The organism is Candidatus Endoriftia persephonae (genome assembly GCF_023733635.1).
GTDB lineage: Bacteria > Pseudomonadota > Gammaproteobacteria > Chromatiales > Chromatiaceae > Endoriftia > Endoriftia persephonae.
The window spans coordinates 1,608,327-1,665,997 of record NZ_CP090569.1 but is presented as its reverse complement, the minus strand read 5'-3'; the positions used below and the strand labels follow the sequence as shown (position 1 = coordinate 1,665,997).

At 58.9% G+C, this 57,671-nt stretch carries 49 protein-coding genes and 1 pseudogene (2 of these 50 cut by a window edge); 23 read left to right on the top strand and 27 right to left on the bottom strand.

Features of this window, described 5'->3' with window-relative positions; all coding sequences use genetic code 11:
• Positions 1 to 420, top strand: the 3' portion of a protein-coding gene (locus L0Y14_RS07455) for a citrate synthase (RefSeq protein ID WP_006475476.1). 873 nt of this gene lie to the left of the window's left edge; the window shows 420 of its 1,293 coding nt (coding positions 874–1,293); its start codon lies off the left edge, out of view; it ends in the stop codon at positions 418 to 420.
• Between the two features lie 335 nt (positions 421 to 755).
• The gene (locus tag L0Y14_RS07450) at positions 756 to 1,793 is read left to right on the top strand and encodes a CNNM domain-containing protein (protein ID WP_005960742.1); all 1,038 of its coding nucleotides are present in this window, start codon (positions 756 to 758) and stop codon (positions 1,791 to 1,793) included.
• 55 nt (positions 1,794 to 1,848) lie between these two features.
• Here the strand turns inward: L0Y14_RS07450 and L0Y14_RS07445 are convergent, their stop codons facing one another.
• The 7 genes from L0Y14_RS07445 to L0Y14_RS07415 all read right to left on the bottom strand — a co-directional run bounded on the left by L0Y14_RS07445 (position 1,849) and on the right by L0Y14_RS07415 (position 8,347).
• Positions 1,849 to 2,328 (bottom strand): hypothetical protein, encoded by a 480-nt coding sequence (locus L0Y14_RS07445; RefSeq protein WP_010086938.1) that lies wholly within the window; start codon positions 2,326 to 2,328, stop codon positions 1,849 to 1,851.
• Between the two features lie 170 nt (positions 2,329 to 2,498).
• Positions 2,499 to 4,220: a nickel-dependent hydrogenase large subunit gene (locus tag L0Y14_RS07440; protein WP_040819914.1), complete on the bottom strand. Its 1,722-nt coding sequence runs from the start codon at positions 4,218 to 4,220 to the stop codon at positions 2,499 to 2,501.
• A 55-nt stretch (positions 4,221 to 4,275) separates the two neighbouring features.
• Positions 4,276 to 5,541 carry a (Fe-S)-binding protein gene (locus L0Y14_RS07435; protein WP_006475472.1) on the bottom strand — a complete coding sequence of 422 codons (1,266 nt, stop codon included), beginning with the start codon at positions 5,539 to 5,541 and terminating at the stop codon, positions 4,276 to 4,278.
• Positions 5,538 to 6,200 carry a hypothetical protein gene (locus tag L0Y14_RS07430; protein ID WP_005960739.1) on the bottom strand — a complete coding sequence of 221 codons (663 nt, stop codon included), beginning with the start codon at positions 6,198 to 6,200 and terminating at the stop codon, positions 5,538 to 5,540. The genes L0Y14_RS07435 and L0Y14_RS07430 overlap by 4 nt, the downstream gene beginning before the upstream one ends.
• The gene (locus L0Y14_RS07425; RefSeq protein ID WP_006475471.1) at positions 6,197 to 7,288 is read right to left on the bottom strand and encodes a hydrogenase small subunit; all 1,092 of its coding nucleotides are present in this window, start codon (positions 7,286 to 7,288) and stop codon (positions 6,197 to 6,199) included. Before L0Y14_RS07425 ends, L0Y14_RS07430 begins: the two co-directional genes overlap by 4 nt.
• Positions 7,289 to 7,304: 16 nt before the next feature.
• Positions 7,305 to 7,745 carry a hydrogenase expression/formation C-terminal domain-containing protein gene (locus tag L0Y14_RS07420; RefSeq protein WP_005960737.1) on the bottom strand — a complete coding sequence of 147 codons (441 nt, stop codon included), beginning with the start codon at positions 7,743 to 7,745 and terminating at the stop codon, positions 7,305 to 7,307.
• Positions 7,746 to 7,831: 86 nt separating this feature from the next.
• The gene (locus L0Y14_RS07415) at positions 7,832 to 8,347 is read right to left on the bottom strand and encodes a HyaD/HybD family hydrogenase maturation endopeptidase (RefSeq protein WP_005960736.1); all 516 of its coding nucleotides are present in this window, start codon (positions 8,345 to 8,347) and stop codon (positions 7,832 to 7,834) included.
• An 82-nt stretch (positions 8,348 to 8,429) separates the two neighbouring features.
• On the opposite strand from L0Y14_RS07415, the gene L0Y14_RS07410 reads away from it, so the two are divergent.
• From L0Y14_RS07410 to L0Y14_RS07370, 9 genes are all read left to right on the top strand, one after another.
• On the top strand, positions 8,430 to 8,666 hold the full coding sequence (locus L0Y14_RS07410; RefSeq protein WP_005960735.1) for a HypC/HybG/HupF family hydrogenase formation chaperone: 237 nt from the start codon (positions 8,430 to 8,432) through the stop codon (positions 8,664 to 8,666).
• Entirely contained in the window at positions 8,659 to 9,015 is a 357-nt protein-coding gene (locus L0Y14_RS07405; protein ID WP_005960734.1) for a hydrogenase maturation nickel metallochaperone HypA/HybF, read from the top strand. The genes L0Y14_RS07410 and L0Y14_RS07405 overlap by 8 nt, the downstream gene beginning before the upstream one ends.
• 75 nt (positions 9,016 to 9,090) lie before the next feature.
• A complete protein-coding gene (gene hypB, locus L0Y14_RS07400; protein ID WP_006475469.1) occupies positions 9,091 to 9,909 on the top strand; it encodes a hydrogenase nickel incorporation protein HypB in 819 nt (272 codons plus the stop codon).
• A gap of 20 nt (positions 9,910 to 9,929) precedes the next feature.
• The gene (gene hypD, locus L0Y14_RS07395) at positions 9,930 to 11,063 is read left to right on the top strand and encodes a hydrogenase formation protein HypD (protein ID WP_305790628.1); all 1,134 of its coding nucleotides are present in this window, start codon (positions 9,930 to 9,932) and stop codon (positions 11,061 to 11,063) included.
• A gap of 260 nt (positions 11,064 to 11,323) precedes the next feature.
• Positions 11,324 to 12,289 carry a YiiX/YebB-like N1pC/P60 family cysteine hydrolase gene (locus L0Y14_RS07390; protein WP_006475467.1) on the top strand — a complete coding sequence of 322 codons (966 nt, stop codon included), beginning with the start codon at positions 11,324 to 11,326 and terminating at the stop codon, positions 12,287 to 12,289.
• Between the two features lie 80 nt (positions 12,290 to 12,369).
• The gene (locus L0Y14_RS07385; protein WP_006475466.1) at positions 12,370 to 14,751 is read left to right on the top strand and encodes an acyl-CoA dehydrogenase; all 2,382 of its coding nucleotides are present in this window, start codon (positions 12,370 to 12,372) and stop codon (positions 14,749 to 14,751) included.
• Positions 14,752 to 14,772: 21 nt separating this feature from the next.
• Complete coding sequence (locus L0Y14_RS07380; protein WP_006475465.1) at positions 14,773 to 16,074, top strand: acetyl-CoA C-acetyltransferase; 1,302 nt, start codon at positions 14,773 to 14,775, stop codon at positions 16,072 to 16,074.
• Positions 16,074 to 18,101, top strand: a complete 2,028-nt coding sequence (locus L0Y14_RS07375) for a 3-hydroxyacyl-CoA dehydrogenase NAD-binding domain-containing protein (protein WP_251859292.1) — start codon at positions 16,074 to 16,076, stop codon at positions 18,099 to 18,101. The genes L0Y14_RS07380 and L0Y14_RS07375 overlap by 1 nt, the downstream gene beginning before the upstream one ends.
• Before the next feature lies 1 nt (position 18,102).
• A complete protein-coding gene (locus tag L0Y14_RS07370; RefSeq protein ID WP_083825176.1) occupies positions 18,103 to 19,968 on the top strand; it encodes an AMP-dependent synthetase/ligase in 1,866 nt (621 codons plus the stop codon).
• A gap of 5 nt (positions 19,969 to 19,973) precedes the next feature.
• On the opposite strand, the gene L0Y14_RS07365 is transcribed toward L0Y14_RS07370, so the two are convergent.
• From L0Y14_RS07365 to L0Y14_RS07285, 17 genes are all read right to left on the bottom strand, one after another.
• Positions 19,974 to 20,759, bottom strand: coding sequence for a TatD family hydrolase (locus L0Y14_RS07365; RefSeq protein ID WP_006475461.1), 786 nt, complete (start codon positions 20,757 to 20,759; stop codon positions 19,974 to 19,976).
• A 37-nt stretch (positions 20,760 to 20,796) separates the two neighbouring features.
• A complete protein-coding gene (locus tag L0Y14_RS07360; RefSeq protein WP_005960723.1) occupies positions 20,797 to 21,147 on the bottom strand; it encodes a PilZ domain-containing protein in 351 nt (116 codons plus the stop codon).
• Between the two features lie 23 nt (positions 21,148 to 21,170).
• The gene (locus tag L0Y14_RS07355; RefSeq protein WP_050799404.1) at positions 21,171 to 22,160 is read right to left on the bottom strand and encodes a DNA polymerase III subunit delta'; all 990 of its coding nucleotides are present in this window, start codon (positions 22,158 to 22,160) and stop codon (positions 21,171 to 21,173) included.
• Positions 22,161 to 22,802: a dTMP kinase gene (tmk, locus tag L0Y14_RS07350; protein WP_005960721.1), complete on the bottom strand. Its 642-nt coding sequence runs from the start codon at positions 22,800 to 22,802 to the stop codon at positions 22,161 to 22,163. It abuts the gene before it with no gap.
• A complete protein-coding gene (gene mltG, locus L0Y14_RS07345; RefSeq protein ID WP_006475459.1) occupies positions 22,799 to 23,797 on the bottom strand; it encodes an endolytic transglycosylase MltG in 999 nt (332 codons plus the stop codon). The genes tmk and mltG overlap by 4 nt, the downstream gene beginning before the upstream one ends.
• Before the next feature lie 76 nt (positions 23,798 to 23,873).
• Positions 23,874 to 24,776, bottom strand: coding sequence for an aminodeoxychorismate lyase (gene pabC, locus L0Y14_RS07340; protein ID WP_005960719.1), 903 nt, complete (start codon positions 24,774 to 24,776; stop codon positions 23,874 to 23,876).
• Positions 24,773 to 26,014, bottom strand: coding sequence for a beta-ketoacyl-ACP synthase II (fabF, locus tag L0Y14_RS07335; RefSeq protein ID WP_005960718.1), 1,242 nt, complete (start codon positions 26,012 to 26,014; stop codon positions 24,773 to 24,775). Before fabF ends, pabC begins: the two co-directional genes overlap by 4 nt.
• Positions 26,015 to 26,113: 99 nt before the next feature.
• Positions 26,114 to 26,347 (bottom strand): acyl carrier protein, encoded by a 234-nt coding sequence (acpP, locus tag L0Y14_RS07330; protein WP_005960717.1) that lies wholly within the window; start codon positions 26,345 to 26,347, stop codon positions 26,114 to 26,116.
• 189 nt (positions 26,348 to 26,536) lie between these two features.
• Entirely contained in the window at positions 26,537 to 27,280 is a 744-nt protein-coding gene (gene fabG, locus L0Y14_RS07325; RefSeq protein WP_005960716.1) for a 3-oxoacyl-ACP reductase FabG, read from the bottom strand.
• Complete coding sequence (gene fabD / locus L0Y14_RS07320) at positions 27,277 to 28,218, bottom strand: ACP S-malonyltransferase (RefSeq protein WP_006475457.1); 942 nt, start codon at positions 28,216 to 28,218, stop codon at positions 27,277 to 27,279. The genes fabG and fabD overlap by 4 nt, the downstream gene beginning before the upstream one ends.
• Positions 28,219 to 28,247: 29 nt before the next feature.
• The gene (locus L0Y14_RS07315; RefSeq protein WP_006475456.1) at positions 28,248 to 29,216 is read right to left on the bottom strand and encodes a beta-ketoacyl-ACP synthase III; all 969 of its coding nucleotides are present in this window, start codon (positions 29,214 to 29,216) and stop codon (positions 28,248 to 28,250) included.
• Positions 29,213 to 30,235, bottom strand: a complete 1,023-nt coding sequence (gene plsX / locus L0Y14_RS07310) for a phosphate acyltransferase PlsX (protein WP_005959211.1) — start codon at positions 30,233 to 30,235, stop codon at positions 29,213 to 29,215. The genes L0Y14_RS07315 and plsX overlap by 4 nt, the downstream gene beginning before the upstream one ends.
• 96 nt (positions 30,236 to 30,331) lie before the next feature.
• Positions 30,332 to 30,511 (bottom strand): 50S ribosomal protein L32, encoded by a 180-nt coding sequence (gene rpmF, locus L0Y14_RS07305; RefSeq protein ID WP_005959210.1) that lies wholly within the window; start codon positions 30,509 to 30,511, stop codon positions 30,332 to 30,334.
• Between the two features lie 53 nt (positions 30,512 to 30,564).
• Complete coding sequence (locus L0Y14_RS07300) at positions 30,565 to 31,095, bottom strand: YceD family protein (protein WP_005959209.1); 531 nt, start codon at positions 31,093 to 31,095, stop codon at positions 30,565 to 30,567.
• A 79-nt stretch (positions 31,096 to 31,174) separates the two neighbouring features.
• Positions 31,175 to 32,314, bottom strand: a complete 1,140-nt coding sequence (locus L0Y14_RS07295; RefSeq protein ID WP_005959208.1) for a sodium ion-translocating decarboxylase subunit beta — start codon at positions 32,312 to 32,314, stop codon at positions 31,175 to 31,177.
• Positions 32,315 to 32,318: 4 nt separating this feature from the next.
• Positions 32,319 to 34,118 (bottom strand): sodium-extruding oxaloacetate decarboxylase subunit alpha, encoded by a 1,800-nt coding sequence (gene oadA / locus L0Y14_RS07290; protein WP_005959207.1) that lies wholly within the window; start codon positions 34,116 to 34,118, stop codon positions 32,319 to 32,321.
• Between the two features lie 60 nt (positions 34,119 to 34,178).
• A complete protein-coding gene (locus tag L0Y14_RS07285; protein ID WP_240991708.1) occupies positions 34,179 to 34,388 on the bottom strand; it encodes an OadG family protein in 210 nt (69 codons plus the stop codon).
• A 363-nt stretch (positions 34,389 to 34,751) separates the two neighbouring features.
• Between L0Y14_RS07285 and L0Y14_RS07280 the strand changes: the two genes are divergently transcribed.
• On the top strand, positions 34,752 to 35,342 hold the full coding sequence (locus L0Y14_RS07280) for a Maf family protein (RefSeq protein WP_006475454.1): 591 nt from the start codon (positions 34,752 to 34,754) through the stop codon (positions 35,340 to 35,342).
• Between the two features lie 106 nt (positions 35,343 to 35,448).
• Here L0Y14_RS07280 and L0Y14_RS07275 read toward each other — a convergent pair.
• Positions 35,449 to 36,402: pseudogene (locus L0Y14_RS07275) on the bottom strand (IS5 family transposase).
• Between the two features lie 932 nt (positions 36,403 to 37,334).
• Here L0Y14_RS07275 and L0Y14_RS07270 point away from each other — a divergent pair.
• From L0Y14_RS07270 to ppsA, 10 genes are all read left to right on the top strand, one after another.
• Positions 37,335 to 38,297, top strand: coding sequence for a ligand-gated ion channel (locus tag L0Y14_RS07270; RefSeq protein ID WP_006475451.1), 963 nt, complete (start codon positions 37,335 to 37,337; stop codon positions 38,295 to 38,297).
• Between the two features lie 313 nt (positions 38,298 to 38,610).
• The gene (locus L0Y14_RS07265; protein WP_139042046.1) at positions 38,611 to 39,447 is read left to right on the top strand and encodes an RnfABCDGE type electron transport complex subunit B; all 837 of its coding nucleotides are present in this window, start codon (positions 38,611 to 38,613) and stop codon (positions 39,445 to 39,447) included.
• 27 nt (positions 39,448 to 39,474) lie between these two features.
• Complete coding sequence (locus L0Y14_RS07260; RefSeq protein WP_006475760.1) at positions 39,475 to 44,460, top strand: 2-oxoacid:acceptor oxidoreductase family protein; 4,986 nt, start codon at positions 39,475 to 39,477, stop codon at positions 44,458 to 44,460.
• A 184-nt stretch (positions 44,461 to 44,644) separates the two neighbouring features.
• Positions 44,645 to 45,985: an electron transport complex subunit RsxC gene (gene rsxC, locus L0Y14_RS07255; protein WP_006475761.1), complete on the top strand. Its 1,341-nt coding sequence runs from the start codon at positions 44,645 to 44,647 to the stop codon at positions 45,983 to 45,985.
• Between the two features lie 6 nt (positions 45,986 to 45,991).
• Positions 45,992 to 47,035, top strand: coding sequence for an RnfABCDGE type electron transport complex subunit D (locus L0Y14_RS07250; RefSeq protein ID WP_006475762.1), 1,044 nt, complete (start codon positions 45,992 to 45,994; stop codon positions 47,033 to 47,035).
• Positions 47,032 to 47,748, top strand: a complete 717-nt coding sequence (locus L0Y14_RS07245) for an RnfABCDGE type electron transport complex subunit G (protein WP_006475763.1) — start codon at positions 47,032 to 47,034, stop codon at positions 47,746 to 47,748. The genes L0Y14_RS07250 and L0Y14_RS07245 overlap by 4 nt, the downstream gene beginning before the upstream one ends.
• Positions 47,745 to 48,389 carry an electron transport complex subunit RsxE gene (gene rsxE / locus L0Y14_RS07240; RefSeq protein ID WP_005959195.1) on the top strand — a complete coding sequence of 215 codons (645 nt, stop codon included), beginning with the start codon at positions 47,745 to 47,747 and terminating at the stop codon, positions 48,387 to 48,389. The genes L0Y14_RS07245 and rsxE overlap by 4 nt, the downstream gene beginning before the upstream one ends.
• Positions 48,390 to 48,400: 11 nt before the next feature.
• Positions 48,401 to 48,985 (top strand): electron transport complex protein RnfA, encoded by a 585-nt coding sequence (locus L0Y14_RS07235; protein WP_006475764.1) that lies wholly within the window; start codon positions 48,401 to 48,403, stop codon positions 48,983 to 48,985.
• A 1-nt stretch (position 48,986) separates the two neighbouring features.
• Entirely contained in the window at positions 48,987 to 49,187 is a 201-nt protein-coding gene (locus L0Y14_RS07230) for a hypothetical protein (RefSeq protein ID WP_006475765.1), read from the top strand.
• 196 nt (positions 49,188 to 49,383) lie between these two features.
• Positions 49,384 to 51,750 (top strand): phosphoenolpyruvate synthase, encoded by a 2,367-nt coding sequence (gene ppsA / locus L0Y14_RS07225; protein WP_040820174.1) that lies wholly within the window; start codon positions 49,384 to 49,386, stop codon positions 51,748 to 51,750.
• Positions 51,751 to 51,849: 99 nt separating this feature from the next.
• Here ppsA and L0Y14_RS07220 read toward each other — a convergent pair whose 3' ends face one another.
• The gene (locus L0Y14_RS07220; protein WP_006475767.1) at positions 51,850 to 52,914 is read right to left on the bottom strand and encodes a TIGR04283 family arsenosugar biosynthesis glycosyltransferase; all 1,065 of its coding nucleotides are present in this window, start codon (positions 52,912 to 52,914) and stop codon (positions 51,850 to 51,852) included.
• A gap of 511 nt (positions 52,915 to 53,425) precedes the next feature.
• Here L0Y14_RS07220 and L0Y14_RS07215 point away from each other — a divergent pair.
• A complete protein-coding gene (locus tag L0Y14_RS07215; protein ID WP_005959190.1) occupies positions 53,426 to 55,030 on the top strand; it encodes a methyl-accepting chemotaxis protein in 1,605 nt (534 codons plus the stop codon).
• 67 nt (positions 55,031 to 55,097) lie between these two features.
• Here the strand turns inward: L0Y14_RS07215 and L0Y14_RS07210 are convergent, their stop codons facing one another.
• Positions 55,098 to 57,671: the 3' portion of a PAS domain S-box protein gene (locus L0Y14_RS07210; RefSeq protein ID WP_039959646.1), read on the bottom strand. Its footprint extends 783 nt past the window's final position; only the last 2,574 of its 3,357 coding nucleotides appear in the window; the start codon falls outside the window, past its right edge — the gene reads right to left on this strand; its stop codon occupies positions 55,098 to 55,100.

Here is a 57,671-nt window from a genome sequence, read left to right as displayed (position 1 = left end):
GCCAAGGATAAGGAGAGCGGCGTGCGCCTGATGGGGTTTGGCCACCGGGTCTACAAGGATTTCGATCCACGCGCCAAGGTGCTCAGGGAGGTGGCGGAACGGTTGTTCTCCCAGCCAGGAAAGAAGGATCCACTGCTCGATATTGCTCGTAAACTCGAGGAGATAGCCCTGCAGGATCCCTACTTCATCGAGCGTAAACTCTATCCCAATGTAGACTTCTACAGCGGTATCATCCTGCGCACCATCGGCATCCCTACCAGCATGTTTACAGTAATATTTGCGATGGGGCGTCTGCCGGGCTGGATCGCCCACTGGTGGGAGCAACGGCGCGACGCCAACAGCCGCATCTCACGTCCACGGCAGATCTATACCGGGAATGGCCTGACCGACTATGTGGAGATGCCCAGTCGCAAAATCTGACCTATCAGATTAGGAGCGCCGCAAACGGCGCTCTTAGTCGCTTCATGATGTTGCCCTAGGAAGCAGATAGCGCCCCCACGGGAGTGCTAAGCGGACCTTTGATGGAGGCAACAAACTCTTTCAGCGCCTTGAAGGTCTCCTCCGGCAAATCTTCAAGGTTATCCAGCGCAATGCCGGGGCAGGATTCAGCTGCCCAAAGTCAACAAAAGCTATGCAACACGCCGAACCTATCTAAGATTGCCATCGTTTACATGAGAACAGATAGGCTCTCACTGACTTATAACGCATGCCTCTATGCTATGCTCGGAAGACCACAGAGCCTGTTGTACGGATAAATGGCACTACTGTTCTTCTATCTCTTTCTGGCCCTCTTCGTCTCCTTCCTATGCTCCATTCTTGAAGCGGTTCTGCTTTCAATCACACCCAGCTACATCGGTTCACTGGACGACAGTACTCCGCATAAAAAACCTCTGCTGAGGCTTAAAAGCAATATCGATAACGCCATCTCATCCATCCTGACCCTCAACACCATCGCCCACACCATGGGGGCTGCCGGTGTCGGTGCCGAAGCAGCCCAAATCTTCGGTATCCAGTGGCAAAGCCTGATCGCTGTTATCCTCACACTGCTGATCCTCTACCTCTCCGAGATCATCCCAAAAACCATCGGTGCAACCTATTGGAGAGAACTGGCGAAGCCCACCACCTATATCATCGCGTTTCTCATCAAGGCGATGGCCCCGCTGTTGTGGTTGTCGGGCCAGATTACCCAGCGTATTCAGAAACCAGAGAGTAACGGCCTGACCCGGGAAGAGATCTCAGCGATGGCTGAGATCGGTGAGCAGAGCGGGATTCTGGAAGAACATGAGAGTCAGCTGATCGAGAACCTACTCTCTCTCAAGCAAGTTGCGGTTAAGGATATCCTGACACCCCGCAGCGTGGTATTCCGCCTCGACGCCGACCGCAACATCGAATCCGCACTGGAAAAGCCCGAGGTCTTCATCTATTCTCGAATCCCCGTTTACGAGAAAGATCCGGACTCAATCATCGGCATGGTCTTCGCACGAGATATCCTGAAGGCCACCTCTCTCGAAGATCAGACTCATGCCCCCTTGCGCAGCCTGATGACAGCGCTACACCAGGTGCCGAGGGAGATGCCCGTTTACTATCTGCTCGACCTGTTCATCAAGCGCCGGGAGCACCTCTTTCTGGTGCATGACGAATATCGTCAGTTTTCCGGCATCGTCACCCTCGAAGACACCATTGAAACGCTACTTGGGCGGGAGATCATGGATGAAGTGGATCAGGTAGCGGATATGCAGCAGCTCGCATTGGAAAAAGCTGCCCGCTGGAAACAGCAACAGTCCGGTCGCTAGGGCCTGTTAACCCATAAAGGGAAGGGGTAACGGCTGACTTTTCTGGCAAAACAGGCTAGTCGTACTGACGGATCGTCCATTCGCACCCTATCTGGGTTTCACCAGCATCACCACCCACCATTGTTCCGGTCAGGGTGAGAAACATGCCTGCCCTGCCATAAGCATTTCCAAGCTCCCGGGACAAGACAAACTCAGGCTCATCCCGTTTTTTGTATTTAACGGATATGACCAGGTTGCTGTCATCACTATTATCTGACGTATCCTCTTGCTGTTGCTCGGGCTGTTTGATTTCGTGAGACGACTCAGCTGCTGCCGGTTTCTCAAAAGAACTGATAAACCGGGCGCAATCCTCGATAAACCCAGACGGGAATTCAACACCCTTGTTGCCAGTCTGGCCGTCATGCGTAGGACGTTTATAAATGCAGGTCTTGTCTTGATCACAGCTGAGCCCTTTGATCTGTTCGCTATAATCGAACGCCCAAGAGGACGAAGAGAGGATTAGGGACAAGGATGCGATAAATGTGGTTGGTCTCATCTTCAGCCTTCCTGCTGGGATATCTCTGCTAGAGGCGTTCCCTCAGCCTGATCCGCCATTTTAGGTACAATTGGCCGCAAAGCTAAGAGCTGGATCAGCAATATTCCGTGTCAATCATCCCATTTTAACCCGCCCTGCAACTTGCAGGTCCACGCGCCCAGCCAGTCCGCTCAGGTGACTTTGAGCTGTAGCAGCTCTTCACCATCCTCATCGGAAAGATGCACCGCGCAGGCGATACAGGGATCGAAGCTATGGATGGTGCGCAGGATCTCCACCGGCTGTTTGGCATCGGCTAGTTGATGGTTATCCTGTAGCGCCGCCTCATAGGCACCAGCCTGATCTTGCGCATCCCGCGGTCCGGCATTCCAGGTGCTGGGAACCACCGCCTGGTAGTTGCTGATCTTGCCATTTTCGATCACCACCCAGTGGCCGAGGGCACCACGCGGCGCCTCCATGAAACCAACCCCCTTACACTGGTTTGGCCAGGTGGAGGGATCCCACAGAGCCTCGTTAAAAGTTTTGGTATCACCAGCCTTGATGTTGGCGATCAGCTGGTCGTACCAGCCCTGCATGGCATCGGCCAGTATCTTGGTCTCCAGGGTCCGGGCAGCGGTGCGACCAAGGGTGGAGAAGAGCGCACGCACCGGCAGGTCCAGGGTTTTCAGGGTCATATTGACCAACTCTTGAGTCTGCTCGTGGCCCTTGGCATAGAGCATAAGCACCCGCGCCAGCGGCCCCACCTCCATCGGTTTGCCCTTCCAGCGCGGCGCTTTCATCCAGGAGTAGGCCTGCTCCACATCGAGTTGTTTGTAGGGCGGCTTGGGGCCTGTGTAGTTGAGATTAGTCTCGCCGTCGTAAGGGTGCTTGGGCTGCTCCTTGCCATCGCTGTAGTCGTACCAGGAGTGGGCCACAAACTCCTGGATCTCATCTGAGTTGTTCATGTCGAGCGGATGCACGGTGGAGATATCCCGATCGAGGATCACCCCAGCGGGGAAGAAGTAGCTGTCGGGATCGTCCATGCTGGTGCCCGGCAGATCACCGTAGCAGAGAAAGTTGCCGAGGCCCTCACCACGCTCGCCCCACTCCTTGTAGAAGCCGGCGATAGCCAGAGTGTCGGGCAGATAGACCTGATCGACGAAGCTGCGCATCTTGTCGATCACATTCTGCACCTGGGCCAACTTCTTCATGTTGATGGCTGAATCGGAGTTGAGATCGATGGGTGAAGCGGTGCCACCGACCAGGAAGTTGGGGTGCGGATTCTTGCCACCGAAGATGGTGTGCAGTTGCACCACGTCACGCTGCCAGGAGAGCGCCTCCAGATAGTGAGCCACCGCCATCAGATTGGCCTCCGGCGGCAGCTTGTAGGCGGAGTGGCCCCAGTAGGCCTTGGCGAAGATGCCGAGCTGGCCGGCTTCGACAAACCCCTTCAGCTTCTTCCGCATATCTGCGAAGTAGCCGGGGGATGCCTTCGGCCAGTTGCTCAACGACTGCGCCAGCTCCGAGGTCTTCGCCGGGTCAGCGGAGAGCGCGGAAACCACGTCCACCCAGTCGAGCGCATGTAGGTGGTAGAAGTGCATCACATGATCGTGGATGTATTGGGCACCGATCATCAAATTGCGGATCAACTGGGCGTTGGGCGGGATCGGGTAGTTCAGTGCATTCTCCACCGCGCGTACCGAGGCGATGCCATGCACCAGGGTGCAAACGCCGCAGATGCGCTGTGCATAGGCCCAGGCGTCGCGCGGATCACGCCCACGCAGGATCAACTCGATGCCGCGCACCATGGTGCCGGAGGAGTAGGCGCTGGCGATCTGATCGCCCTCCATCTGCGCCTCGATACGCAGGTGACCCTCGATGCGGGTTATGGGATCAACGACGATTCTTTCAGCCATTTTTTTCATCTCCTGCTGGTGCGGTTTCCACACACAGTTCAGACTGTCGCCTGACCTACTTATCCTCGACCAGGTGATCCGCCAGCATCTCAGTCAGACCGACCACCGGCAGCTCCATGTTGTACTCCTCGATACCATCTTCCAGCATCAGGCGGCAGTTGGCGCAGGCGGTAACCAGCCGATCCACCTGCAGCTCATCGAGCTGGCTCTTCTTTCTCTGAAACACTTTGAGACGCAAGGCATCCGCCCGCTCATTGGCGCTGACACCGCCGCCACCGCCACAACACCAGTTCATCTCTCGGTTATCATGCATCTCGACGAAGTTGGCGGCGACCTGATTGAGCAGGTTGCGCGGCTGCTCCAGCACCCCCCCTTTTCGCACGATCTGACAAGGATCGTGGAAGGTCATACGCGCTGACTCCATCCCTTCAGTCTTCAGCCGACCACTGGCACGCAATTCATCCAACAGTTCAAGGATATGCACCACCTTGAAGGGATAGGAGCGGCCGATCAGATTGGGTCCCTCCCAGCGGATCGCGGTGTAGGCGTGGCCGCACTCGGGGCTGATCACATATTTCACTTTGAGCTTCTCAGCACCGGCTACGACCCGGGAGACCAGTTCCCGGGCGATGTCGCTGGAACCGATCTGGATACCAGAGTTGGTCGCCTCGAAGGCCTCGGAGCAGAGGGTCCAGCTCAGATCCACCTGCTTGAAGATCTTCGCCAGTGCCTCGATATACTCAGGGAAGTTCATGATCTCCATGGAAGAGAGCAGCGCCATGTAATCAGCCCCCTCCACATCCACCGGGATGCTCAGACCGGTATCGGCTTCGATATGGCGAATCTGTGCCGCCAGCGCCGGAAACTTCACCCCCATCGGGCTACCGATCTTCACCGCGCGGGTGCTGGCATCTCTCATCCCCTCCGGGGCGTTGCCGGAGGCGACAAAACCCTCGCGAGCGCGGCGGATCATGTAGGCGATGTCGTTGCCAACCGGGCAGACCATGGAACAGCGCCCGCAGAGTGTGCAACTGTCGTAGATCAGCGGCTCCCACGCCTCGAGCATCGCATCGTCCACTTTTTTACCAAGGCCGATGGTGCTCTTGATGCGCCCCCAGAGTGTGAACTCCTGCTCCCAGATGAGGCGGAATGGCTCCAGCTTGTGGATAGGCGTATAGCGCGGATCGCCTGTCTCGGTGTAGAAGAGGCAGGCATCAGCACACATGCCGCAACTGACGCAGCTGCTGAAGAAGACTGCAGTCGGTGCATCCATCTGCTCACGAAAGGCGTTGAGCCCCCGTTCTAGGGTTGCCTTGCTCATGACTTCACCCCCCTGCGGCCGGCCATGGCGCCGTTGTACCAACGGGCAAACAGGATGGTGAATACGTGCATCAGCTTGGTAAAGGGAAACACCACCATCAGCAGCTCCACACTCAGAATGTGCAGCCCCAGCACCAACGGGTAGGGATCAATCAACCGGTGGAAGGCCAAGTAGCCTGTCAGCATCGGCAGAAAGGTCAACAGCCAGATCAGATAATCCTCGGTACCACTGAGAAAACGTTTTACCGGGTGGGTCAGGCGATCCACCAACATCGCCATCAGTGTCACGATGGTGATGACCGCCACTGCATCAACCAGATGATTTGGCAGGCCGGGCCACTTCAAGCCAAACACACTCTTGATCAGCTCAATGTGGGGGACAAAAAAGAGCAGGCAGATGAGGAACCCGATATGCCAGGCATAACCACCGATCACCGTGAAAGGGGAACGTCTGAAACTGCCAGGATCCGGTAGGGAGCGGCTGAAAACCGTGCGCATGCCCGGACCAAACTCACTGCCACGCGGTTCGGCAAAGTCCGGTTTTCTTCCAAGGAGAAAGATCTCCAAAAAGTGCACCACCACACCGATGACAAACACCGCCAGAGCCAGATCAAATCCCGGCCCCTTAACCCACAGAAGAAAATCGATCTGAGTGCTCATGACGATTTTTCCAGATCATCCACGCTGACTGTTTCATGTTTCGCCACTGCCTGGGCCTGCTGACTCCGATTGAGCGCGCCCGCGACCGCACCGACAGCAAGGCCGGCGGCTACCGAGTAGGCGGCATTTCTGGCGATATCGCTGTCGGGAATGGAGAGTGCCTTATAGAAGCCCCCGCCATCCCAGAAATCGGGTTCGGAGCAACCCAGACAGCCGTGTCCCGACTCCACCGGCCAGCTGGTGCCCTGATTCCACTTGGCAGTGGCGCAGGCGTTATAGGTGCTCGGACCCTTGCAGCCGAGGCGGTAGAGGCACCAGCCCTTGCGTGCGCCTTCGTCGTCAAAGGTTTCGGCAAACAATCCCTTATCGTAGAAGGGCCGACGGTAGCAACGGTCGTGGATGCTCTTGCCATAGAAGACCTTGGGGCGTCCCAGCTCATCCAACTCCGGGATCGAGCCGAAGGTCAGAAAGTGCGCCAGCACACCGGTGATCACCACCGGAATCGGCGGACAGCCTGAGACGTTGATCACCGGTTTGTCCTTGACGATCTCAGAGACCGCCACCGCTCCGGTCGGGTTGGGATCGGCATGCGGCAGACCACCAAAGGCGGCGCAACTACCCACGGCTATCACAGCGGCGGCACCGGCCACCGTCTCCTGCAACATATCGAGATTGCTGATACCGGCAATGGTGGAGTAACCAGGGTTCTTTAGCGGAATCGAGCCATCGACGACTACCAGGTATTTACCGGCATTCTCGTGCATCGCCGCTTCGCGGGCCGCCTCCGCGGCATCACCTGCCGCGGCCTGTAGTGTGTGATGGTAGTCGAGGGAGATATGGTCAAAGATGAGGTTTTCCAGGGTGGGTGCGTGGCTGCGGGTAAGGGACTCGGTACAGCCGGTGCACTCCTGGAAGGAGAGCCAGATTACCGATGGGCGTCTGGCCTTCTCCAGGGCCGCAGCAACCGCCGGCACCATCGAGGGCGGCAACGCCATCATCGAGGCTGTAGCAGTGCAAAACTTCAGAAAACCCCGCCGCGACACCCCTCTGAGCCGCAGGCTTTCGCCCAGTGTTTTTATTTCAGCCATCACACTCGCCCCTCTGTCACGCCTTCTGCCCCACCCCCTCGGCCGGAGCAGACAGCTGTTCGCTTAATCGGATTAGGGAATCGGAAATATCCATCGCCTGGGACTTGAGGATCTCGGGGATGGTGGTGATCTCGACCTGCAGGGCGATAACTTCACCCGAGGCGTTTTTGTGCTCGACGACCCAGACCCCGGCAAAGCTGCTCTCGTAGATGGTGCTGCTACCCAAGCTGTCGAGACTGGCCTCAACCTCCCCTTTTCCAAGGGTACCCAGCAGCCGCTGCTGGTCACCGGGAGCGAAGGGGATCGATCTCAGATCGATAGTGGTGGATCTGCCCTGTCGCTGCAATTCGTTGAGGGCATGGAGAATTTCATGCAGCAAGGGAACCACGTTGCCATGACTTTCCGGCAACACTCCAGGTGATTCAACTCGAACGTCGATGCCCCCTAACTGCGCCACGGTACACTCCTAAAGCGACCTTGCAACCTAAGCATATCTCCAGAATACACCCTTCATACTGACGCAGATCAGGAATTGATTAACTTCTAATCTGCCCCTCGAGTATGCCTAATACCCTTGCCAGTAACGGGGAATTCCCATCTGCTGAGTATAGTCAGAATCCGCTCAATTGCGGGTTCAACTGCGGCCTCAACCGGTGGACTCAGTCGCTCCCCCCACTCCATTGAGGCCGGCTCTATACCCACCAGGCAGCACTGCTCTGGCAATTGCTCTGAGAGCCGTGAGATATCGAGCAGATCTCCTAGGCTCACCTCATGCACACTTTGGCGGTTGCCACTGAGATAGCGATCCATCTCCAGCCCACAAAAGACGCCGATCTCACCGGGCTCGGCTTGCATACGGGCAGCATCCACCACCACCAGGCCATCAGCCCTGGCGATCGGCTCCGCCAGGGTGAAGCTGAGCGTCCCCCCATCCAGACACTCCAGCCCGACCTGTTCACCGAGCTGCCGGCGCAGCCGCTCCACCAGTTGCACTCCCACCCCCTCATCGCTGAACAGTAGATTGCCGATCCCCAGGATCAAAACGTTTTCGATTGACATGCATGGACTCCTGGCGAGAATGGGATTGAACCGTTACGCGGCCTGGCCGTCATAAATCTATCGCAGGAGCGAACCATCCGCCATGTGCCTCGGTATCCCCATGCAGATCAAATCGATCGACGGCTTCACCGCCCGCTGTGAAGCCAAAGGTATCGAGCGCGATGTCAGCCTCTTCATGCTACAGCACGAGACCCTGCAGCCTGACGACTTTGTTGTGGTCCACGTCGGCTATGCAATTCAGAAAGTAACACCTCAAGAGGCCCGCTCCGCCTGGGAGATCTACGACGAGATGTTGAGAAAACTCGATCAGGATGCATGAACTTGCAGTCTGCCAGGCACTGATGCGGCAGGTCGATGAGATAGCGACCCGTGAAGCTGCCGAGCGTGTTACCCGAATCATCCTGCAGATCGGCCCCCTCTCCGGGGTGGTGCCAGAACTGCTGCAACAGGCTTTCACCATCGCCCGCACCGGCACTGTCGCAGAGACGGCAGAACTGGTAACACAGACTCAACCGGTCAGGGTCCGCTGCACTATCTGCGGTGCTGAGAGCGATGCCACTCCCAACCGACTTTTATGTGGCGCATGCGGCGACTATCGGACACAATTGATCGGCGGTGATGAGCTACTGCTGGCGAGCCTGGAGCTCGAGCGGGCCGACAGCAAATAAGCTTCGTCCCCGCTGGCTGGACAATGATTGGAGCGGACTGGAACAACCCGAACTTAAGGACAGGATGAGATAACCATGTGCGATACCTGTGGCTGCAATGTAACTGAGAGCAACCGTCACCTGATCGAAGAGGATGGCAAACACGCCCACACCCAGGACGGCAGCAATGCGGTTGAGGTGCTGGAAAATCTGCTCAGCGAAAACGATCGCCAAGCGGCCCACAACCGTCACCACTTCGACAGCCACGGCGTACTCACTATCAATCTGATGTCCTCCCCCGGCAGTGGCAAGACCAGCCTACTCGAGGCCACCGTGCAGGCCCTGGGTGGTGAGTATCGTATCGGTGTGATCGAGGGCGACCTGGAGACCGAAAACGATGCCGAGCGGCTGCGTAGGCTTGGTATCGAAGCGGTACAGATCACCACTGGCACTGCTTGTCATCTGGACGCCCACATGGTCCACAATGCCTTGCACGATCTGAACCTGAGCCGCTTCGACATCCTCTTCATCGAAAACGTCGGCAACCTAGTATGCCCCGCCAGTTTCGACCTGGGCCAGCACCTCAATGTAGCGCTGCTCTCGGTCACCGAGGGCGACGACAAACCAGCCAAATACCCGGTGCTGTTCCGTACCGCCGACAACATCGTGATCAGCAAGGCCGATCTGCTGCGCTACCTGGACGACTTCAGCCCGGAACGTGCCGAAACCGCGATCCGCAACCTGGCCACCGAGGTCCCCATCATCACCCTCTCGGCCAAGAGCGGCTCCGGACTCGACGAGTGGCTCGACTGGCTCCACAGCGAGGCTAACAAACAGCTGGAACGGGTGGTATTGGGCGAGACCCTGACACCAAAGATCCAACTGGAAGGGGCGAAACTGCACTCCCACAACTGATTCATCACGCCAACTGGAGGGTGCAAAGCCCTGCAGTCGGCAATCCTTACATCACCATGCCCATCACTGCCAAACAGTGGCTCGAACAGATCCGCACCCTGCCCCTGCCGAAGCGGGTGCGTATCATGAACGTCTGCGGCGGCCATGAGCGCTCCATCACCCAGGCCGGGCTGCGCGCTGCGCTGCCGAGAAACATCGAACTGATCCCCGGCCCCGGTTGTCCGGTCTGCGTCTGTCCCGAAGAGGATGTCTACCAGGCAATCCAGCTGGCACTCAACGAATCGGTCATCCTGGTGGCGTTTGGCGACATGCTGCGGGTGCCGGTGAATGTGCCGAAGGATCAACCCCGTTCGCTGGATCAGGCCCACGCCGCCGGCGCTGACATCCGTCCCATCGCCTCGCCGATGGAGGCACTGCAGATTGCCCAGGCTAATCCCGATCGTCAGGTGGTCTTTTTTGCCGCCGGCTTCGAGACCACCACTGCGCCGGTGGCCTCGCTGCTGGTAGAGGGCATCCCGGAAAATCTCTCAATCTTGCTCTCCGGCCGCCTCACCTGGCCGGCGGTGGCGATGCTGCTCGACTCTGGCACCCCCGGTTTCGATGCCCTGGTCGCCCCAGGGCATGTCGCCACCGTGATGGGACCGGAGGAGTGGCAATTTGTGGTGGATAAACACCACATCTCCACCGCCGTAGCGGGCTTCACCCCGGAGAGCCTGCTGGCAGCGACCTATTCCGTGCTGCGCCAGTTGATCGATGGCAAACAGTTTCTCGACAACTGCTATCCGGAACTGGTTCGGCCCGGCGGTAATCCCAGCGCCAAACAGCATCTCAATGCATCGATGCAGGTGGTGGACGCCAACTGGCGCGGTATAGGAACCATCCCTGCCTCAGGCTTCAAACTGCGCGAGGCTTTTGCCGAAGCGGATGCCCGGTTGCGTTTCCCCGAGTATGAAGAACCTGCGCGCCGACGTGCCGGTGAGATGCCGCCGGGTTGCGACTGCGCCCAGGTGGTGCTTGGGAGAAAATACCCCAATCAGTGCCGCCTCTACGGCAACGCCTGCACCCCGCGCAACCCGGTCGGCCCCTGCATGGTCTCCGACGAGGGCGCCTGCCGCATCTGGTGGAGTGGCGGGATGCGTTCCGTCCAGGTCTGATACCCTTCTCTTCCTCAGCCGCCACGTAAAGTCCTGTAATTCGTAGGAGCATCCGCTTGCGGCGCGAATTATCGACGACGCTGATCTTCGCGCCGCAAGCGGACGCTCCTACGGACTCAATTCCTTTGATATAGGCACATGGGACAGGGCCAGAAACACGATCTCTTCCACCTCAGGTACCGGTTTTCCCAAATTGAATTAGCCACCCCGGCCAGTGTCTATACTCTGGAGTAACAGAGTAGATTGCTTGGTTATTTACCATGAGAGAGTTGGGACAATGGCTTGCGAGGAAGATTTCCGAGTGGCTGGTCAAAGAAGGCCCGCCGCCTAACTCTCCACTGTGTGACTTCAACCGCCTCTGCTATGAGCTGCGTCCCGGCGATATCCTACTGCTTGAGGGGCGCAGTCGGGTCAGCGAGGTGATCAAGATCATCACCCAGAGTTCATGGACTCACTCTGCACTCTATATTGGCCGCCTCTACGACATCGCCGAACCAAAACTGCGCAAGCGGGTCAAGGATGCCTACCAAGGTGATCCCAACCAGCAGCTGATCATCGAGGCCCTATTGGGCGAGGGCACCATCGTCGCCCCCATCTCGAAATACCGTATGGAACACCTGCGCATCTGCCGCCCCAGCGGCCTCGAACCGAGCGATGCACAGCGGATCATCGCCTATGTGATCAGACACCTCGGCAGCGGTTACGATGTACGGCAACTGCTCGACCTAGCCCGCTTCCTCTTTCCCTGGACCATCCTGCCCAGACGCTGGCGCTCCAGTCTGTTTGAACATAACGTAGGCGGCCCAACTCGCACCGTCTGCTCCTGTCTGCTCGCCGAAGCCTACAACCTGGTCAACTTCCCGATCCTGCCTTTCATCGACCGGGGAGACGATGGCAGCATCCGCTTTTTCAAGCGCAATCCCCGCCTCTTCACCCCCAAGGATTTCGACTACTCCCCCTACTTCGACATCATCAAGTACCCCTTCCTCGGACTGGATGATCTGGGTGTCTATCGCCGTCTGCCCTGGTGCGATGACAGGGTGCTCTACAATGATAATGAGATCGAGTTCTCCAACCAGGCCCGCGAGCACTGTGATCCCTGCACCCCCAAACTGAGGCTTGCCGAGATGCATCCAGATGAGCGGGACGGAACAGATCCTGAGCGGACAGGGGGAGATGAAGATCAGCCTGAGCGATCATCCCCGCTGCGGGAGGTTAAGTCATGAGTGGCGTTGGAATCATCCTGATCGGGGTCATCCTATGGGGGCTGATCTATGCTGCGGCATCGGCCCCCATCTAGCTGCTGTTGCCACCCAGCCTGCTGCTGGCACTGCAACTGGGTGGACTGCTCACCCCCCTCTGGTCGATCCCATTCTGGCTGGCCTATGCCCTCGGCCTATCACTCTATGCCCTGCCCGAGCAGCGCCGTCGCTGGATCAGCACACCGCTGTTGAAGCGGTTCCGCCAAGTGATGCCGGCGATCTCCCGAACCGAACAGGAGGCGCTGCAGGCGGGCAGCGTCGGGTGGGACAGCGAACTGTTCAGTGGCCAGCCCGACTGGCAGAAGCTGTTCAGCCAACCGGCGCCGCAACTGAGCGCAGAAGAGCAGGCCTTTATCAACGGCCCGCTCGAGCAACTCTGCCGGATGCTCGATGACTGGCAGATCACCCATCAGGACTATGATCTGCCGCCGGAGGTCTGGGCCTTCATCAAGCAGTGCGGTCTATTTGGGCTGATTATCCCAAAGAAATATGGTGGCCTGGAGTTCTCCGCCCTCGCCCATTCCACCATCGTGATGAAGCTTGCCAGCCGCAGCATCACCGCCGCAGTCACCGTGATGGTGCCCAACTCCCTCGGCCCGGCCAAGCTGCTGCTCCACTACGGCAGCGATGCGCAGAGGCGGCGCTATCTGTTCAAACTCGCCAGCGGTGAAGAGATCCCCTGCTTCGCCCTCACCGGTCCACAGGCAGGCAGCGATGCCGGGGCGATGCCCGACAGCGGCGTGGTGGAGTATGGCGAGTTCAAAGGCGAGCAGGTGCTCGGCATCCGCCTCAACTGGGAGAAGCGCTACATCACCCTGGCCCCGGTTGCCACACTGATCGGGCTCGCCTTCAAGCTCCACGACCCCGCGCATTTGCTGGGTGAAGAGAGCGAGCCCGGCATTACCCTGGCGCTGATCCCGCGCCAGACCCCTGGAGTGAGCATCGGCAAACGCCACTTGCCGCTCAATATCCCATTCCAGAATGGCCCCATCAGCGGCCGGGATGTGTTCATCCCGCTCGACTGGGTAATCGGTGGCCGCGACGGCATCGGTCAGGGCTGGCGCATGCTGATGGAAAGCTTGGCGGAAGGCCGCGGCATCTCCCTGCCGGCGCTGGCCACCGGCGCCAGCAAAGCAGCCTGCCGCTATACCGGCGCTTATGCCCGGATTCGTCGCCAGTTTGGTCAGCCGATCGGCCGCTTTGAGGGGATAGAAGAGGCCTTAGCCCTGATCGCTGGCGCCAACTATCAGATGGATGCCGCCCGCCTGCTGACCCTGGCTGCCCTCGATCGCGGCGAACACCCCTCGGTGGTCACCGCCATCGTCAAATACCACCTCACCGAACGCTACCGCGAGGTGATCAACCAGGCGATGGATATCCAGGCCGGCAGCGGCATCTGCCTCGGCCCCAACAACCTGCTGGCCCGCCCCTATCAGGCGATCCCGATCGCGATCACGGTGGAGGGGGCAAACATCCTCACCCGCAACATGATCATCTTTGGCCAGGGCGCGCTCCGTGCCCACCCCTATCTGCTGCGTGAACTTAACGCCGCCCTGCTGGCCGATTCCCGCGAGGCAGTGATCCAGTTCGACCAGGCCCTGTTTGGCCATGCGCATTTCATATTGGGCAATCTGGCGCGCAGCCTCTGGCTCGGTCTGAGCCGTGCGCTGTTTGCCTCTACACCACTGCCTGGCTTTGCCGGACGCAGCCTACAACATCTGCAGTGGATGAGCAGCGGCTTTGCCCTAGCCGCCGATCTGACCCTGCTCTCGCTGGGCGGGGCATTGAAACGCAAAGAGCGCCTCTCAGCCCGGCTTGGCGACATTCTCAGCGAACTCTACATCGCCAGCGCACTGCTGAAACACTTTGCCGATGAGGGCTCCCAGCAAGAGGATCTGCCACTGCTGCGTTGGGCCATGGCCGACAGCCTTATTCGTATCCAGCGGGCCTTTTCTGCACTGCTGCACAATCTGCCGCTACGCCCCCTCGCCTGGCTGTTAAGGATCGCCATCTTCCCCAGCGGCATGCCATTCAAAGCCGCCTCCGACCAGCTCGACGACCAGCTCGCGCGGCTGCTGCAAACCCCCGGCAACCCACGCGATCGGCTGACCGCGCATGTCTTCAGCAGCAACGATCCTGGCGAACCGGCTGGGCGGCTGGAGCTGGCGCTCAAGGCGGTCAGTCTGGCGGCACCAATCGAGAAGACCCTGCGCCAGGCACGCCGCGCTGGACAGATCATCGGCGACAGCCGTGCCGCTCAGCTCAACAGTGCACTAGAATTGGGAATTATAACCCACACTCAAACTGAAACCTTGCGCCAGGCCGAACAGTGGATCGACCAGGTGATCCAGGTTGACGCCTTCGATGGACTGACACCCCAGACCAGACAGGCGGTGCAAGAAGAATCACAACGGGGCGTTGCCTAACTAGCGAGTTGGAGGAGCCAGATGGAACAGCGAGACTCAGCATGTCGACCGGTCTACATCATCGACGGCAGCCGCACCCCATTTCTCAAGGCCCGCGGCACCCCCGGCCCCTTCAGCGCCAGCGATCTGGCAGTCGCCGCCGGCCGGCCGCTGCTGGCCCGACAGGCCAGACTCTCCCCGGCCCAGCTGGATCAGGTAATCCTCGGCTGTGTCGGGCCCGATCCCGATGAGGCCAACATCGGTCGTCTGCTAGCGCTGCGGCTCGACTGCGGCAAACAGGTACCGGGCTGGACCGTGCAACGCAACTGCGCCTCCGGCCTGCAAGCGGTCGATAGCGCCGCGATCGAGATCGCCAGCGGTCGTGCCGAACTGATACTGGCCGGCGGCAGCGAGGCGATGAGCCGCCAGCCGCTGCTGCTGAACATGAAGATGGTCGGCTGGCTCACCCAGTGGCAGCGCAGCCGCGGCCTAATCGCCCGTAGCCAGCAGCTGAGCCGGCTGCGGCCTGCCCACTTTCAGTTCATCATTGCCCTGCTGCGCGGCCTCACCGACCCCACAGTGGGGCTCTCCATGGGACAAACTGCGGAGAACCTGGCAACCCGTTTCAGCATCGATCGGGAGATGATGGACCGCTTCGCCCTGGCCAGCCACCGACGGCTACAGCAGGCGATGCAGGAGGCGCGTCTCGACGAGATCGAGCCCCTGTTCGATCACCAGGGTCGGCTCTATGACCACGACGATGGCCTGCGCGCCGATTCCAGCCTGGAGAAGCTCGCCACCCTGAAAGCGGTGTTTGATCCACCCTACGGCCGGGTTAGCGCCGGCAACAGTGCCCAGATAAGCGATGGTGCGGCGCTACTGCTGCTCGCCTCGGAACACGCAGTGGAGCGCTTCCAGCTGCAGCCAATGGGGAGACTCATCGATAGCCACTGGGCCGCACTCGACCCAGCCCAGATGGGACTTGGACCAGTGCACGCGATGGCGCCACTGCTACAGCGCAACCAGTTGGAGAGTGATCAGATCGACGCCTGGGAGATCAACGAGGCGTTCGCCGCCCAGGTGCTTGCCTGCCTTGCCGCCTGGCAGGATGGCGACTATCTGCAGCGGGAGCTGGGTATCGAACAGCCAATGGCGCCGATCTCTGAGGAGCGGCTCAATCGCAACGGCGGCGCCATCGCCATCGGACATCCGGTCGGTGCCAGCGGCGCCCGGTTAGTACTGCATCTGCTAAAACGCCTACAGCAGGAGGGGGGGCAATTCGGCATCGCCAGCCTCTGTATCGGCGGCGGACAGGGTGGCGCAATACTTGTGGAGCGTGTGTGATGGATAGACATTGGCGAATTGAGTGGGACCAAGAGCAGCTCGCCTGGCTCCACTTCGACATGGCCGAAAGCAGCGTCAACCTGCTCTCTCTGGAGACACTCGAGGTGCTCGACAGCCAGCTGCAGAGCCTGCAACACTCTGCTGCCAAAGGCTTGGTGATCCTCTCCGACAAACCCGCTGGATTCATGGCCGGTGCTGACGTGAAGGGGTTCGCACTGCCCTCCAGCGAGGAGCAGATCAAGGCCCATCTGCAACAGGTGCATACCATCCTGCAGCGACTGGAAGAGCTGCCCTTCCCAAGCCTGGCGCTGATCCACGGTTTCTGCCTGGGTGGCGGTCTGGAGCTGGCGCTGGCCTGTGACTACCGCATCGCACGGGATGATCCCGCCACTCGGCTCGGTTTTCCCGAGGTGCGCCTGGGCATCTTCCCCGGTTACGGCGGTACCGCGCGCAGTTTCGAAACACTGGCTCCGCTGGATGCGCTCCGACTGATGCTAAGCGGTCGCAACGTCAATGCCCGCCGGGCACTGCGTATCGGCCTGGTGGACCGAATCGCTGCCGAGCGGTTGGAACGGATTACCGCCCGCCATCTGCTCAAGGAGGCACCGCCGAAGCAGCGTCCAAAGCTATCGCAGCGAATCCTCAACAGCCGACCGCTGCGCCTCCCGCTGGCCTGGATGGTGGAGCGGCAAACAGCAAAACGGGTGCGCAAGGCGCACTACCCCGCACCCTTTGCCCTGATTGACCACTGGCGGCACGCCGGTGATCAGCGTGCACAGCTGTTTGAGGGTGAGGCCCAGCGAGTCTCCAGACTGCTGCGCAGCGAGACTGCACAAAACCTGATCCGCGTCTTCTTCCTGCAGGAGCGGCTCAAATCCCTTGGCAGCGACAGCGGTTTCAAGCCGCAGCATCTGCATGTGATCGGTGGCGGAGTCATGGGTGGGGATATTGCCGCCTGGTGTGCTCTCAAGGGGCTCAGGGTCTCACTGCAGGATCGGGAGGCGAAGTATCTCAGCCGGGCATTGGCCAGCGCCCACCAACTCTTCAGCAAGAGGCTCAAATCCCGGCGCGAGGTGCAGGCAGCGATGGATCGGCTGATGCCAGACCCCAAAGGCAATGGCATCGCCCACGCCGATGTAATCATTGAGGCGGTGTTCGAGGATGCTCGGGTGAAACAGTCGCTGTTCCGTAAACTAGAGGCCAGGGCGCGCCCCAATGCACTGCTCGCCAGCAACACTTCCAGCATCCCGCTGGAGATTATCGGCGTGGCGATGCGCCGTCCTGAACGGTTGATCGGACTGCACTTTTTCAATCCGGTTGCGCGAATGCAACTGGTAGAGGTGGTGCATGGTGAGCAGACCACCGCTGAGCAGGTCAGCCGCGGCGCCAGTTTTGCCAGGCGCATCGGTAAGCTGCCGGTGCCGGTCAAGAGCTATCCCGGTTTTCTGGTCAACCGGGTCCTGATGCCCTACCTGCTGGAGGCGATGGAACTGCTTGAGGAGGGCGTCCCTGGGCCGGTGATCGACAAGGCAGCGGTAGACTTCGGCATGCCGGCGGGACCGATCGAACTGGCCGATCGGGTTGGACTCGACATCTGCCTGGCAGTGGCGAAGGAGCTCTCCGCCCACTACCCGTTCAAACTACCGGGACAACTGGAATTTATGGTTAGAGAGAGCAAGCTGGGATTGAAGAGTGGTGAGGGATTCTATCGCTGGGAGAAAAAACGTCCGCTCAAGCAGCGTTTTGATGCCTTCTATCATGCCCCCAACGACCTGGCCGAACGGCTGATCTTCCGCCTGCTAAACGAGGCAGTAGCTTGCTTTCGCGAAGGAGTGGTGGAGGATGCCGATCTGCTCGATGCGGGGATCATCTTCGGCACCGGTTTTGCTCCCTTCCGCGGTGGCCCCATGCACTACATCAAAAATGGCGGACTGCAGCAGATGCGCCAGCGCATTCAAGAGCTGGAACGCCGCCACGGCAAGCAATTCCACCCCGATTCAGGCTGGACTAACCTGGGGAGGGTTTAGCATGTTATGGTTCGACCAAATCAACGCAGGTGTACCGGAACTCGGACGTTCCAACAACGACAATAACCAACGGGTTACAACAACCGTGAACACCGATTACATCAGTTACGCTCAGGCAGACACCCTTGGCAGACTCTTTCAACAGCGGCTGCGCCGCAGCCCGGACGCCACCGCCTATATCGAATACGATCGCGAACAACAACGCTGGATCAAATACAGCTGGCGCGAAACAGCCGCGGAAGTAGCCCGCTGGCAGGCTGCGCTGCAACGCGAAAAGCTTAAACCGGGCGATCGCATCGCACTGATGCTGCGCAATTGCCGACACTGGTCCATCTATGATCTGGCTGCCCAGGGGCTGGGGCTGGTGATCGTTCCGATCTACACCAACGACCGGCCCGAGAACATCGGTTACATCCTGCAGGATGCTGGGGTGAAACTGTTACTGCTGGAGAATCATGAGCAGTGGCAGAGCCTGCAGCAGATCCAGCATCAATTGGCCGGCCTGGCACGGATCGTCACCCTGCAGACGGTTGAGTCAGAGATCCCCCAGCCACGACTGCTGCATCTCGACGCTTGGTTGCCCGCCACTGCCGGCAAGTATCAGGCTGTTGATCTCGACACTAACGCCCTTGCCACCATCGTCTATACTTCCGGCACCACCGGTCGCCCCAAAGGGGTAATGCTGAGCCACCGCAACATCCTCTGGGACATCGAGGCCGGGCTCAAGCTGATCGATGTCTTCAGCAACGACCTGTTCCTCTCCTTCCTGCCGCTCTCCCATGCCTTGGAACGCACCGTCGGCTACTATCTGCCGATCGTCGCCGGCTCTCGGGTCGCCTATGCCCGTTCCATCCCGGAACTGGCGGAGGATCTCCAGCAACTGCGGCCCACAGTGCTGATCGCGGTACCACGCATCTTTGAACGGATCTACAACAAACTGATGAGCGCGCTGGATGAGGGGCCGACGCTCAAACGCAAGTTGTTTGAGTCAGCCGTGCAGACAGGCTGGCAAAACTTCAACTACCAGCAGGGGCGCGCGCACTGGTCGCCGAGACTGCTCGGCTGGCCGCTGCTGGAGCGGCTGGTGGCAAAGAAACTGCAGCAACGACTCGGCGGTCGACTGCGCATCGCTGTATCAGGCGGCGCACCGCTCACCGCAGAGATCGCCAGAACCTTCGTCGGCTTGGGGGTGCCAATCCTGCAGGGTTATGGCTTAACCGAGACCAGCCCAATCATTGCGGAGAACACCCATGCGGACAACATCCCCGATAGTGTCGGCCTTATCCTGCCGGGAATCGAGGCGCGCATCGGTGAGAATGATGAACTGCAGGTGCGCAGCCCGACGGTGATGCTGGGCTACTGGAACAATCCGCAAGCCACTGCCGAAACCATCGATCCAGATGGCTGGCTGCACACCGGTGACAAGGTGAAGATCGAGCAGAACCACCTCTTCATCACCGGTCGGATCAAAGAGATCATCGTGCTAGCCAATGGCGAGAAGGTTCCACCCGCCGATATGGAGATGTGCATCGCACTCGACCCACTGTTTGAACAGGTGCTGGTGATCGGCGAGGGGCGCCCCTATCTGAGCGCCATGGTGGTACTCAATCCGAAGCAGTGCGAGCATGAGGGGATCGATATCGAAAACCTCTCAGTAGACGGTGCGCTCAACAAGCGGCTGCTGGAACGTATCAGCAGCCATCTGGGCAGCTTTCCTGGTTATGCGCAGATACGCCGTCTAGCCGTAATTGATGAGCCATGGACGGTAGAGAATAGCCTGCTAACGCCAACCCTCAAGGCGCGCCGCCATCGCATTATCGAGCGCTATTCAGATCAGCTCGAAGCGCTCTACACGCGCCACAGCTGATATCCTCAGGCGTCAGAGCGGGCGTCAGAAAAACAGCGGAAGAAGTTCTTCCGAGTCTGCTCCGCCAGCGCCTCCACTGAAAGCCCCCGCAAATCGGCGATGCATTCAGCCACCTTTGCGACATAGAGCGGCTGGTTCGGTTTGCCACGGTGAGGCACCGGAGCCAGATAGGGTGAGTCGGTCTCGATCAAGAGCCTGTCGAGGGGTACTGCCTGCGCCACCTGACGTAGCGCTTCGGCATTCTTGAAAGTGACTATGCCAGAGAAGGAGATATAGAATCCCATCTCCAGGGCGCGCTCTGCCATCGCCTGATCTTCGGTGAAACAGTGCATCACCCCGCCGGCCTCGCCGGCCCCCTCCTCCTCCATAATCGCCAGGGTATCGGCCTTGGCCGCCCGGGTGTGAATGATCAGCGGTTTGCCACAGCGCCTCGCCGCCTGGATATGGGTGCGAAAACGCTGACGCTGCCACTCCAGCTCCCCCTTGCCGTGAAAATAGTCGAGACCGGTCTCACCGATCGCCACCACCTTGGGATGGGCAGCCAGCTCAATCAGTTCATCGGCTGAGGGCTCTTTGCGCTCCCGATCGTTGGGATGCACCCCGACCGAGATCGAGATCTCGGTATGTGCCTCCACCAGCGCAACCATCGCTGGCCAAGACTCCAGGTCGATGGAGACGCACAACATGTGTTCGACACCGGCAGCCTTGCTGGCCTGCATAAAGCGTTCGAAGTCGTTATCGTAGGGCACCAGATCAACACGATCCAGATGACAATGGGAATCCACCAGCATGCTTGCAGGCCTTTAAGTCAGGGGAAAGGGAGAGAGGTCAGAGGGTATGGGTCGGACGATCCGATTTCAGCGCACCCGCGAGAATGGTCTCGATCTTGTTGCGCGCGGCGCCACCATCCTGGTCGCTGAACTGCACGCCGATACCGGAAGCGCGATTGCCCTCGGCGCCGATCGGGGTGATCCAGATGATCTTGCCCGCCACCGGGATGCGCTCCGCCTCGTCCATCAGCGTCAGCAACATGAAGACTTCATCACCGAGGTTGTACTTTTTGCTAGTGGGGATAAAAAGGCCACCGTTTTTGACAAACTGCATATAGGCGGCATACAAGGCGTTTTTATCCTTGATGGTGAGTGAAAGTATCCCCTGTCTCGCTCCGCCTGCCGGCATGGTTCACCTGTCTCTGATGCTGGTTATCTATTGGCTGCGCGACCCATCCAGTCGATAGTCAGGCTCTCCAGCAACAGCTGGGAATTCAGATTGGCCTCAACGTCCTGGCGCGCCCGATAGAGGCGCTGAAGATTGCGCTGTAACTCGCCTGAGTCTAGCCGTTCCGCCAGTTGCTTGAAAGTCTCCCGTCGATCTTTATTGAAGAGTGTGACAGGCTGCTCTACTGCCTGCAGCTGCAACAAATCGATCAGCCAGCCACTCCACCACTCGAACAGCATATTGAGGTCCTGCTTCGCCCAGTCGGCGGCAACCTTGACCGGATCGGTGCGCCCCTCGGCCAACGCAATAAAGGCTGTGAGCAGTGAATCCCGCTGCTCAAGCAGCGCACTGTCATCCAGTTCCAGCGCCCGCAGCGGGGTGCCGCCAGCAAGCGCCAGCAACATCGCAGGATCGCCGTGATTCACCTGTGCCTCGAGCCAGGGCAGCGCCTGCTCTGCCGGCGGGGTGGCAAAACCGATCAGCTGGCAACGACTGCGGATGGTTGGCAACAACCGCGAGGGCCGGTCGCTGATCAGTATCATCAGCGTGCCCAGCGGGGGCTCTTCGAGGGTCTTGAGAAAGGCGTTTGCAGCCGAGTTGCTCATCCGCTCTGCCGGGCGCAGCAGGACGATCCGATGGCTGCCGGCGGTTGAAGTCAGAGTCGTGCTGAAGGCGAGCCCGCGAATCGTATCGACCAGGATCTCGCCGCTCTTACTCTCCACATCCGGAGCGATGTTGGTGAAGTCGGGATGCACACCACTGGCGAGCAGATGACAGGGCTGACAGTGACCGCAGGGCAGGCCGGAGCTGTCGGGTTCCTGACAGAGCAGTGACTTGGCAAACAGCTGCGCAAACAACTCCTTACCAACACCTTGGGGACCAGAGAAGAGCAGCGCATGGGGCAGCCGGCCGCTGTCACGCATCTGCTGCAAACGTGACCAGATGGTGTTCTGCCAAGGGAGCAGCGTCATCATCTATCCTCCCAGACGCTGGATAAAACGCTCCAGCTCACGACTGATCTGCTGCTGTACCTGCGCCAGGGGCAGTGAGGCATCGATCAGCCTGACCCGCTCCGGCTGATCCGCCGCGATCTGCAGGTAACCCTGACGGACCCGCTGGAAAAAGTGCTGCTGCTCGCTTTCGAACCGATCCGGCGCCGAGCGCTGCCCGGCCCGTGCCAGACCAACCTCCACCGGCAGGTCGAGCAGCAGGGTTAGATCGGGGCGCAGATCCCCCTGCACAAACTGCTCGAGTTGGGCGATGCGCGCCGTCTTCAGCCCTCGGCCACTGCCCTGGTAGGCGTAACTGGCATCGGTGAAGCGGTCACATAGCACCCAGGTTCCCTGTGCCAGGGCAGGCAGGATCTTCTGCTGCAGATGCTCGGCACGCGCCGCGAACATCAACAGCAGTTCGCTATCGTGGGCCATCCCCTGATGCTGATGCCCCAATAGCAGTTCACGGATCGCCTCGCCCAGCGGGGTGCCACCCGGTTCGCGGGTAAACAGAACCTGCTTGCCCTGCGCTTCCAACTGCTGGCGAATAAAGTCGAGGTTGCTGCTCTTGCCTGCCCCCTCGCCTCCTTCAACGGTAATAAATCTGCCCTGCTTCTGTTTCATCGCTTCAACTGATATTTGCGCACCGCCTGGTTGTGTGCCTCCAGGGTAGCCGAGAATTTATGGCCGCCATTGCCGGTGGCGACAAAGTAGAGTGCATCCCCTTCGGCTGGATGCAGTACCGCCTCAATCGCTGCTGCTCCCGGCATGGCGATCGGGGTTGGAGTCAGGCCTGCATGTACGTAGGTGTTGTAGGGAGTGTCCTGTTTCAGATCGCGGCGACGGATGTTGCCATCATAGCGCTCTCCCATGCCGTAGATCACGGTAGGGTCGGTCTGCAGCCGCATACGCTTCTGCAGACGCCGGATAAACACTCCGGCGATCTGCGGGCGCTCCTCCGGCAGTCCCGTTTCACGCTCAACGATGGAGGCGAGAATCAGCGCCTCATAGGGGCTCTTCAGGGGCAGTTCTGGCTGGCGCTGCTGCCAGGCCTGTTCCAACGTCTCTCTCATCCGTGCATAGGCGCGCCGCAGCAGATCCAGATCACTGGTACCCTTAGGAAAGTGGTAGGTGTCGGGAAAGAATCGACCCTCGGGATGCTCGTTTGCATGGCCGATCTGTTGCATGATCTGCACATCTGTGGCACCTCGCAGAGTATGGAGCAATACCGGGTCACGATCTATCGCCGCCATCATCTGCTTGAAGGTCCAACCTTCGACCAGGGTCAGGCTGTAGTGGGTGACCTTGCCGGCAACCAGCAACTCAAGCAGCTCTATTGGTGTGGTGCCCGCCGGGATCCGATACTCCCCCGCCTTGAGGCGGCTGGCCAGACCACTCTGGCGCGCCAACAGACGCAGCAGCAGCGGCTGATCAATCACTCCCAGTTGCTTAAGATCCACCGCCAGCTGGCGTACCGTGTCACCCTGATCCAGCTGATAAAGCAGCCCGTCGGCGGGCAGATTGAGCGGCATCTCCTGGAACTGCTGGTACTCCATCCAGGCCCAGGCGATGAGGAGACTGGAGACAAAGATCAGGGCGCCAAATATCCGTTGCAGCATAGCGAGTGATTCTACTCCATTGCCTGTCTGATGGGAGAGACAGAGATAGGATTGATGATTCTGTTGGCATAGAGACTCAGCCTGAGCTGAGGAGTGTTGCATCCCGCTGGCCAAAGGCGCGCTGCCTGACCGTCTCCACGAGTTCGCTCGGGATCAGCTTGGGATCAAATTTGTGTGCAGCGAAGCGGGCCACCAACACGATGCCGATCAGGGAGTTGCAGATAAAAACCCCATCTGCCGTGCCCAACTCGTCGACACCCAGATCTCTGATCAGGCAATCGATGCCTAAGGCACGGGCACTCTCCAGCACCAGGCCACGCATTACACCCGCAACCCCGCAACGAGAGAGATCCGGGGTGATCAGCCCACCATTCTTGAGCAGGAACAGATTGCTTTGGGTCCCTTCGATAACCCGCCCTTCGATATCCAGCATCACCCCCTCGGGGATCGCCGGGTCATCCCACTCATTGCGCGCCAGTACCTGTTCCAGTCGACAGAGGTGTTTGATACCGGCCAACGCAGGATTGATGCCCAACCGGGTATCACAGAGACGCAGCTCGATACCCTCACGGAACCAGTAGCGAGGAAACTCGGGCCAGGGGTGGAAAGAGAGAATGCGCCGGGTGCTGGCGGGCGTGGGAGAACGATAGCCGCGCCCACCGCTGCCACGGGTATGCAGGATCTTCAGAACACCCTGCTGCGCCCCACTGATGAGCGATTCGGCTTCCGACCAAAGTAGATCCCGCGGCAAAGGCGGCAGGCCAAGGCGTCTCTCGCCTTCGGCCAGCCGCGCCATGTGGCGTTCCCAGAGACGTGGTCGTGAAGCGGCTACAGCAATGGTTTCAAACAGCCCGTCACCATAGTGCAGACCGCGATCTGAGGCGGGGATTTGCTCAGTAGTGATGCCGTCGATCAGCATACGGAATGGACTGACCTGGAAAGGAATCGGAGCCCGCTGAGGGGCTCCGATCCGGGTCATTCAGGCTTGCTGAACACCAGACTGCCGTTGGTGCCGCCAAAACCGAAGGAGTTGGACATAGCCACGTCGATGGTCATCTCGCGGGCTGTGTTGGGTACATAGTCGAGATCGCAATCCGGATCCTGGTTCTCCAGATTGATGGTCGGTGGTGCCACCTGATCGCGAATCGCCAGGATGGTGAAGACTGCCTCGGCACCACCTGCTGCACCCAGCATGTGACCAGTCATCGACTTGGTCGAGCTGACACAGAGCTTATAGGCATGGTCGCCAAAGGCGCGCTTCACGCCCTGGGTCTCGGCCAGATCGCCGGCCGGGGTCGAGGTACCGTGGGCATTCAGGTAGTTAACCTGTTCCAGGTTGATGCCCGCATCCGCCAACGCCAGCTGCATGCACTTGGCGGCACCAGAGCCATCCTTAGAGGGGGCGGTCATGTGATAGGCATCGGAGTTCATCCCCACACCGACCAGCTCAGCGTAGATCTTCGCGCCACGGGCCTTGGCATGCTCATACTCCTCTAGCACCACCACGCCGGCACCGTCGCTCAGTACGAAGCCGTCACGGTCGCGATCCCAGGGGCGACTGGCCGCCTGCGGATCATCGTTGCGCCGGGAGAGCGCACGGGCTGCGGCAAAGCCACCGAGCCCGACCGGTGAGGTCGCCATCTCAGCGCCGCCGGCGACCATCACATCGGTGCGGCCATGGCGGATCATCATCGCCGCCTCGCCGATGCTGTGAGCACCACTGCTGCAGGCGGAGACGATGGAGTAGTTGGGACCTTTGAGCCCATACTTGATCGACAGATTACCGGAGACCATGTTGATGATGTTGGCCGGCACAAAGAATGGAGAGATCTTGCGCGGGCCACCATCGATATAGGCCTGGTAGCTGTTCTCAATACCGGTGATACCGCCGATACCGGAGCCGATCAACACGCCGATCCGATCTGCATTCTCCTCAGTCACCTCGAGACCAGAGTCCTCGATCGCCTGACAGCCTGCAGCCACGCCATAGTGGATGAACTTATCCATCTTCTTGGCATCTTTCTTCGGCACGTAATCGGTGATTTCAAACCCGTAGATCGGCCCGCCGAAACGGGTGGTGAAGGGCCCGACATCGAAATGGGTGATCGGTTGAATACCGCTTTTCCCCGCGAGAATGTTCTCCCAGGACGACGGCACATCCAGTCCGACAGGTGCAATCATGCCAAGCCCGGTAACGACTACCCTTCTTGCAGTCATTGAAGACTACCCCCCTATTGATTTAGGCCCAATAAAGCAAAAGGCCGCACCCCGCAGATACGGGGAGTGATGCGGCCCACACGAAATTCGCCGATTGGATCAGCTGTGTGAGGTGATGTAGTCGACAGCCAGTTGCACTGTGGTAATCTTCTCAGCCTCTTCATCAGGAATCTCGGTTTCGAATTCCTCTTCAAGGGCCATTACCAGCTCAACAGTGTCGAGAGAATCTGCGCCGAGGTCGTCAACAAAAGACGCTTCGAGAGTTACTTCGTCCTCTTTGACACCCAGTTGTTCAACGACAATTTTCCTAACGCGCTCTACAACGTCACTCATCTTCTTAATTTCCTCTGGGATATTCGCCGGCCTACTCTGGCCGATGCGCTATTGTATGCTCAAACTTTCTATGAGAAAAGCATAAACTGTACTTATGCAGCACCACAAAAAAATGAGCGGTTTATCTTAAAATTCAATCGGATACCTCTATCCTTTCGGATAGAGAATCAACTTAAAGCAACTGCTCTTTTAGGCCATATGCATGCCACCATTGACATGCAGTGTTTCGCCCGTGATGTAGGCGCCCGATGCCGAAGCGAGAAACAGCACCGCGTTGGCAACATCCTCGGGCTGGCCCAGCTTCTGCAGCGGGATGCTGTCCACCAGCGCCTTGCGCTGTGCCTCGGGCAACTCCCTAGTCATATCAGTCTCGATAAAACCCGGCGCCACCGAGTTGACGGTAATACCCCGGGAGCCGATCTCCCGCGCCAACGACTTGGTAAAGCCAAACAACCCAGCCTTGGCTGCTGCATAGTTGGTCTGGCCAGCATTGCCCATCGCACCAACCACTGAGGAGATATTGATGATACGACCATGACGCGCCTTCATCATGCCGCGTAGCAGCGCCTTGCTGACCTTGAAAACAGAGCTGAGATTGGTGTCGATGATGTCATTCCACTCCTCATCCTTCATCCGCATCATCAGGTTATCCCGGGTGATGCCGGCATTATTCACCAGCACCGTCGGCACACCAAAATCGGCGCCGATCTGCTTCACTACGGCATCGATGGAGGCCTGATCGGTAACATTAAGGACCATCCCCCGGCCTTTGATGTTAGCCCCTGCGAAACGCTCACTGATCGTATCCGCGCCGCCCTGAGAAGTCGCAGTGCCAATCACTGTCGCCCCTGCGGCTCCCAAGGTGTCGGCAATCGCTGCACCGATACCACGGCTTGCACCGGTTACCAGAGCAATCTCATTTTCCAGATTCATTGCAATGCCTCCAGGGCTTTGGTCAATCCTTCGCTGTCGAACACAGCATAACCGGTCAGCTTGCGGTCGATGCGCTTGTTCAGGCCGGTGAGCACCTTACCTGGACCCGCCTCGATGATGTTCGAGGCACCCTGCGCCGCCATCGACTGAATCGTCTCGACCCAACGCACCGGACTGTAGAGTTGCTCCGCCAGGCAGCGGCGGATCTCATCCGCATCCACCGATTCGGCCACATCTACGTTGTGGATCACCGGAATCGTTGGCTTGCTGATGGCAATATCCGCCAGGCGCTCGCTGAGGCGCTCAGCCGCTGGGCGCATCAGCGCGCAGTGTGAGGGAACACTCACCGGCAGCGGCAGGGCACGCTTGGCGCCCGCCTCTTTGGCCAGACCACAGGCACGGTCTACCGCCGCCTTGCTGCCGGCAATCACCACCTGACCGGGTGAGTTGTAATTAACCGCCTCAGCGACTTCACTTTCCGCTGCCGCAGCACAGACTTCGCGCACCTTGTCGTCATCAAGGCCAAGGATGGCGGCCATGCCTCCGGTACCTTCCGGGACCGCCTCCTGCATGAAGCGCCCGCGATCGGCCACCAGGCTCACCGCATCGGCAAACTGTAGGGCATCGGCGCAGACCAGCGCGCTGTACTCTCCCAAACTGTGGCCGGCCATGGTGACCGGCTGCGGACCGCCTTCGGCCAGCCAGGCACGCCACACCGCAACACCGGCGGCAAGCATCGCCGGCTGGGTATTGCTGGTCTGATTCAGCATCTCCTTCGGACCCTGCTGAACCAGTTGCCAGAGATCGAAACCCAGTGCATCTGAGGCCTCGTTGAAGGTCTCCAGCACCACCGGGTGGGTCTCCGCCAGGGCACTGAGCATCCCCACCGACTGGGAGCCCTGACCGGGGAATACAATACAGAAATTGGTGTCGCTCATGATTGTTTGTGCAATCCTGTTAGCTAGGGTCAGAATTTGGCGAGCACGGAGCCCCAGGTAAAACCGCCGCCAAAGGCCTCCATCAGCAGGGTCTCGCCGCGTTTGATGCGAGCGTCTCGCACTGCGGTATCCAACGCCAGCGGCACTGAGGCAGCAGAGGTGTTGCCATGCTCGTGCACAGTCACCACCACCTGCTCCATCGGGGTACGCAGCTTCCTCGCGGTCGCCTGGATGATGCGGATGTTGGCCTGATGCGGGATCAGCCAGTCCACATCCGACTTCTGCATGTTGTTGGCTTCAAGAGTCTCGTCGACGATCCGCCCCAGGGTGGTAACCGCCATCTTAAACACCTCGTTGCCACGCATCTCCATGAAGGCATTGCCCTCGCGTAGCGCGCCGTAATTCCGCGAGATCCCGCTCGGGACCCGCAGCATGTTCTCGAAGGCGCCATCGGCGTGCAGATGGGTGGAGATGATGCCCGGCTCGTCGCTCGCCTCCAGAACCACAGCGCCAGCACCATCGCCGAACAGCACACAGGTGTTGCGATCGTTCCAGTCGGTGATGCGCGACAGGGTCTCCGCTCCGATCACCAGGGCTCGCTTGGCGCTACCGGTCTTAATGAACTTGTCGGCCACACTCATGGCATAGACAAAGCCGGTACAGACCGCCTGTACATCAAACGCCGCCGGGCCATGGATCCCCAGCCGCCCCTGCAGCAGACAGGCAGTGCTGGGAAATACCTGATCCGGGGTGGTAGTGGCAACGATGATCAGGTCGATATCCTTCGCATCGATCCCCGCCATCTGCATCGCGTTGCGTGCGGCCTTCTCCGCCAGATCGCAGGTGTACTCCTCGTCACCGGCGATATGGCGCTTTTTAATGCCGGTCCGCTCGACGATCCATTGGTCCGTGGTATCCACTATCTTTTCCAGATCCTGATTGGTCAGGATCTTCTCCGGAAGGTAGCTTCCGGTACCAATTATGCGGGAATAGATCACGCGCCTTCCCTTTTTTCCAGATGCTTTTCAACCTGGCTAGCGATGCGGCTGAGCACGTCGGTGAGCACCTCTTTACGGGCAATGCCGATGGCATTTTCGAAGGCCAGCTGATCGGCACCACCATGGCTCTTGATGACGATACCGCGCAGCCCAAGCAGGCTGGCGCCATTGTAACGACGTGGGTCGATGCGACGCCGAAAGGCCTTCAGCACTGGCATCGCCGCCAGCCCAGCCAGCTTGGTCAGCCAGTTGCGCCGAAAGCTCTCTTTCATGGCGTGGCTGATCATCTTGGCGACACCTTCACTGCTCTTCAGCGCAACGTTACCGACAAAACCGTCCGCGACCACCACGTCGACGCCGCCTTTGAAAACGTCGTCGCCTTCCACATAGCCGATATAGTTCAGCGAACTGGCGGCCAGCAACTCATGCGCTCCCTTCACCTGCTCGTTGCCCTTGATCTCTTCCTGGCCGATATTCAGCAGACCGATCCGAGGATTGCTGATGTCGGCAACCGCAGAGACCTGTTCACTCCCCATCACCGCGAACTGGAACAGGTGCTCGGCACTGCAGTCCACATTGGCGCCCAGATCGAGCATGTAAGTCTGCCCTTCAATAGAAGGCAGCGCCGTAATAATCGCCGGGCGATCCACATTCGGTAGCATCTTCAGCACAAAGCGGGAGGTTGCCATCAGCGCACCAGTGTTGCCGGCGCTCACGCAGGCATCGGCGACACCCTCTTTGACCAGGTTGATCGCCACCCGCATGGAGGAGTCTTTCTTGCCGCGCAACGCCTTCGAGGGCAGCTCGTCCATCCCCACCTCCTGGGAAGCATGGTGGAACCGCAGGCGATCGCCGAAGCTGTGGCCACCGACCTTCTCCCGCAGGAGCGCCTCGTTTCCGACCAGAATCAGGCACACATCAGGATCATTCCTGAGGTAATCCAGCGCGGCAGGCACGACAACCGCAGCGCCATGGTCACCGCCCATGGCGTCGAGTGAGATAGTGACAGCGCTATTCATGCCGCCGTAGGCCCCCCAAAATGCAAAGATCCCGGCACGCCCGTCGAAGACGCGCCAGGAACCTGAATCAGTCGTGCAAAATCAGCCTGAACGGCCTTATTCGCCCTTGGTGTTGATTACCTTGCGGCCACGGTAGAAACCATCGGCGGTAACATTGTGACGCAGGTGGGTCTCGCCAGAGGTGGAATCGATGGAGAGGGTTTCACCGGTGAGGGAGTCGTGAGAACGACGCATGCCGCGTCTGGAAGGGGTCTTTTTGCTCTTCTGAACAGCCATGATTTTGCTCCTATATTCAGTTCAAATCAGTATCAATCGATACCTGTTGTATCTCAATCTTTTGTCGCTTTCAGTCCGCTGAGGATGGCAAACGGATTCTCGCGCTCTGCCTCGTCTGCTGCCTCAATCGCCGTATCAGCCCTAGCGCCTGTGTCAGTTGCAGTGCACTCATCAGCAGGATGCATCGCCACTTGGGGCAAGGCCAGCAGCAGCTCATCCTCGATCAGATCCTGCAGACTGACCCGCTGATCCTCAACCATCCAGGGATCGAGCGCCTCTGGCAGCTGTTCCGCCTCATCGAAACCTTCGACAAAGGCGATGGCGGTATCGCTGCTGACCTTCAGCAGCACTGCCTTCAGGCAACGCTGACACTCGAGCAACAGTGTCGCCTCGACACGCCCCTTCAGACAGGCCCGGCGGCGTTCGTCGCGATAGAATTCCAGCTCAAAGCTGGCACGACCCTGATCATCCAGCAGAGACTCACGCAACCTCGACAGATCCTGCAGCGCAACGCTACCGGCAAACGCCTCGCCAAGATCGGCAAACCGCCAAGGATCAAGATGCTCGGGCAACCGTTTCGACATAAGCGCGCGATGATATTATGCAACACGGCCCGATGTCAAAAACATCAGCCCGCTCACGCAGTTAGTCTGAGAATGGGGATTACTGTCCCCCGACGATGGCCAGCAGGATGCCCGCCGCCACCGCAGAGCCGATGACTCCGGCCACGTTCGGTCCCATGGCGTGCATCAGCAGGAAATTATGATGGTTGGACTCCAGCCCCACCTTGTTAACCACTCGAGCCGCCATCGGCACCGCCGAGACCCCGGCCGCACCGATCAGCGGATTGATCTTGCCGCCGGTGACACGATTCATCACCTTTCCCATCAGCACGCCGGCGGCGGTGCCGATACAGAAGGCGAAGGCACCCAGCGCCAGAATGCCCAGAGTTTCGACGCTGAGAAACTTATCAGCCGAGAGCTTGGATCCCACGGCCAGACCAAGAAAGATGGTGACAATGTTGATAAGCTCGTTCTGCGCCGCATGGCTCAGACGGTCCACCACGCCGCTCTCGCGCAGCAGATTGCCAAAGGTCAGCATGCCGATCAGCGGCGCCGCCGAGGGCAGAAACAGGATGCAGAGCAGCAATACCGTGAACGGGAAGAGGATCTTCTCCAGCTTGCTAACGTGACGCATCTGCTGCATCACCACGCCGCGCTCCGCCTCAGAAGTGAGCAGGCGCATGATCGGCGGCTGGATGATCGGCACCAGGGCCATATAAGAGTAGGCGGCCACGGCGATCGCACCGAGCAGATCGGGCGCCAGCCGGGAGGCGAGAAAGATCGCGGTGGGACCATCTGCGCCACCGATGATGGCAATCGCGGAGGCGTCGGCCAGGGTGAAGTTGAAGCCTGGCACCATATTCAGCGCCAACGCACCGATCAGGGTAATGAAAATCCCGAACTGGGCCGCTGCCCCCAGCAGCAGTGTCCAGGGCATGGCGATCAGCGCACCGAAATCGGTCAACGCCCCGACGCCCATGAAGATCAGCAGCGGGAAGACGCCGGTCTCTATGCCAACATGGTAGATATAGTAGAGCAGCCCACCCTCGCCGCCGATACCTGCCACTGGGATATTGCTGAGGATTGCGCCGAAGCCAATCGGCAACAGCAACAATGGCTCAAACTTGCGCGCGATTGCCAGATAGATCAGCAGGCCGCCGACACTCATCATCAGCACCTGGCCCCAACTCATGTTGGCAATCCCCATGGATTGCCAGATTGGTTCGAATCCTATCTCCATAGCGTCAGGCAAGTCTCAGAAGGGTCTCACCAACCTGCACGGCATCCCCCTCTTTTACAGTGATATTGCCAATGATGCCGGCGACAGATGCCCGCACCTCAGTCTCCATCTTCATCGCCTCCAACACCATCACCACCTCTCCGGCGGCAATGCTCTGTCCTTCAACCACCTTGATCTTGAAGATATTGCCCGCCAGTGGCGCGACAATGGGGATACCGTCCGCGGCCACCTCAGGCGCGGCAACCGCTGCGGCTGGTGCAGCAACCGTTGGTCGCACATCAGTAACCGCACCGCCTGGCGTCACCTTAACGTTGTAGGCGACCCCATTGACCTCCACCTGATAGGACTCAGGACCTCCGCCGGCAGCTGCCGGAGCGGCAGCCTCGCTCGCCTCTGGCTCGGCTTCAGTGCCCGGCACCGGCTCGAAGGCATCTGGGTTGTCCCGGTTCTCGAGAAACTTCAGCCCCACCTGAGGGAAGAGCGCATAGATCAGGACATCATCCACCTCCGCATCGGCGACACGGATTGCCTTCTCCTCGACAAGCCGCCGGAACTCCATGGTGAGTTTGTCCATCTCCGGGTCGATCCTGTCAGCTGGACGACAGGTGATCACCTCTTCGCCCTCCGCTAAGACCTGCGCCTGGAGTTCAGCGTTAACCGGTGCAGGCGTTGCACCGTATTCCCCTCTGAGAACACCACCGGTCTCTTTCGCAATGCTTTTGTAGCGCTCGCCCATCAGCACATTGAGCACCGCCTGGGTGCCAACGATCTGCGAAGTCGGGGTGACCAGTGGTATATAACCCAGATCCTTGCGGACCTTGGGGATCTCCTCCAGCACCTCGTCGAGGCGATCGTGGGCGCCCTGCTCGCGCAGCTGGCTCTCCATGTTAGTCAGCATGCCGCCAGGCACCTGGGCCACCAGAATCCGCGAGTCGACTCCCTTTAGGGCCCCTTCAAATTTGGCATATTTCTTCCGCACTTCCCGGAAGTAGGCAGCGATCTCCTCCAGCAGATGCAGATCGAGACCGGTATCTCGGTCGGTACCCTGCATGATTGCCACCACCGATTCAGTGGGCGAGTGGCCGTAGGTCATGCTCATGGAGGAGATCGAGGTATCGATCATGTCGATGCCCGCCTCCGCCGCCTTGACCGCAGTGGCGGTACTCATACCGGTGGTGGCATGGCTCTGCATGGCGATTGGAATGGAACAGGTCTGTTTCAGCCGAATGACCAGCTGTTCAGCCACGTAGGGGCGCAACAGGCCGGCCATGTCCTTGATACAGATCGAGTCGCAGCCCATCTCCTCGAGCTGGCGCCCCATGTTGACCCAGTAGTCGAGATCATGCACCGGGCTAACGGTATAGGACATGGTGCCCTGTGCATGTTTGCCGGTCTTCAGGGCCGCCTTGACCGCAGTCTCCAGATTGCGCAGGTCATTCATCGCATCGAAGATGCGGAACACATCGACACCGTTCGCAGCAGCGCGATCGACAAAGGCCTCTACCACGTCGTCGGCATAGTGCCGGTAACCGAGGATATTCTGTCCGCGCAGTAACATCTGCTGTGGGGTGTTGGGCATCGCCTCCTTGAGGCGCCGGATGCGCTCCCAGGGGTCTTCTCCCAGAAAGCGGATGCAGGCATCAAAAGTTGCACCGCCCCAGCTCTCCAGCGACCAGAAGCCGACTTTGTCCAGCTTTTCCGCAATCGGCAGCATATCGTCGATGCGCAGGCGGGTTGCAAACAGCGACTGATGCGCGTCGCGCAGGACGACATCGGTTATTCCGAGGGGTTTCTTATCGCTCATAAGGAAAACAGGCTGTGTGAAGGAAAAGGGAGTCTGTATGCGCGCAACTCTACAGCGAAATCAGACCTGTGTCGTGCGGTAGCGGGTGATCGCTGCTGAGATGACCGCGACGAGATCACTGCGTACGCCGGACTGCGTCACCACCGGCCTTGCAGGGCTCAATTCATCTGTGTCGTTAAGGGCCTGGGATCGGCTGAGCACTTCAGCCAGACGGGACATGGCTAACATGGTAAACACCAAGATCACCAGAAAGGAAAACACGACCCCCATCCCCAAGAACATCAACTTCACGCCAGAGAGCATCAGATCAGAAATTAGCATAGGCACAGGACACCCTTGGTTTTTTCATTGTGGACGTTGTACGTTCTCTCAGCGCCCCTTGTCAAGGATGTAGAACTTTAAGTATATCTAGTTACCTATTGTTTTTATTGGAAAATGTACTGTTATATTAATATTATTCATAGTCTGTATTGCAATACTCAATCCTAAAAAACACTCCTCTTAGGAAAAGCAATACTTGATTGCGACCCGTATTCCCAACAGATGACACTCCACTTTATTTGCTAAAATGCGCACCTCATCCTCTTCAACCCATTGTTAAATAGAATGTAAATCATGCACGGAAAAGACAGGATGGGCGAACACACGTTGGTGCTCGCCTCCACCTCCCCGTTTCGCAAAGAATTGCTCTCCCGCCTCGGCTTACCCTTCACCACGGCTTCGCCAGAGGTGGATGAATCACCCCTCGATGGAGAGGCGCCGGATGCGCTGGTGCAGCGGCTTGCCTTGAAGAAGGCGCAAGCGGTGGCTGGGCAATTCCCCAACGCCCTGATCATCGGCTCAGACCAAGTCGCGACCATCGATGAACGCATTCTCGGCAAGCCAGGAGACCACGAACGGGCGGTGGAACAACTTAGCGCCGCAGCGGGACGCAGGGTGACCTTCTATACCGGACTCTGTCTGCTGAACAGTACCAGTGGCGATTCTCAACTCATCTGTGAGCCATTTCATGTTCACTTTCGGCCACTAGATGCCGTAGCAATTGACGACTATCTAAAGAGGGAACAACCTTATAACTGTGCCGGTTCGTTTAAATCGGAAGGACTCGGCATCACACTGTTTGAGAAACTCGAAGGTAGCGACCCCAATGCCCTGATCGGCCTGCCGCTGATCCGGCTGGTCGGGATGTTGGAAGAGGAAGGGGTTGCGGTGATTGGGGCATAATGCTTCAACAGACGCTATCAGCCAGATAAGCCCCATTATTGACGACTAATAGCCGTTGTTCTTAGGTTTTGATGCGCCTGGCTCATCGGTTAGAGGTACGCATCCCCTAAGTCGCCAATAAATGCCTGCTCATATAGAGATTACTCAGCGCAAACAACATGTGAAGGTTGTTATCATTCTTGGCCAAGCCACGATAGCGCACCTTAGTAAAACCAAACTGACGCTTGATCACCCGGAAGGGGTGTTCGACTTTGGCCCGGATGCTTGCCTTGAGGTATTCGATACGCTCTATGGTCCGATCAAGCGGGGTATCAGTGAGTGATTTGCGCTTTCCCGATCGCATGGCAATGTTCCATTCCACACGCCGCTCCTGGTGCTCCTCTCTCTTTTCAATACCTCGACATCCAGAATCAGCGTATACGCGCTCTGCCTCGCCATGTAAGAGCACATGGGCGAGCGTCAGGTCGTGCACGCTGGCTGCAGTATTCACCAGACTGTGGACCAGACAAAAGTCTCATCAACGCCGACATGGGTCTTCATGCCAAAGCACCATTAATTGCCTTTTTTCGTCTGATGCATATCTGGGTCACGTTTGCCTTTCCGGTTTTTGGTAGAACTGGGCGCATCAATCAGGCTGGCATCAATGATCGAGCCTTCCCGTAACAGGAGTCCTGCGTTCACCCAGGTAGGCAGAAACTTCATCAAATAACTGTTTTCCAAGTTGATGCTGTTCCAGCAGGTGCCGAAAATTCAGGATAGTTGTTTCATCGGGGATACGCTCCTTGGATAGCTATAACCCGGCAAACTGACGCGGAGGTGATTTCATACAGGGCATCCTCCATCGCGGGATCATTCAGTTCATACCAATGCTGCTGCAGGCAGTGAATGCGAAGCAGGCTCGACAGGGGATAGGGCTGGCGGCCATTCCCCGCTTTGGGATAGTGAGGGGCTATCCGCTCTTCCAGCCGTTTCCAAGGGATGCTCTTATCCATCTCCAGTAGAAGCGGGTCTGTTTCCGTTTGGCGGCATGCTCCGCATCTGAGAAGCTCATCGGGTCGATGCTCTTATCTCGTAAAACTGGAAAGCACTATTATCACTCATTCCAGGGGCTTGTTCAGAGTTTCCCTAACTGACAGAAGCTGGCACCGAAAGGGAAAGGACTTCATGCAAAAAGTCATTTCCTTAATTTACAATCAAAAATCGCTTTCCGTTTTATGTGGCATTGCCCCATGAAGATGAAAAACAGTTGGGCAATATTAATTCTTTGCCTCTCTCGGCAGATCAAATCGGATCGAGCCAGATAGAAAAACAGCGCGACATTTACCTTCGCAGCAAAGGCTGGGAATTGGGTATATCAGAAAGGATATCTAGGAAGCGCATACATCGGCCGGGGGGAGGCTTCTATGGCGCACACCGAAAAAGTCGATAAATGCATTGCTGAAAGGACTTTCTTGGGGGAATCGGCGTCACTCAGTAGAACCTTCCCTGGTATCTGAATCATAGAATGTACCATCCGTGTCGAGAAGAAATCTTCAACAGCTTACTAAAGGCGAAAAGCTTGCAGCCCCCAATCGGAGATTCTAAGGATGATGGGGAGTTAATATTGCTGCGGCAAAAATTCAGGTCGAATAGTAGGATGGATTTGAAAAAAATTCCATGTATACACAAAAATACTCCGTTCCTTTGGCGCAAAAAACCATTATTCCCCCCTCATAACAGCCCGTTTATCCACTTTTCCATCCAGATATTCTTCTGGAATATATTCATTTATAATTCTGTGGTGGCCTTCCTACATACGACATTACTACTACCCCACCAATCTTCAGTCAATGTCGACTATGCTGGACCCCCATTTTTTAGCCGACTCCTGCCATCAGGCCATTCTGATCCGTAGATAGGCAATTCAATCGAAAAACAATGCAGCCAATACAAAGAAGCCACGGAAACACCGTTGCAAAGACTCTCATATTCTGTCTGCTATCTTTAATCAGCTTGGCCAGCCTAGCAGCTGAACCCAGCGATGTATTTATCGGCCTGAAGATCGACCAGATCACCGGCATCAATCAGAAGGAGGAGAACTTCAGCGTTGTCGGCAGCCTGCGCATCGACTGGCGCCAGCCGCTGCTGGCATTCGAGCACGCCCCCGGTGAACCAAAACACCGCACCTACACCCTTGCCACTTTTCTCAAACTATTAGAAGAGAAGCAGATCCGCTGGCCGGCCTTCACCTACCATAACCAGCAGGGGCGAATGGACTTCCAGAACCGCCTCATCTCCCTCTCGGAGGATGGCACCGTCATGTACCTCGAACGCTTCACCTCCACCTTCCAGGCCCCAGCATTCGACTTCCGGCTGTTTCCATTCGACAACCAACTATTTTTCATCCATGTGGATTCGATTTTCCCACAGCATCTATTCCGATTTCAGGAGATGCAAGGGTTCAGCGGACTGGGGGATCAGTTGGGCGAAGAGGAGTGGATCGTCACCGAGGTGAATACCCACCTAACGACCCACAATGAATTTACCAAAGGGGATGCCTCCCGCTTCGTGCTGGAGTTCCACGCCGAGCGCCATCTCAATTACTATCTGATGCGGATTTTAATCCCGGTGCTGCTGATCATCACCGTCTCCTGGTTCACCTTCTTCCTGCAGGATTACACCAAGCGCATCGATCTGGCCGGCGGCAATCTGTTGCTCTTCATCGCCTTCAACTTCACCATCTCCAGTGACCTACCCCGGCTCGGCTACATCACCCTGATGGATGCCTTTCTCGTCGGCACCTTCATCATCACTGCCCTGGTGGTATTGGGTAATGTCTGGCTACGGCGCTTGGAAAATCACGGCAAACAAGCACTCGCGAGAAAGCTCGACATCTACGCCATCACCAGTTACCCACTGGCCTACCTCCTCGGTGCCCTCACCCTGTGGTTACTCTTTTTCTGGCGATCATACTGACCGTCGCTTCGTCGCTGATCTGCCAGAAAACGGAGCAGTTCTATCGTAGCAAAGAGACCAATGCTCTCCGCAGGTGATCTCCGCCTACAGCCAGGCCTTCGATTCCGCTAGATCGCCCCCTTCATTGATTTACTCAATCTAATGTATTGCTTTCATTTATTTTAATGATTTGTATTAAAAACATTTGGTAGATTAATAATCGCCGCCTGCCTAGACTCCCTCAAAAGTTATAGGTTTATACCAAGCAACTCAGTTGGGTTTTAGTGTCATGGGCAGCGAGGCGTTGATTCAGGTGACCATATCCATCCTCTTCATGGGTGGACTCGGGCTCGCGCTTTCCGCAGCCCTCGCCATCGCCAACCGCAAGCTCTGGGTCTATGAGGATCCGCGCATCGATGTGGTGGAGGAGATGCTGCCCTCCACCAACTGTGGCGCCTGCGGCACCGCTGGCTGCCGCCCCTTCGCCGAGGCACTGATCGCCGGCGAGCTACAGCCAGGCCAGTGCACCGTCAACAGCGCCGACGGCAACGAAGAGATCGCCGACTACCTGGGCGTGGAGAGCGGCGACATCATCAAGCGCGTCGCCCGCCTCGCCTGCGCCGGCGGCAGCCATGTCGCCCGCATGCGCGCCCACTACGCCGGCCTCGACTCCTGCCGTGCCGCCGCTGCGGTCTCCGGCGGACCCAAGGCCTGCAGCTGGGGTTGTCTCGGTCTGGCCGACTGTGCCGAGGTCTGCGACTTCGAAGCCATCACCATGGATACCCACGGCCTACCAATTGTAGACAGCGCCAAGTGCACCGCCTGCGAAGACTGCGTTGAAGTCTGTCCCAAGGGGCTCTTCTCGATCCAACCGATCACCCACCGCCTCTGGGTCGCCTGCAAGAACCAGATGGACGGTGACCTGGCCGAGGCCGATTGCGAGGTCGCCTGCACCAACTGCGAGCGCTGCGCCAAAGACAGCCCGGAAGGATTGATCACCATTCAGAACAACCTGGCGGTGATCAACTACGAAAAGAACGGCCTCGCCTCCCCCATCGCGACTCAGCGCTGCCCCACCGGCGCCATCGTCTGGCTCGATGCAGACGGTAGCGTTCACAAAGGTATCAAGGCGAAGCACATCGTGCGGGAAGAAGCGCTACCCGTGAGTTAGGAATTTTGAAGTTTGGTGGAGTAACCAATGTTCGGCAAAAAGCCTGAGAAACAATTCAAGTACCCTGGCATCCGCATGGCAATGGACGGCAATACCGCCGTGATCATGTGTGAGCGGGAGGCCTCCGACGCGGCCGGCGCCTATCCCATCACGCCATCGACGCAGATGGGCGAGTACTGGGCGGAGGAGAGAGCCAAGGGTCATATCAACATCTCCGACCGTTCACTGATCTTTGTCGAACCCGAATCCGAACACGCCGCCGCTGCCGTCACCGCCGGCATGACGATGACCGGTCTGCGCGCCACCAACTTCTCCTCGGCCCAGGGTGTCGCCTTCATGCACGAGTCGCTCTACGCGGCGGCGGGTAAACGCCTTCCCTATGTGCTGAACATCGGCTGCCGAGCCATTACCAAGGCGTCGCTCAACGTGCATTGCGGCCACGATGATTTCCACTGCATCGACGACACCGGCTTCTTCCAACTCTTCGCCAACGACGCCCAGGGCGCCGCTGACCTCAACCTGATCGGTCGCAAGGTGGCCGAACTGTCACTGACCCCCGCAGTAGTGGCCCAGGACGGCTTTCTCACCACCCATTTAATCGAACCCCTGCAGGTGCCGGAGCGCAAGCTAATTGAGGAGTTTCTCGGCCGCCCCGACGACGAGATTGAATCCCCCACCCCGGCCCAGCGGATGCTCTACGGTGAGAAGCGCCGCCGCATCCCGGCGATCTGGGACGTAGACAACCCGATGCAGTCGGGCGGCGTACAGAACCAGGACGCCTACATGCAGACTCAGGCAGCGCAGCGTCCCTACTTCTATGATCACATCACCGAGCTGACCGAACAGGTGATGGACGAGTACTACGAACTGACGGGGCGCCGCTACGGTCGCATCGGCAGCTTCAACTGCGACAAGGCCGACTACCTGATCATCGGCATGGGCTCGATGGTAGTGCAGGCACGCGGTGTCGCCGAGTATCTGCAAAAGAGCCGCAAACTGAAGATCGGCGTAATCGACATCACCCAGTTCCGCCCCTTCCCCGGCGACCTGCTCGGCAAGGCGCTGCAGGGAAAAAAAGGTGTGGTGGTGCTGGAGCGTACCGACCAGCCGCTAGCGGAAGACCTGCCACTGATGCGCGAAGTGCGCGCCGCCATCTCCAAGTGCATGGAGAACGGCCAAGCTGATAGCCAATCCGGAAACAGGCTCCCCTACCCCGACTACGCCACCTACAAGACGCTGAAAGAGGCGCCACGCCTCTACTCCGGTGCCTACGGTATGGGCTCCCGCGACTTGCAGCCCGAGGGGCTGATCGGCGCCATCGAGAACATGCTGCCCGACGGTGATCAGAAGACCTTCTTCTACCTCGGCATCGACTTTGTGCGCGAGGCCGCCAACCCGAAGCAGGAGATCCACATCCAGAAGCTGCTGGAGGCCTACCCTAATGTGGGTGAGCTCTCGGTACGCGGCTCCGAAAACCCCAACCTGATGCCGGAAGGCTCCATCACGGTGCGGATGCACTCAGTGGGTGGCTGGGGCGCCATCACCACCGGCAAGAACCTGGTGATGACCCTCTACGACCTGCTCGGCTATGAGATCAAGGCGAACCCGAAATACGGTTCCGAGAAGAAGGGCCAGCCCACCACCTATTACCTCTCCGCGGCCCCCACACCAATCCCGCTCAACTGTGAATACCACTATGTGGACGTGGTGCTGAGCCCCGACCCCAATGTATTCAGCCACTCCAACCCCCTCTACGGCCTAAAAAAAGGCGGCACCCTGATCATCCAGTCGAGTCTGCAGAGCCCCGAAGCGGTGTGGGCCAGCTTTCCACGCTGGATGCAGCAGCAGGCGGTGGATGACGAGATCAAGATCTTCTACATCGACGGCTTCAAGATCGCCCGCGAGGAGGCCAGCAACCCGGAACTGCAACTGCGCATGCAGGGCAATGCCTTCCAAGGCGCCTTCTTCGCCGGCTCACCGCTAATGGAGATGGCCGGCCTCGACGAGAAGAAGCTATTCCAATCCATCGAAGCGCAGCTGCAGGCCAAGTTCGGCGCCAAAGGCAAACGCGTGGTGGAAGACAACCTGCGCATCGTGCGTCGTGGCTTCGATGAGATCCACCCGATCACCGATATGCAGGTCGGCGCTCAGAGCGTCAACCAGTTGAAGAAGGAGATCGGCCTGCCGGTGATGCTCAAACAACTGCCCGAGGGCGACGGCGGCATCGCCGACATCCACCGCTTCTGGGAGCAGACCGGCAGCTTCTACGCCAGCGGCAAGGGCTCCGACAACCTGGCCGACCCCTACCAGGCGCTGTCGCTGGTGCCCGCCTCCACCGGCATCTTCCGCGATATGACACAGATCCGCTTCGAGTACCCGAAATGGGTGGCGGAGAACTGCACCGCCTGCGGCGACTGCTACACTGTCTGCCCCGACTCCTCGATCCCCGGCCTGGTCAACACCATCAGCGAAGTCTTCAACTCGGTCATCAACCGGATCGAAGCCGGTGGCATGCCGACCCAGTACCTGCGCCGCGAAACCCGCAAGGTGGAGAAGCGGCTGCGCGAACTGATCAAAGAGCAGGGGGCGAAGGCCAGAGTCCGCGACCTGCTCGACCAGGCGATCCTGGAGACCATTGCCGCCTGCGACCTGGAGGAGGACGCCAAGACCAACGCCGAACAGGGGCGTTCTAATGACGCGGGAGCAGGGATGCGCAGGAGCGCCCTGGAGGCGGAATTTGGCCGCTTCATCGACGGCCTCGGCAGCTTCGACTTCGCTGTCACCAAGCCCTACTGGAACATCAAAGAGAAGAAGGCCCCCAACAGCGGCGGACTCTTCTCCATCACCGTCAATCCTTACACCTGCAAGGGCTGCATGGAGTGTGTGGATGTCTGTGACGACTTGGCGCTAGTCGCCGAGCATCAGGACAACGCAGCCATCGAACGGCTGCGCAACGACTGGAACTTCTGGCTCGACCTGCCCACCACCAACGAAATCTACAGCCGTATCGACGACCTCGACGAGAAGATCGGCGCGCTGGAGACCCTGCTGCTCGACAAACACACCTACAGCTCAATGGAGTGCGGCGATGGCGCCTGCCTGGGCTGTGGCGAGAAGACCGTCACCCACCTCTTCACTAGCACAGTCACCGCGTTGATGCAGCCGCGAGTAAAACGGCAGCTGGCGAAACTAGACGACCTGATCACCCAACTGGAGCAGCACATCCGCCTCAAGCTCGCCTCCGGTGTCGACTTGAGCGACCCCGATGCGATCAATGAAGCGGCAGAAACTGATGAAGGCGATCTGACCCTCGCCCGGTTGAGCGACACCATCGACCCAGGGCATGAGAAAACCCTACTCGACAGGGAGTGGCTAAAACGGGTAACAGGCATACTAAACGAGCTGCGCGACCTGCACTGGCACTACCGCGAAGGCCCGAGCAAAAAAGGCCGCGCCGCGATGGGCATAGTCAACTCAACCGGCTGCACCTCGGTGTGGGGCTCCACCTACCCCTTCAATCCCTACCCTTTCCCTTGGGCCAGCCATCTGTTTCAGGACAGCCCCTCCATGGCGATGGGCCTGTTCGAGGGCCACATGGCGAAGATGGCCGACGGCTTCAAGGCGATCCGCCGTGCCGAGCTGGAGCTTGCAGATAGATACAATCCTGTAGAGCACGACCCCTTCTTCCAGCAGCTCAGCTGGAAAGAGTTTAGTGAGGACGAGTGGCTGATGTGCCCGCCGGTGGTCGCCGTGGGCGGTGACGGCGCGATGTACGACATCGGCTTCCAGAACCTCTCCCGCGCCCTGGCATCCGGTATGCCGATCAAGGTGCTGGTGCTCGACACCCAGGTCTACTCCAACACTGGCGGTCAGGCCTGCACCTCCGGTTTCATCTCCCAGATAGCCGATATGTCCCCCTACGGCAAAGCGATGAAGGGCAAAGAGGAGATGCGCAAAGAGATGAGCCTGATCGGCATAGCACATCGCACCAGCTATGTGCTGCAAGGCTCGCTGAGTAACATCACTCACCTGATCGAGGGCTATATCGACGGCCTCAACAGCCGCCGGCCGGCCCTGTTCAACATCTACGCGGTCTGCCAACCGGAGCACGGTGTCGCCGACGATGCTACCGCACGCCAGTCGAAACTGGCGGTGGAGTCCCGCGCCTATCCGCTGATGAAGTTCGACCCAGATGCGGGTGAGACCCTGGAAGAATGCATCGACCTAGAGGGCAACCCGGCGCTTGAAGAGGACTGGCCGAGCTACACTCTTGATTACGTCGATGAGCACGGCAAAGAAGCAAAATTGGAACTGCCGATGACCTTTGCCGACTTCGCCGCCACCGAAGGCCGCTTCCGCAAGCACTTCCGCAAGGCGCCGCCGGAGACCTGGGGTGACGAGATGATCCCCTTCCACGAATTCCTCGACATGGACGATGACGAGCGGGAAGGCAACTACCCCTACATCTGGGGCGTCGATGGAAAGAACCGCCTGATGCGCATCCTCTGCTCTGCAGAGATCGTCAAATCTGCTGAAGAGCGCCGCCAATTTTGGCACCAGCTCAAGAGCATCGCCGGTGAACTCGACAAGGTGGATGTGGATGCCCTGGTGGAACAAGCCAAGGTCGATATGGCCAACCGTCTCAGCTCCACCCTGCTATCGATGGCAGCCTCCGGCAATGCGGCGGCACTGACCGGCGCAGTCTCTGCCAATGGCAGCAGCGCGGCGACGGCCGGGAGCAACAGCGGCGCCATCGCCGAGGGCTACGAACCGGTCTGGATCGAAACCCCCGAATGCACCGCCTGTGACGAGTGCACCGGGATCAACCCGAAGATCTTCGCCTATAACGACGACAAACAGGCCATAGTCATCGACCCCCAGGCGGGCAGCTACAAAGACATCGTCAAGGCGGCGGAGAAGTGCACCGCCGGCTGCCTGCATCCCGGTACACCCTGGAACATGGCTGAGAAGAATGTGGAGAAACTGATCAAACGGGCAGCCAAGTTCCAGTGAGTCAAAAGCATAATGCAAAGGTCGCAAGGTTATTAATGATGCCAATCACTAAGGAAAGCACATCGTTGCCGATGAAGATGAGGACAGCGAAAAAGTCCATGAATTTATCTTTCTTGGCGTCCGTTGCGTCTCCTTTGCGCCCTTTGCATTCCCACTTTTTTTTCTCGCTAGGGAGTGACGACCGATGAGCTTATTTGGGCTTTTCGGCCGGCGCTCTTTTCAGCACGGCATTCATCCGCCGGATAACAAGCAGCAGACCGCCTCACAGCCAATCCGTCGACTGCCGTTTCCCGAACTGCTGGTACTGCCGCTCGATCAGCACATCGGCAAGCCGGCCAGGGTGATCGTCAACAAGGGCCAGGAGGTAGTGCGCGGCGAGCCGATTGCCGAGGCGGACGGCTTTGTCTCAGTGCCGATCCACGCACCGGCGACGGGACGCATCAAAGGCATCGAGCTGATGCCGACGGCGCGCGGGCCGAAGTCGCTATCGATCCTGCTGGAGGTCTATGAGGGGTCCACCCAAGAGGTGTTGTGGGGATCGGAGCGCGACATCGGCGCACTCTCCCCACAGCAGATGATCCAGGCGGTGCAAGAGAGCGGCATGGTCGGGCTAGGCGGCGCCGCCTTCCCTTCCCATGTCAAGCTGACCATCCCAGAAGGCAAGCAGGTGGATACCCTGGTGGTTAACGGCTGTGAGTGTGAGCCCTATCTGAGCTGCGATCACCGGGTAATGCTGGAGCACCCGAAAGCGCTGATGCGCGGCATCCGCTACGCGATGCGCGCCACCGGCACCAAACAGGCGGTGATCGGCATCGAAGATAACAAGATGGATGCGGTAGAGCAGCTGCAGACCCATGCCCCCCGAGACGACACCATCAAGGTAGTGGCGGTAGAGACCAAATATCCCCAGGGATCGGAAAAGATGCTGATCAAGTCAGCATTGGGCCGTGAAGTCCCTGCCGGCGGCCTACCGGCGGATGTAGGCGTGGTGGTCAACAACGTCGGCACCCTGGCTGCGCTCGGCCAACTGCTGCCAAAGGGCGAAGGACTGATCGAACGGGTGATCACCGTGGCCGGCCCCGGCGTGAAGCACCCCGGCAACTATCTCGTCCCATTGGGCACTCCGATCGGTTTTGTGCTGGATCAGGTGGGTTACAGCGGCGGACAGAACGAATTCATCCTCGGTGGCCCGATGATGGGCCCGGCGGTCTCCGCGCTGGAGACGCCGATCACCAAGGGCAGCTCCGGCCTGCTGGTGCTCAATGAACCGAACATCAACTCGGAGACCCGCCGCATCTGGCCCTGCATCAAGTGCGCGCGTTGCGTCGACGCCTGTCCGATGCACCTCAACCCGTCGCAGCTAGGCCAGCTGGCAGCAAAACGCCAATACCAGACCATGGCGGAGCGCTACCACCTCAACGACTGCTTCGAGTGCGGCTGCTGCTCCTATGTCTGCCCCTCCAACATCCCGCTGGTGCAGTACTTCCGCATCGCCAAGGCGATCAACCGGGAACAGGCGGCTTGATAAAAAATGACCAATAAACCGCAAATCGAACTGCGCACCACCCCCCACGCCCATGCGGCGGACGATGTGGTGAAGATCATGCGCAACGTCGTCTATGCGTTGCTGCCGATCACGATCTGGTCAGTCTGGCAGTTTGGCCTGAGCGCGCTGGCACTGTTGCTGACCGTGACACTCTCCTGTCTGCTGTTCGAGCGGCTCTTCAACCAGATGCGCGGTGAACCCAGCAGTCTCGGTGACTGGTCCGCCACCATCACCGGACTGCTGCTCGCCTTGACGCTGCCGCCCGGTTTTCCGCTCTGGATGGGAGTTGTCGCCGCTTTTGCCGCCATCGCCCTAGGCAAGGCCCTGTTCGGCGGCCTGGGCATGAACGTGCTCAACCCGGCCCTGGTTGGACGCGCGTTTGTCCAGGCCGCCTTCCCGGTCGCCATCACCAGCTGGACACCGTCCCTGTTCGACGACCGTTTCAGCCATTTTGTACCGACCACCCTGACCCTGCCCTTCCTGAAACCACCAGCGCTTGGCGATTGGGTGGAACAGGTGCGGATCGATGCCTTCAGCGGCGCCACCCCACTGGGTCTGCAGAAATTCGAAGGTATCGAGACCAACAGCCTCGACCTATTGCTGGGCACCGCCACCGGCTCCGCCGGTGAGACCTCCGCTCTTTTAATCCTCCTGTGCGGACTCTATCTCGCATTCCGTCGCATGCTCGACTGGCGCATCCCGCTGTCGGTGATGGCGGGCGTGGTGCTGACTAGCGGCGCTTTTTATCTGCATGATCCGGCCAATACACCGGATCCGCTCTTCATGCTGTTCTCCGGCGGCCTGATGCTGGGGGCCTGGTTCATGGCCTCCGACATGGTGGGCTCTCCGGTCACCCCCCGGGGAGTAATAATCTACGGCCTGCTGATCGGCTTTCTCACTGTCATCATCCGACTCTTTGGCGGGCTCTCTGAAGGGGTGATGTACGCCATCCTGCTCGGCAACGCCGCCACCCCACTGATCGACCAGTTCACCCAACCCCGGGTGTTTGGCGCAAGGGCAAACCGATGAGTCTGGCCGAGCACGAATTGCAGCAGCCGGCCACACCCACCGGCAGGATGATCCGTACCCTCGGCGGTATCGCCATGCTCTCCGGTGCGCTGGTGGTCACCACTGTGCATCTGACCAAACCAGCCATCGAAGAGAATCAGCGCCGCGCCATCGAGGCGGCGGTATTCCAGGTGATCCCCGAGGCAGTCTCGCACCGAGATTTCATCGTCACCAATCAGGGCATCACACCCGTTAGTGATAAAGATCCAGGCAGTGGAACCCGCATCTATGCCGGCTTCGACGCCCAGGGCCAACTGCGCGGCATCGCCGCCAATGCGGGGGCCCAGGGTTATGCCAATGTGATCCATCTGCTCTACGGCTACGACCCGGCCTGCCAGTGCATCCGCGGCATCAAGGTGTTGAAGCTAACCGAGACCCCAGGCCTGGGCGACAAGATCATCACGGATGCCAGCTTTGTCGCCAATTTCGACCAGCTCGACGCTCGCCTCGACCCGACCGGCACAGCCCTCGAACACCCGATCGTCACCGTCAAGCACGGCAGCAAACACAACCCCTGGGAGATCGACGCCATCTCCGGCGCCACCATCTCCTCCAAGGCGGTGGGCAAGGCATTGAACCAATCGGTCGGAGCCCTGCTACCGCAACTCACTCCCCATCTCGATCAGATCGAACCCGAGCCCGTCACACCGCCAAACAGACAGGTGGAAGAATGAGCAGAAAACAGGAAAACCAGGTCAGTTGGGAGACCTTCACCGCCGGCCTCTGGAGAGAGAACCCGGTATTCGTGATGCTGCTCGGCATGTGCCCGGTGCTGGCGGTAACCAATTCCGGTATTAATGCGCTGGCGATGGGGCTGGCAACGACCTTTGTGCTGCTCGCCTCCGGCCTGCTGATCTCGCTGATGCGCAATATGATCCCCAGGCAGGTGCGGATCGCCACCTACATCGTCATCATCGCCACCTTCGTCACCATCGTCGACTACACGATTCAGGCGATCTCCCTCGATCTCTACAACGCGCTCGGCGCCTTCATCCAGCTGATCGTCGTCAACTGCATTATCCTCGGTCGCGCTGAGGCCTATGCTTCGAAAAATCGCCCCATCAAGACCTTCATCAACAATCTTGGCATGGGGGCCGGCTTTACTTTCGCCCTGCTCTGCCTCGGTGTGGTGCGCGAGGTGCTTGGCGCCGGCGCACTGTTCGGCATCGATCTCTTCGGCGAGGCATTTCAGCCCTGGGTGGTGATGGTCTTGCCGCCAGGAGGCTTCATCGTGCTGGGGGCCTGGTTACTGCTGTTCGAGTGGATCAATCAGCGCCGTGAAGCCGCAAAACTGGCAGCAGTGGAGCCAAGTTAAGGAGAAAGAACATGCCAACCGAATCACTCAGTTTCATCTTTCTCAACGCAGTGTTGGCCAACAACTTCGTACTGGCGCTGTTTCTCGGCCTCTGCCCCTTTCTCGGCGTCTCGGGAAAGCTCGACACCGCCCTGCCGATGGGGCTGGCGACCATGTTCGTGATGCTGGTCAGCTCGGTTTGCGCCTTCGCCATCAACCAGATACTGGTTACCTTCGACATCGAATTTCTGCGCCTGATCGCCTACATCGCAGTGATCGCCAGCGCAGTGCAGCTGGTGGAGATGACACTGAAGAAATTCACCCCGGCGCTGTTCCGCTCCCTCGGCATCTTCCTGCCACTGATCACCACCAACTGCGCGATCCTTGGCCTAGCACTGTTCCAGACCTTCAAGGAGTACGACTTTCTGCAGTCGCTAGTCTATGCGATCGGTGCCGGTACCGGCTTCATTCTCGCCATCCTACTAATGGCCGGACTGCGTGAAAAATTGGAGCTCTCCACCCTGCCGAGTCTCTCCCAGGGCGCGGCCATCAGTCTGATGCTCGGTGGCCTGCTATCGCTCTCTTTCATGGGGTTTGCCGGACTGGGAGGCGGGTGAGATGTGGGACTACCTGATCGCCATGAGCGTGATCCCGCTGCTACTGCTGGGCTGGCTGTTGGTGCAGTCGCTGGCACGACGGTTTGCCAAGGCCCACCCAGAGTTCGGCCCGCCCCCGCAAGAAGGGGGCGGCTGCGGTGGCAACTGCTTATGTGGCAGTGGTGGAAGCTGCAAACGGGAACAAACTAAGACAAATAAATAATCTTTTGTGTGCCGCCTATCACAAAAAAAAGCCTTCCATTAGCGTGGGATATCGGCACACACAGGTAACATCTTTTTTTAGCGGAGATCAACATGGAAGTACATCCAGCAGATTTCCCAGGCTCCAACAAGGCATCTGACGCGAGGGCAACACCATGCGTAATTCAAATCAGCTTATGAAGAACGAGGGCGATACTGTGGCAGAACAAATCATCTGGTTCGAGAACCTGGGAATGGACGACGTGGAACAGGTCGGTGGCAAAAACGCCTCCCTGGGCGAGATGATCAGTAACCTCGCCGAAACTGGGGTCAGCGTACCCGACGGCTTTGCCACCACCGCCCACGCCTTCCGCGAGTTTATCCGCTACAGCCGCCTCGATCAGCGCATCGACCCTCTGCTGGCAAAGCTTGACGTGGACGACGTAGAGGCCCTCGCCGAAGCGGGCCGTACTATCCGCCAGTGGGTGGTGGAGACCCCTCTGCCGGAAGCGCTACAGAACGCGGTGGTGCATGCCTACCAGAAGATGACCCGCGCAAGCGGCGTCGAACCGGCGGTGGCGGTACGCTCTTCGGCCACTGCGGAGGATCTGCCCGACGCCTCCTTCGCCGGCCAGCAGGAGACCTTCCTCAACGTACGCGGCATCGACGATGTGCTGATTTCCATCAAGCAGGTGTTCGCCTCGCTCTACAACGACCGCGCCATCGCCTACCGGGTGCACCAGGGGTTCAACCACGACGAGGTGGCACTCTCCGCCGGCATCCAGCGCATGGTGCGTTCCGACATCGGCTCTTCAGGCGTGATGTTCACCCTCGACACCGAATCGGGCTTTCGCGACGTAGTCTTCATCACCAGCGCCTTCGGCCTCGGCGAGACGGTGGTACAGGGCGCAGTCAACCCGGATGAGTTCTACGTCCACAAAGAGAATCTCTCTGCTGGTCGCCCCGCCATCCTGCGCAAAACCCTCGGCAGTAAGGCGATCATGATGACCTACGGCAAGGCGGGCGAGGAGAACGTAATCACCATCGATGTACCGGAGGCTGACTGCAAACGCTTCTCCCTCTCCGATGAGCAGGTGGAAGCCCTCGCCCGCCAGGCGCTGATCATCGAACAACACTACGGCCGTCCGATGGACATCGAGTGGGGTCTGGATGGTGAAGATGGCCAGCTCTACATCCTGCAGGCGCGCCCCGAGACGGTGGAGAGCCGGGTCGATCACGCCAAGGTGGAACGCTTTCGTCTCGAAGAGCAGGGCACTGTGCTGGCTCAGGGCCGCGCCATTGGCCAGCGCATCGGTACCGGCACCACCAAAGTGATCAACGACATCTCCGAGATGGCCAGGATTCAGCCGGGCGACGTGCTGGTGACCGACATGACCGACCCCGACTGGGAGCCGGTGATGAAACGCGCCGCCGCCATCGTTACCAACCGCGGCGGCCGCACCTGCCACGCGGCGATCATCGCCCGCGAGCTGGGCATTCCGGCGGTAGTGGGCTGCGTCGACGCCACCGACAAATTGAGCGACGGCCAGGTGGTCACCGTCTCCTGCGCCGAGGGCGACGACGGCTTTATCTATGAGGGACGCCTCAACTTCAGCGTCACCGAAGGTGACAGTGGCGAACTGCCGGAGCTGGACACCAAGATCATGATGAACATCGGCAACCCGAGCCACGCCTTCGCCTTCAGCCGCATCCCCAATGCCGGCATCGGTCTGGCACGGCTGGAGTTCATCATCAACACCACCATCGGCATGCACCCACTGGCGCTATTAGAGTTTGACCAGCTGCCTGAAGAGTTGCAGGCGCAGATCAGCGATCAGTGCGCCGGTTACGCCGACCCAGTCTCCTTCTATATCGACAAATTGGTGGAGGGCATCGCCACCCTGGCGGCGGGGTTTCAGGGACATCCGGTGATTGTGCGCATGTCGGACTTCAAATCGAACGAATACGCCAACCTGATCGGCGGCGAGCGCTACGAACCCAGCGAAGAGAACCCGATGATCGGCTTTCGCGGTGCCTCCCGCTATCTCTCCGACAGCTTCCAGCCCTGCTTCGAGCTGGAGTGCCGGGCGCTGAAGCGAGTACGCGAGGAAATGGGCTTCGACAATGTGGAGATCATGATCCCCTTTGTGCGCACCCTCGAGGAGGCGGCTCAGGTACAGGCGCTACTGGCGGCCAACGGCCTGAAGCGCGGTGAAAACGGTCTGCGCGTGATCATGATGTGCGAACTGCCCTCCAACGCGGTGCTGGCGGAAGAGTTTCTCGAGCACTTCGACGGTTTCTCCATCGGCTCCAACGACATGACCCAGCTGACCCTGGGACTGGATCGCGACTCCGCGCTGATCGCCGACAAGTTCGATGAGCGCAACCCGGCGGTGAAGAAGATGCTTGGCATGGCGATCACAGCCTGCCGCGAGCAGGGCAAGTATGTCGGCATCTGCGGTCAGGGTCCATCCGACTATCCGGATCTGGCCCAGTGGCTGCTGGAACAAGGCATCAGCAGCATCTCCCTCAACCCGGACACGGTGGTCAGCACCTGGCAGTCGCTGGCCACCCAAAGTTGCTAGAAGCTGCAGCGACCAAGCTATAGATCGGGCTGTGCACGACATCATCCTTGATTTTAATCGATGACACGCGGCGGCCACGGGCCGCCCTATATTTTAAGGTTAGTCGCGCCCCGTTTGGCCTCGCTCCAGCCGGCGAAACAGGCGCCAGCTGGCGTGGAACCAGAGCCAAGCGAGGCCGGCTGTCAGCCAGTCGAAGAGCATAAAATCGGTCAGCGGCCGGAACACACGGTCATGCAGCCAGAGACCGGGCCGGCGGCGGCCCCCCAACAGCCGTTGCAGCACCAGATCGAACAGGAAGAAGAGTTGCCAGGCATGACCACGCACATAACGCCCGGACGCCAGCCAGCGATGTCGGGCCACGCGACTACCAGCCTCCCGGTTCAGCGCATCAATTAAGCGGAAGATCGGTGCCAGCTGCAGCTGCCCGGTCTGCGACTGGTTACGATAGACTGCTGCGACACGCTCGAAGAAAGCATCCAGGCCGATAGCGTGAAAATTCATGATCAGTGCCGAGAGGATCATGCGCCGACCCAGCCCCTCTTGCTCAAAACGGCGCGCCGAGGTTTCCAGGGTACCCGGCAGGGTGATCCACTCTCCTTTGCTGCGGATCGTCTCGGCCAGGCGTTGATCCTCCAGAAACCAGAGCGACTCATCAAACCCACCGAGTTCATCGAACAGGCTGCTCGGCAGCAGAAACCCCTGATCGCCATTGGTACACTCCGGCCGATTGAGGGCGCTCTTCTCTTCGTAGTAGTGGTAGACGAACCCCTGACCGGGGCGGCTGCGGCAAAAACTCAGTCGAAAATGGCCAGCAATGCGTTGCTGGCCACGCGCCTGCATCGCCTGTTTGAGCGCAGCCAAGGCATCAGCCAACTGCCGCTCATCAGTCAGGCCCGAGTCCGCATGCAGGAACAGCAGAAACGGAGAAGAGCTGACGGCGGCACCAGCATTCATCTGCCGCCCCCGCCCCGCATCCGTTGCCACAATCCTAACCCCGTGGGCGCTGGCGATCGACAGGGTCGAATCCCGCGAACCGCCATCGGCTAGGATCAGTTCCAGTTCAATATCCTGCTGTCGCCACAACTGCTTCAGTAACAGCGGCAGGGCATCTTCCTCATCGATAGCTGGGATGATGACACTGAGTTGAGAAGCGCTAGAGATCATAAAAAAGCGCGACCATAGCAACTTGATTCAAGATGGCACGATGATCCCACGGGGATTGCTGGAAACGTTGGGCATCGGCTTCTACAACCACCTCCTCCATGCGTTCCATGTTCTTTCTCTGCGCTTGCATCAGACCATTAATATAGTGTGTGGCCAAATGAAATACGGACCTTGTCTTGTTCGTGAAATGTCATTTGAAACAGTATTGAAAATCTTAGAATCGCCCCACAATGCAATTTATTATATTTATACACCTATTAGATAACTAAGATGACCTTGGCAATTCTCATTTGATGCTTTTCCTTTCATTGCTTGGCAGATAATTCATGCCATATATTTTATATTTTTCAATCAGTTATTTTTAGGTCCAGTCAGACAAAGTAATCCTAAAGTATTGCCTCTTCCCGCCGAATATCGATGTATTCGATATTTTTTAACTAATCGATATCTCTGACGCCGAGGCGGCATGCAGCCGGGCCCCGTTCAAACGCACTCAAAAGAAGGCTGAACCATGAAAAGACTGATCGGCAGCTTCATCCAACACTCCCTGGATCTGGTGGGAATCAAGCGCATCCGCAGCCAGTTGCTAACGCTCAATGTCCTGCTGATCGCCTTTGGTCTGTTTTCGATTGCATCCATTTACTGGAGCCTCGACAGTGACGCCGCTGCCATCAACATCGCCGGCCGCCAGCGCATGTTGAGCCAGCGAGTGGCTAAGGAGGCGTTGATGGTGGTCCAGGGGGTGGAACCGCTGGCGGTGGTACAGAAAACCCTGGCACTGTTCGAGGATTCCCAGCACCGACTGCTCCTAGGAGATCCTGAAGCAGGCATCACCCCGCCAATGAACGAGGCTATCCGGCAACAGTTGGCAAAGACCAGCCGACTCTGGTCGGCCTACCGGCGGCACTTGGAGGCCTATCTCGCCACCCCCTCCCTCGACAGCCTGAAGGCGATTCGGGAAAAAGCCCAAAAAGTACTGGAGGAGGCCAACCAGGCAGTCAAGCTAATGGAGAGAGAGGCCAACCATCAGGTCTTCCTGCGAGCCGGCTGGGCCATCGGCATGATCGTCGTCCTGCTGCTCTTCACTAACAATATCCGTATCTATACCCTGCATACGCTGATGGACCCGATCGAGACCCTGCGTAACCGGTTCCTGCGGGTCAGCGAAGGGGATTTCACGCAACCTATGCCCGAATCCGATCTGGACAACGAAGTGAGCCAGACCAGCCGCGCCTACAACGCCATGCTGGTGGAGATCGGGAACATGGTGCGCCAAGTCATCGATGACGCCATCCACATCGGTCAGGAGGCAATCAACCTGACCTCGGTGGCCGAGATCTCCCAGAACGGGGCGCGCAAGCAGTATATCGAGATCAACCAGTTATCCAGTGCTATGAACACCACTTCCGATGCAGTTCAGGACGTGGCCCGCAGCGCTGCCCAAGCCGCGGATGCGGCGGAGGAAACCAACCAGGAAGCGGTCTCCGGCAAGAGGATAATGGCCCAATTAGCGGATGTGATGGATGCCTTAATGCAGCAGAGCGGCGCCGCAGCGACGGTAGTCGGTGAGCTGGAACAGGACAGCCAGTCCATTGGTCAGGTGCTGGAGGTAATCAAAGGCATTGCGGAACAGACCAACCTACTGGCCCTTAATGCAGCCATCGAAGCAGCCCGCGCTGGCGAGCAAGGACGCGGCTTCGCCGTGGTAGCCGACGAAGTCCGTGCCCTGGCGGCCCGCACTCAGACCTCCACCGAAGAGATCCGCCAGATCATCGAACGCCTGCAACAACAGTCGAAGAAGGCTGTGGTAACCATGGAGGAGAGCCGGCTCCAAGCGGACGAGGGTAGCAGCCGCGCCGTCGAGGCCAGCAATGCCATGGAGAAGATCATCGATGCCATCGGCACCATCACCAGCATGAATACCCAGATCGCCACTGCTGCGGAGGAACAGGGACAGACCGCTGAGCTCATGAGTCGGAATGTCGAGACCATCGGGACCGTGGCAGCGGAAACCGCCGAGGCAGCGGACAAGACGATCCAGGTCAGCAGCATGCTCAGCCAGGGGCTAGATTCCCTCCGCTCCCAGGCCAGCCGTTTCCGGATCGATGCCACATGAGGGGAACTGAGCATGGCGGGGGCAAACCAAGCATTGCATTCGACAACTTGCGGTGGCCCCTGGGGGATCAGTCGGTTGCGGGCAGTAACTCCGCCACCACCTGCAACAGGGTCCCGGGTTCCACCGGCTTGCGCAAGAAACGGCTGATACCCATCTCATGGGCACGCTTCTCGTCCAGGCTCTCACTATTGCCGGAATAGATAATAACCGGCAACCCAGGACGAATTGCCAGCAGACGACGGGCTAGTTCACTGCCGGTCATGTTGGGCATGATCTGGTCGCTGATCACCAGATCGAATGATTCGGGTGCATCCATAAAGCACTCCAAAGCCTTCTGTGCATTATCCACTGCCGTGACCCTGCATCCTTGGCTCTGTAACAGGTCTTGCAGATAGTCGATGAGTGAATGTTCATCATCTACCACCAGCAGATGACCACTGATCCGCTCTGGTACGGTGGTGTCAGGCGACGACGAAAGCCTTTCGTTTTTCAATGCCATTTCGGCGGCGAGCGGCAGCAGCAACCGAAAGCAACTACCTTCCCCGGGTACGCTATTCACCAGGATATGACCGCCATGTTGCTCAACAACACTCCTCGTCACGGCCAGCCCCATACCGCTCCCCTCGTCCAGCTCCTTGGTGGTGAAAAAGGGGTCGAAGATGTGATTTAACTGCCCCGGCTCTATACCCACCCCCTCATCACTCACCGAAAGTTCCACCCATTCGCCATTGAGGATCTTGTGACAGCTGGCGCATTCGGCTTGAACCTGCTCCAACCGGTGCAGGCTAATATGGATCATGCCCCGCCCCCCCATCGCGTCCCTGGCATTGATGCAGAGATTTACCAGGGCCTGATGGGCCTGAACCGGATCGATATAGACCGGCGGCGTGTCAGGATCAAGATCGGTCTCAAAGGTGATACCTGTAGTCATGGGCGCCTGCAGCATCTTCACCACCTCCTTAACGAGGGGGATAAGCTGAAGGCACTGGGGTTCACTCCCGCTGCCCCGACTGAATCGCAATAGCTGTGCCACCAGATCCCGGGCACGTTCACCGGCAGTCTGAACTTCGTACAGATAGTCCCTCATCTTTGCCGGGCATTCGCCAGCAAAACGTTCTATTGCCAGACCGGTATAGCCGAGAACACTAGCGAGAATATTGTTGAAATCATGGGCGATACCGCTAGTAAGCCGCCCCACCGCCTCCATCTTTTGTGCCTGTGCCAATTCCCGGCGCAGCCGTTCCCGTTCACTAGCGGCCAGGTGCAGTTCCGTGATGTCGCTGCCCGAGCTGAAAGTGCCCGTAATCCTTTCCTCATCATCACGGACAGTGGCATTGCGCCAGGCAATGAGCCGCCGCTCCCCACTGCGCGTGACAATTTCATTCTCCACATAGGTATGCAGATCGACTCGACCCTGCATGATCTCATCGAAGATCTGCCGGACCGGCTCTACCTCCCCGTCAGGCAGCACCGTTTCAAACCAGTCCCGCCCCTCGAGGCTGCCCGGCTCATAGCCAAGGATCTCGTATCCCTTACGGTTGAGCAGGTCGACACGCCCCTCTCGGTCGAGCCCCAGCAGCATCACCTCCGCCACCTCGAGGTAGCGTTCGGCCTGCAGGTGCTCCCGGATCAGTGCCTGCTCCGCCTGCTTGCGCAGGGTGATGTCTGTCATCACGCCACCGATGCGCACGGGGCGGCCCTGTGCATCCATGATCACCGACTTGTTGTCGAGCACCCAATGCACTTCGCCATCAGGATGGCAAATACGGTACTCGAGCTCGACCCGTCCATCATCCCAGAGGCGGGCAGTTCTCTCCTCAACACCCTTGCGGTCCTGCGGATGCACAGCCTCAAGCCAGAGCTGCGGCTGTTCATCGAAGGCCTTGGCGGGACGACCGTAGATCTCCTCCACAGCACGGTTGACATAGAGGATGCGGCTGCCATCGAGCTCGGCGGCCCAGACCCCTTCCCTGAGCGAGTCGAGCAGTTCCTGAAACTGGGTCTCCCTCGCTTGCAGATCGGCCGTCGCCTGTCGCAGCTCACTGATATCAACACAGATGCCAAGCACCCGTTCGATTCCATCCTCCCCTTCATCCATCAGGCGGCCATTACAATGCAACCAGACCGTCCGACCACTCTTGTGCCGCACCTGCATCTCAAGGGAGACCCGCTGCGCATCGCCCCGGCGCAATCGTTCAATCTCTTCCTCGATTTGACGCTGGCTCTCGGGCAACGCCAGTTTGATCCACTCCGCCCAGGCGTCACTCAGATCTTCAGGCTGGTAGCCCAACAGGCGGAACAGCATTGGATCCCCCAGCAAGCGCCCAGTTTCCGGCCAGAGCTCCCAGGCGGCGACCCGGCCCGCCTGCGCCACCAGGTGATAGCGCGCCTCCGAGGCGATCAGCCGCTGCTCCATCGACTTGCGCCGATCTATGTCCACATGGGTGCCGACCATGCGCAAAGGTTGGCCTGCAGCGTCACGTTCCACCACTCGTCCCCGAGCAAGTATCCATTTCCAGCGGCCACTCTTGGTGCGCAGCCGATGATCTATGGCGTATTCTGGGGTACGGCCCGCGAAGTGGGCCTCCAGCGCCGCCTCAGCCAATGGCAAGTCATCGGGATGGACGCGATCGGCCCAGCT

Coding starts and splice junctions, on each gene's coding strand:
- L0Y14_RS07450 (WP_005960742.1), top strand. CDS start 756: ATGGCACTACTGTTCTTCTATCTCTTTCTGGCCCTCTTCGTCTCCTTC.
- L0Y14_RS07445 (WP_010086938.1), bottom strand. CDS start 2,328: ATGAGACCAACCACATTTATCGCATCCTTGTCCCTAATCCTCTCTTCG.
- L0Y14_RS07440 (WP_040819914.1), bottom strand. CDS start 4,220: ATGGCTGAAAGAATCGTCGTTGATCCCATAACCCGCATCGAGGGTCAC.
- L0Y14_RS07435 (WP_006475472.1), bottom strand. CDS start 5,541: ATGAGCAAGGCAACCCTAGAACGGGGGCTCAACGCCTTTCGTGAGCAG.
- L0Y14_RS07430 (WP_005960739.1), bottom strand. CDS start 6,200: ATGAGCACTCAGATCGATTTTCTTCTGTGGGTTAAGGGGCCGGGATTT.
- L0Y14_RS07425 (WP_006475471.1), bottom strand. CDS start 7,288: ATGGCTGAAATAAAAACACTGGGCGAAAGCCTGCGGCTCAGAGGGGTG.
- L0Y14_RS07415 (WP_005960736.1), bottom strand. CDS start 8,347: ATGTCAATCGAAAACGTTTTGATCCTGGGGATCGGCAATCTACTGTTC.
- L0Y14_RS07410 (WP_005960735.1), top strand. CDS start 8,430: ATGTGCCTCGGTATCCCCATGCAGATCAAATCGATCGACGGCTTCACC.
- L0Y14_RS07405 (WP_005960734.1), top strand. CDS start 8,659: ATGCATGAACTTGCAGTCTGCCAGGCACTGATGCGGCAGGTCGATGAG.
- hypB (WP_006475469.1), top strand. CDS start 9,091: ATGTGCGATACCTGTGGCTGCAATGTAACTGAGAGCAACCGTCACCTG.
- L0Y14_RS07390 (WP_006475467.1), top strand. CDS start 11,324: ATGAGAGAGTTGGGACAATGGCTTGCGAGGAAGATTTCCGAGTGGCTG.
- L0Y14_RS07380 (WP_006475465.1), top strand. CDS start 14,773: ATGGAACAGCGAGACTCAGCATGTCGACCGGTCTACATCATCGACGGC.
- L0Y14_RS07375 (WP_251859292.1), top strand. CDS start 16,074: ATGGATAGACATTGGCGAATTGAGTGGGACCAAGAGCAGCTCGCCTGG.
- L0Y14_RS07370 (WP_083825176.1), top strand. CDS start 18,103: ATGTTATGGTTCGACCAAATCAACGCAGGTGTACCGGAACTCGGACGT.
- L0Y14_RS07365 (WP_006475461.1), bottom strand. CDS start 20,759: ATGCTGGTGGATTCCCATTGTCATCTGGATCGTGTTGATCTGGTGCCC.
- L0Y14_RS07360 (WP_005960723.1), bottom strand. CDS start 21,147: ATGCCGGCAGGCGGAGCGAGACAGGGGATACTTTCACTCACCATCAAG.
- L0Y14_RS07355 (WP_050799404.1), bottom strand. CDS start 22,160: ATGATGACGCTGCTCCCTTGGCAGAACACCATCTGGTCACGTTTGCAG.
- tmk (WP_005960721.1), bottom strand. CDS start 22,802: ATGAAACAGAAGCAGGGCAGATTTATTACCGTTGAAGGAGGCGAGGGG.
- mltG (WP_006475459.1), bottom strand. CDS start 23,797: ATGCTGCAACGGATATTTGGCGCCCTGATCTTTGTCTCCAGTCTCCTC.
- pabC (WP_005960719.1), bottom strand. CDS start 24,776: ATGACCCGGATCGGAGCCCCTCAGCGGGCTCCGATTCCTTTCCAGGTC.
- fabF (WP_005960718.1), bottom strand. CDS start 26,014: ATGACTGCAAGAAGGGTAGTCGTTACCGGGCTTGGCATGATTGCACCT.
- acpP (WP_005960717.1), bottom strand. CDS start 26,347: ATGAGTGACGTTGTAGAGCGCGTTAGGAAAATTGTCGTTGAACAACTG.
- fabG (WP_005960716.1), bottom strand. CDS start 27,280: ATGAATCTGGAAAATGAGATTGCTCTGGTAACCGGTGCAAGCCGTGGT.
- fabD (WP_006475457.1), bottom strand. CDS start 28,218: ATGAGCGACACCAATTTCTGTATTGTATTCCCCGGTCAGGGCTCCCAG.
- plsX (WP_005959211.1), bottom strand. CDS start 30,235: ATGAATAGCGCTGTCACTATCTCACTCGACGCCATGGGCGGTGACCAT.
- rpmF (WP_005959210.1), bottom strand. CDS start 30,511: ATGGCTGTTCAGAAGAGCAAAAAGACCCCTTCCAGACGCGGCATGCGT.
- L0Y14_RS07300 (WP_005959209.1), bottom strand. CDS start 31,095: ATGTCGAAACGGTTGCCCGAGCATCTTGATCCTTGGCGGTTTGCCGAT.
- L0Y14_RS07295 (WP_005959208.1), bottom strand. CDS start 32,314: ATGGAGATAGGATTCGAACCAATCTGGCAATCCATGGGGATTGCCAAC.
- oadA (WP_005959207.1), bottom strand. CDS start 34,118: ATGAGCGATAAGAAACCCCTCGGAATAACCGATGTCGTCCTGCGCGAC.
- L0Y14_RS07285 (WP_240991708.1), bottom strand. CDS start 34,388: ATGGGGGTCGTGTTTTCCTTTCTGGTGATCTTGGTGTTTACCATGTTA.
- L0Y14_RS07280 (WP_006475454.1), top strand. CDS start 34,752: ATGGGCGAACACACGTTGGTGCTCGCCTCCACCTCCCCGTTTCGCAAA.
- L0Y14_RS07265 (WP_139042046.1), top strand. CDS start 38,611: ATGGGTGGACTCGGGCTCGCGCTTTCCGCAGCCCTCGCCATCGCCAAC.
- L0Y14_RS07260 (WP_006475760.1), top strand. CDS start 39,475: ATGTTCGGCAAAAAGCCTGAGAAACAATTCAAGTACCCTGGCATCCGC.
- rsxC (WP_006475761.1), top strand. CDS start 44,645: ATGAGCTTATTTGGGCTTTTCGGCCGGCGCTCTTTTCAGCACGGCATT.
- L0Y14_RS07250 (WP_006475762.1), top strand. CDS start 45,992: ATGACCAATAAACCGCAAATCGAACTGCGCACCACCCCCCACGCCCAT.
- L0Y14_RS07245 (WP_006475763.1), top strand. CDS start 47,032: ATGAGTCTGGCCGAGCACGAATTGCAGCAGCCGGCCACACCCACCGGC.
- rsxE (WP_005959195.1), top strand. CDS start 47,745: ATGAGCAGAAAACAGGAAAACCAGGTCAGTTGGGAGACCTTCACCGCC.
- L0Y14_RS07235 (WP_006475764.1), top strand. CDS start 48,401: ATGCCAACCGAATCACTCAGTTTCATCTTTCTCAACGCAGTGTTGGCC.
- L0Y14_RS07230 (WP_006475765.1), top strand. CDS start 48,987: ATGTGGGACTACCTGATCGCCATGAGCGTGATCCCGCTGCTACTGCTG.
- L0Y14_RS07220 (WP_006475767.1), bottom strand. CDS start 52,914: ATGATCTCTAGCGCTTCTCAACTCAGTGTCATCATCCCAGCTATCGAT.
- L0Y14_RS07215 (WP_005959190.1), top strand. CDS start 53,426: ATGAAAAGACTGATCGGCAGCTTCATCCAACACTCCCTGGATCTGGTG.